This window comes from Thauera sp. 63, assembly GCF_000310165.2.
GTDB lineage: Bacteria > Pseudomonadota > Gammaproteobacteria > Burkholderiales > Rhodocyclaceae > Thauera > Thauera humireducens.
Genome location: NZ_AMXC01000008.1, coordinates 113,084 through 170,754, shown reverse-complemented (window position 1 = coordinate 170,754; position 57,671 = coordinate 113,084). Strand labels below are relative to the sequence as shown.

Annotated in this window: 50 protein-coding genes and 1 pseudogene (2 of these 51 running past the window's edge); 20 read left to right on the top strand and 31 right to left on the bottom strand. The window is 63.7% G+C overall.

Translation table 11 applies throughout. The features are described 5' to 3' along the window. The 3 genes from pbpG to C664_RS09685 all read right to left on the bottom strand — a co-directional run. Positions 1-479, bottom strand: the beginning of a protein-coding gene (gene pbpG, locus C664_RS09695; RefSeq protein ID WP_004258573.1) for a D-alanyl-D-alanine endopeptidase. Its footprint begins 628 nt before the window's first position; only the first 479 of its 1,107 coding nucleotides appear in the window; it begins with the start codon at positions 477-479; its stop codon lies off the left edge, out of view. Between the two features lie 170 nt (positions 480-649). Continuing rightward, on the bottom strand, positions 650-1,786 hold the full coding sequence (locus C664_RS09690; protein ID WP_004258570.1) for a patatin-like phospholipase family protein: 1,137 nt from the start codon (positions 1,784-1,786) through the stop codon (positions 650-652). A 66-nt stretch (positions 1,787-1,852) separates the two neighbouring features. Further along, on the bottom strand, positions 1,853-4,126 hold the full coding sequence (locus C664_RS09685; protein ID WP_004258567.1) for an NADP-dependent malic enzyme: 2,274 nt from the start codon (positions 4,124-4,126) through the stop codon (positions 1,853-1,855). Positions 4,127-4,551: 425 nt separating this feature from the next. On the opposite strand from C664_RS09685, the gene C664_RS09680 reads away from it, so the two are divergent. Together C664_RS09680 and C664_RS09675 are read left to right on the top strand one after the other, a co-directional pair. Continuing rightward, complete coding sequence (locus C664_RS09680; protein ID WP_004258565.1) at positions 4,552-6,399, top strand: phosphoenolpyruvate carboxykinase (GTP); 1,848 nt, start codon at positions 4,552-4,554, stop codon at positions 6,397-6,399. Positions 6,400-6,503: 104 nt separating this feature from the next. Continuing rightward, positions 6,504-7,676, top strand: coding sequence for a pyridoxal phosphate-dependent aminotransferase (locus tag C664_RS09675; RefSeq protein WP_004258563.1), 1,173 nt, complete (start codon positions 6,504-6,506; stop codon positions 7,674-7,676). Positions 7,677-7,721: 45 nt separating this feature from the next. On the opposite strand, the gene C664_RS09670 is transcribed toward C664_RS09675, so the two are convergent. The 4 genes from C664_RS09670 to cysD all read right to left on the bottom strand — a co-directional run bounded on the left by C664_RS09670 (position 7,722) and on the right by cysD (position 12,339). Then, complete coding sequence (locus tag C664_RS09670) at positions 7,722-8,561, bottom strand: transglycosylase SLT domain-containing protein (RefSeq protein ID WP_038011391.1); 840 nt, start codon at positions 8,559-8,561, stop codon at positions 7,722-7,724. Between the two features lie 331 nt (positions 8,562-8,892). Then, positions 8,893-9,423, bottom strand: a complete 531-nt coding sequence (gene ampD / locus C664_RS09665; RefSeq protein ID WP_004258558.1) for a 1,6-anhydro-N-acetylmuramyl-L-alanine amidase AmpD — start codon at positions 9,421-9,423, stop codon at positions 8,893-8,895. 3 nt (positions 9,424-9,426) lie between these two features. Next, positions 9,427-11,340 (bottom strand): sulfate adenylyltransferase subunit CysN, encoded by a 1,914-nt coding sequence (cysN, locus tag C664_RS09660; RefSeq protein ID WP_004258555.1) that lies wholly within the window; start codon positions 11,338-11,340, stop codon positions 9,427-9,429. A gap of 81 nt (positions 11,341-11,421) precedes the next feature. Further along, complete coding sequence (gene cysD / locus C664_RS09655) at positions 11,422-12,339, bottom strand: sulfate adenylyltransferase subunit CysD (RefSeq protein WP_198291510.1); 918 nt, start codon at positions 12,337-12,339, stop codon at positions 11,422-11,424. A 194-nt stretch (positions 12,340-12,533) separates the two neighbouring features. Between cysD and cysQ the strand changes: the two genes are divergently transcribed. The 6 genes from cysQ to C664_RS09625 all read left to right on the top strand — a co-directional run bounded on the left by cysQ (position 12,534) and on the right by C664_RS09625 (position 21,313). Next, complete coding sequence (gene cysQ, locus C664_RS09650) at positions 12,534-13,304, top strand: 3'(2'),5'-bisphosphate nucleotidase CysQ (protein WP_004258547.1); 771 nt, start codon at positions 12,534-12,536, stop codon at positions 13,302-13,304. Between the two features lie 16 nt (positions 13,305-13,320). Further along, entirely contained in the window at positions 13,321-15,057 is a 1,737-nt protein-coding gene (locus tag C664_RS09645) for an SLC13 family permease (RefSeq protein WP_004258543.1), read from the top strand. 182 nt (positions 15,058-15,239) lie between these two features. Then, a complete protein-coding gene (locus C664_RS09640) occupies positions 15,240-16,820 on the top strand; it encodes an acyl-CoA ligase (AMP-forming), exosortase A system-associated (RefSeq protein WP_004258538.1) in 1,581 nt (526 codons plus the stop codon). A 105-nt stretch (positions 16,821-16,925) separates the two neighbouring features. Further along, positions 16,926-18,056, top strand: a complete 1,131-nt coding sequence (locus C664_RS09635; RefSeq protein WP_004258537.1) for a hypothetical protein — start codon at positions 16,926-16,928, stop codon at positions 18,054-18,056. Between the two features lie 151 nt (positions 18,057-18,207). After that, positions 18,208-20,004 carry an asparagine synthetase B family protein gene (locus C664_RS09630; protein WP_004258534.1) on the top strand — a complete coding sequence of 599 codons (1,797 nt, stop codon included), beginning with the start codon at positions 18,208-18,210 and terminating at the stop codon, positions 20,002-20,004. Between the two features lie 67 nt (positions 20,005-20,071). Next, positions 20,072-21,313 carry a pyridoxal-dependent decarboxylase, exosortase A system-associated gene (locus C664_RS09625; RefSeq protein WP_004258532.1) on the top strand — a complete coding sequence of 414 codons (1,242 nt, stop codon included), beginning with the start codon at positions 20,072-20,074 and terminating at the stop codon, positions 21,311-21,313. A gap of 65 nt (positions 21,314-21,378) precedes the next feature. Here the strand turns inward: C664_RS09625 and C664_RS09620 are convergent, their stop codons facing one another. Next, complete coding sequence (locus C664_RS09620) at positions 21,379-23,805, bottom strand: hypothetical protein (RefSeq protein ID WP_157354092.1); 2,427 nt, start codon at positions 23,803-23,805, stop codon at positions 21,379-21,381. A 364-nt stretch (positions 23,806-24,169) separates the two neighbouring features. Between C664_RS09620 and C664_RS20830 the strand changes: the two genes are divergently transcribed. Both C664_RS20830 and C664_RS09610 read left to right on the top strand, forming a co-directional pair. Beyond that, positions 24,170-24,433, top strand: a complete 264-nt coding sequence (locus C664_RS20830) for an MBOAT family O-acyltransferase (RefSeq protein ID WP_198291512.1) — start codon at positions 24,170-24,172, stop codon at positions 24,431-24,433. A gap of 162 nt (positions 24,434-24,595) precedes the next feature. After that, on the top strand, positions 24,596-25,690 hold the full coding sequence (locus C664_RS09610) for a sugar-transfer associated ATP-grasp domain-containing protein (RefSeq protein ID WP_004258520.1): 1,095 nt from the start codon (positions 24,596-24,598) through the stop codon (positions 25,688-25,690). A 144-nt stretch (positions 25,691-25,834) separates the two neighbouring features. On the opposite strand, the pseudogene C664_RS20660 reads toward C664_RS09610, so the two are convergent. From C664_RS20660 to C664_RS09585, 5 genes and pseudogenes are all read right to left on the bottom strand, one after another. Next, positions 25,835-26,033: pseudogene (locus C664_RS20660) on the bottom strand (transposase domain-containing protein); the annotation flags it as partial. 253 nt (positions 26,034-26,286) lie between these two features. Beyond that, on the bottom strand, positions 26,287-27,054 hold the full coding sequence (locus C664_RS09600) for a tetratricopeptide repeat protein (RefSeq protein ID WP_157354089.1): 768 nt from the start codon (positions 27,052-27,054) through the stop codon (positions 26,287-26,289). Between the two features lie 22 nt (positions 27,055-27,076). Next, complete coding sequence (locus tag C664_RS09595; RefSeq protein ID WP_004258512.1) at positions 27,077-28,000, bottom strand: hydrolase 1, exosortase A system-associated; 924 nt, start codon at positions 27,998-28,000, stop codon at positions 27,077-27,079. Further along, positions 27,987-28,826 (bottom strand): hydrolase 2, exosortase A system-associated, encoded by an 840-nt coding sequence (locus tag C664_RS09590; RefSeq protein ID WP_083483080.1) that lies wholly within the window; start codon positions 28,824-28,826, stop codon positions 27,987-27,989. The genes C664_RS09595 and C664_RS09590 overlap by 14 nt, the downstream gene beginning before the upstream one ends. Before the next feature lie 6 nt (positions 28,827-28,832). Continuing rightward, positions 28,833-29,081 (bottom strand): acyl carrier protein, encoded by a 249-nt coding sequence (locus C664_RS09585; RefSeq protein WP_004258505.1) that lies wholly within the window; start codon positions 29,079-29,081, stop codon positions 28,833-28,835. A gap of 157 nt (positions 29,082-29,238) precedes the next feature. Between C664_RS09585 and C664_RS09580 the strand changes: the two genes are divergently transcribed. The 4 genes from C664_RS09580 to C664_RS09565 are packed head-to-tail and all read left to right on the top strand — an operon-like array spanning position 29,239 to position 33,293. Then, on the top strand, positions 29,239-29,958 hold the full coding sequence (locus C664_RS09580) for a hypothetical protein (protein WP_004258499.1): 720 nt from the start codon (positions 29,239-29,241) through the stop codon (positions 29,956-29,958). Beyond that, positions 29,955-30,683, top strand: coding sequence for an SGNH/GDSL hydrolase family protein (locus C664_RS09575; protein WP_004258495.1), 729 nt, complete (start codon positions 29,955-29,957; stop codon positions 30,681-30,683). The genes C664_RS09580 and C664_RS09575 overlap by 4 nt, the downstream gene beginning before the upstream one ends. Continuing rightward, positions 30,680-31,771 (top strand): acyltransferase family protein, encoded by a 1,092-nt coding sequence (locus tag C664_RS09570; RefSeq protein WP_004258493.1) that lies wholly within the window; start codon positions 30,680-30,682, stop codon positions 31,769-31,771. The genes C664_RS09575 and C664_RS09570 overlap by 4 nt, the downstream gene beginning before the upstream one ends. A gap of 49 nt (positions 31,772-31,820) precedes the next feature. Next, a complete protein-coding gene (locus C664_RS09565) occupies positions 31,821-33,293 on the top strand; it encodes a lipopolysaccharide biosynthesis protein (RefSeq protein WP_004258490.1) in 1,473 nt (490 codons plus the stop codon). On the opposite strand, the gene C664_RS09560 is transcribed toward C664_RS09565, so the two are convergent. The 3 genes from C664_RS09560 to C664_RS20310 form a co-directional block, all read right to left on the bottom strand. Continuing rightward, positions 33,283-33,531 (bottom strand): hypothetical protein, encoded by a 249-nt coding sequence (locus C664_RS09560; RefSeq protein WP_004258487.1) that lies wholly within the window; start codon positions 33,529-33,531, stop codon positions 33,283-33,285. The two genes, C664_RS09565 and C664_RS09560, sit on opposite strands and share 11 nt — an antisense overlap. Before the next feature lie 19 nt (positions 33,532-33,550). Further along, positions 33,551-34,396: a sugar-transfer associated ATP-grasp domain-containing protein gene (locus tag C664_RS09555; protein WP_269745295.1), complete on the bottom strand. Its 846-nt coding sequence runs from the start codon at positions 34,394-34,396 to the stop codon at positions 33,551-33,553. A 340-nt stretch (positions 34,397-34,736) separates the two neighbouring features. Further along, a complete protein-coding gene (locus C664_RS20310; protein ID WP_157354087.1) occupies positions 34,737-35,306 on the bottom strand; it encodes a phage repressor protein in 570 nt (189 codons plus the stop codon). A 378-nt stretch (positions 35,307-35,684) separates the two neighbouring features. Here C664_RS20310 and C664_RS09545 point away from each other — a divergent pair, with 378 nt between their 5' ends. The 6 genes from C664_RS09545 (at position 35,685) to C664_RS20655 (ending at position 41,910) form a co-directional block, all read left to right on the top strand. Then, positions 35,685-36,695 (top strand): phage protease, encoded by a 1,011-nt coding sequence (locus C664_RS09545; protein ID WP_198291509.1) that lies wholly within the window; start codon positions 35,685-35,687, stop codon positions 36,693-36,695. Between the two features lie 14 nt (positions 36,696-36,709). After that, a complete protein-coding gene (locus tag C664_RS09540) occupies positions 36,710-37,606 on the top strand; it encodes a Mu-like prophage major head subunit gpT family protein (RefSeq protein ID WP_004258475.1) in 897 nt (298 codons plus the stop codon). Between the two features lie 4 nt (positions 37,607-37,610). Beyond that, on the top strand, positions 37,611-38,072 hold the full coding sequence (locus tag C664_RS09535; RefSeq protein ID WP_004258473.1) for a hypothetical protein: 462 nt from the start codon (positions 37,611-37,613) through the stop codon (positions 38,070-38,072). Positions 38,073-38,253: 181 nt separating this feature from the next. Then, the gene (locus C664_RS09530) at positions 38,254-40,572 is read left to right on the top strand and encodes a hypothetical protein (protein ID WP_004258471.1); all 2,319 of its coding nucleotides are present in this window, start codon (positions 38,254-38,256) and stop codon (positions 40,570-40,572) included. 426 nt (positions 40,573-40,998) lie between these two features. Continuing rightward, positions 40,999-41,259: a hypothetical protein gene (locus tag C664_RS09525; RefSeq protein WP_004258468.1), complete on the top strand. Its 261-nt coding sequence runs from the start codon at positions 40,999-41,001 to the stop codon at positions 41,257-41,259. Between the two features lie 513 nt (positions 41,260-41,772). Beyond that, a complete protein-coding gene (locus C664_RS20655; RefSeq protein WP_157354085.1) occupies positions 41,773-41,910 on the top strand; it encodes a hypothetical protein in 138 nt (45 codons plus the stop codon). 261 nt (positions 41,911-42,171) lie between these two features. Here the strand turns inward: C664_RS20655 and C664_RS09515 are convergent, their stop codons facing one another. The 15 genes from C664_RS09515 to C664_RS09450 form a co-directional block, all read right to left on the bottom strand. Further along, the gene (locus C664_RS09515) at positions 42,172-43,389 is read right to left on the bottom strand and encodes a hypothetical protein (protein WP_004258463.1); all 1,218 of its coding nucleotides are present in this window, start codon (positions 43,387-43,389) and stop codon (positions 42,172-42,174) included. A gap of 13 nt (positions 43,390-43,402) precedes the next feature. Further along, positions 43,403-43,987 (bottom strand): GNAT family N-acetyltransferase, encoded by a 585-nt coding sequence (locus C664_RS09510; RefSeq protein ID WP_004258459.1) that lies wholly within the window; start codon positions 43,985-43,987, stop codon positions 43,403-43,405. Between the two features lie 97 nt (positions 43,988-44,084). Then, positions 44,085-44,957: a polysaccharide deacetylase family protein gene (locus tag C664_RS09505; protein ID WP_004258455.1), complete on the bottom strand. Its 873-nt coding sequence runs from the start codon at positions 44,955-44,957 to the stop codon at positions 44,085-44,087. 137 nt (positions 44,958-45,094) lie between these two features. Further along, the gene (locus C664_RS09500; protein ID WP_004258451.1) at positions 45,095-46,072 is read right to left on the bottom strand and encodes a polysaccharide deacetylase family protein; all 978 of its coding nucleotides are present in this window, start codon (positions 46,070-46,072) and stop codon (positions 45,095-45,097) included. Continuing rightward, positions 46,069-47,406, bottom strand: a complete 1,338-nt coding sequence (locus C664_RS09495; RefSeq protein WP_004258447.1) for a putative O-glycosylation ligase, exosortase A system-associated — start codon at positions 47,404-47,406, stop codon at positions 46,069-46,071. The genes C664_RS09500 and C664_RS09495 overlap by 4 nt, the downstream gene beginning before the upstream one ends. Positions 47,407-47,420: 14 nt before the next feature. Beyond that, entirely contained in the window at positions 47,421-48,779 is a 1,359-nt protein-coding gene (locus C664_RS09490; RefSeq protein WP_004258444.1) for a phenylacetate--CoA ligase family protein, read from the bottom strand. After that, a complete protein-coding gene (locus C664_RS09485; protein ID WP_004258441.1) occupies positions 48,776-49,903 on the bottom strand; it encodes a glycosyltransferase family 4 protein in 1,128 nt (375 codons plus the stop codon). The genes C664_RS09490 and C664_RS09485 overlap by 4 nt, the downstream gene beginning before the upstream one ends. Continuing rightward, positions 49,900-51,105 carry a TIGR04063 family PEP-CTERM/XrtA system glycosyltransferase gene (locus tag C664_RS09480; protein WP_004258439.1) on the bottom strand — a complete coding sequence of 402 codons (1,206 nt, stop codon included), beginning with the start codon at positions 51,103-51,105 and terminating at the stop codon, positions 49,900-49,902. Before C664_RS09480 ends, C664_RS09485 begins: the two co-directional genes overlap by 4 nt. A 9-nt stretch (positions 51,106-51,114) precedes the next feature. Further along, a complete protein-coding gene (locus tag C664_RS09475; protein WP_083483077.1) occupies positions 51,115-52,128 on the bottom strand; it encodes a glycosyltransferase family 2 protein in 1,014 nt (337 codons plus the stop codon). Beyond that, the gene (locus C664_RS09470) at positions 52,125-52,541 is read right to left on the bottom strand and encodes a GtrA family protein (RefSeq protein WP_004258436.1); all 417 of its coding nucleotides are present in this window, start codon (positions 52,539-52,541) and stop codon (positions 52,125-52,127) included. Before C664_RS09470 ends, C664_RS09475 begins: the two co-directional genes overlap by 4 nt. After that, positions 52,538-54,025, bottom strand: a complete 1,488-nt coding sequence (locus C664_RS09465) for a glycosyltransferase family 39 protein (RefSeq protein ID WP_004258435.1) — start codon at positions 54,023-54,025, stop codon at positions 52,538-52,540. The genes C664_RS09470 and C664_RS09465 overlap by 4 nt, the downstream gene beginning before the upstream one ends. Next, positions 54,022-54,312: a nucleotidyltransferase family protein gene (locus tag C664_RS20305; protein WP_004258433.1), complete on the bottom strand. Its 291-nt coding sequence runs from the start codon at positions 54,310-54,312 to the stop codon at positions 54,022-54,024. The genes C664_RS09465 and C664_RS20305 overlap by 4 nt, the downstream gene beginning before the upstream one ends. Positions 54,313-54,447: 135 nt before the next feature. Then, positions 54,448-54,618: an antitoxin MazE-like protein gene (locus C664_RS21260; protein WP_004258430.1), complete on the bottom strand. Its 171-nt coding sequence runs from the start codon at positions 54,616-54,618 to the stop codon at positions 54,448-54,450. 61 nt (positions 54,619-54,679) lie between these two features. After that, positions 54,680-56,623: an XrtA/PEP-CTERM system amidotransferase gene (locus C664_RS09455; RefSeq protein ID WP_004258425.1), complete on the bottom strand. Its 1,944-nt coding sequence runs from the start codon at positions 56,621-56,623 to the stop codon at positions 54,680-54,682. Positions 56,624-56,638: 15 nt separating this feature from the next. Beyond that, positions 56,639-57,671, bottom strand: the 3' portion of a protein-coding gene (locus C664_RS09450) for a TIGR03088 family PEP-CTERM/XrtA system glycosyltransferase (RefSeq protein ID WP_038011413.1). It continues 95 nt past the right edge of the window; the window shows 1,033 of its 1,128 coding nt (coding positions 96-1,128); its start codon lies beyond the right edge, outside the window — the gene reads right to left on this strand; the stop codon is at positions 56,639-56,641.

Genomic DNA, 57,671 nt, shown 5'->3' with positions numbered 1-57,671 from the left:
AGGCTCTGACCGGCATCGAGCACGACCATCGCCGTCATCAGCTTGGTGATCGAGGCAATCGGCACCACGGACGTGGCGTTGCGCTCCAGCAGCACTTCGCCGCTGGCCGGGTTGACCACGTAGAAGGCGCTGGAACCCAGTTCCGGCAAGCCGTTGGCGTCAAGCGCGAGCGGCAGGTCGTCGGCCTCGGCCGACGGCGCCATCAGCGCAGTCGTCGCAGCGGCGGCGGGCGCCATGCGCACGGCTACGCGCTGCACGTTCTTGGCCGCCGGCTTGGCGCGGGTCTTCGAGACCGCCTTGCGTGGCGCAGACTTGGCAGCAAGCTTCTTCTTTGCGCTGCTCTTGGCCACGGCCTTCTTTGGCGCAGGCTTCGCACTTGCCTTCGTCACCTTGGCGGTGGACGCCTCGGCGAGGTTGGAAACCGGCTGCAACATGAAAAGGCCGAGTACGGCGGCGGCAAGCAGGGAGCGTGGTTTCATGGCGGGCTAGTGCTACGTGAGATGTACCTAGCTTGAATCTGTAACAAAAATAAGCAGATAGCAAGACTTTTTGAAGCTGATTCGCGGAATGCTGAGAAATTGTCACATGAATGCCCACCCTGGAGCACCGACTGATACAAAAAATCCCGCACACGTAGGGGCGTTTTCGCCTAGAGGCGGAGGAAATCCACCACCTCGCCGCGGCGCGCCATCGCGTCCTCGTAGCCGAGCTCGATGAGCGCCTGCGTGAAGGCGGGCTCGAACAACAGGTAGGACAGCAGCGTCGAGCCCTCGCGCCGCATCGCGCCAAAACTGCGCAGCAGCGTTCGCAAGAGCAGCGGCAGCGCCTCGCGATGACGCCCCGCAATGGCATCGAGCCGCTGCGAAGGCAGCATCACCAGCGTCTCGATGGGCTTGAGCGTCGCGCCCGAAGCCAGGCGCTGCTCGGGGCTCATCGCCCCGGCCGTCTGGTTGATGCGATGCAGTCGCTCGAGATCGACCGCAAGCGTGTCGAGGAAGATGCTCGACAACGCGTGGCCCGCGATCTGCGCCGGCGAAGGATAGGATTCGGCGCGCTGGCGCCCCTCCTCCGCCAGCCGCCCCGCACCAATCACCATGATGCGGTCGGCACCGAGATGGATCGCCGGACTGACGGGCGCCAGCTGGCGCATCGAGCCATCGCCGAAGTATTCGCGGTGGATATGCACCGCCGGAAACACGAAGGGCAGCGCACTGGTCGCCATCAGGTGGTCGACGTTGATGCGGGTGCGGACGCCCATGCGGTGCGTGCGTCGCCAGGGCTGGATGTCGTCCGCGGCCTCGAAGAAGGCCAGGCTCTCGCCCGACGCGTAGCCCGAGGCAGTGACGCTGAGCGCGCGCAGATGGCCGCGGCGGATGGAGCGGCCGATCGCCGAGAAGTCGAGCACGCGCGCCAGGAGTTCGCGCAGCGGGGCGTTGTCGAGCAGCGAACGCGGCGTCTGCCGGATGGCCCAGCCGGTTCCGATCGCGAGCCCCCAGCGCCCCATGCTGCCAAGCAGCGCGACCGGGTCGGCGCGGTAAACCTGGTCGACGTGAAAATGGCGCCAGATGTACTCGATCTGGTCGACTGCATGATTGAAGCTGCTCGAATACACCGCCAGCGCGGCGGCATTGATGCCCCCCGCAGAGGTGCCGCACAGGATCGGGAAGGGGTTGCCGCCACGGCGCCCGCGCAGCTCGCGAATGGCGGCCAACACCCCCACCTGGTAGGCGGCACGCGCGCCGCCCCCCGTAAGCACCAGCGCAGCCTGCCCGCCCCCATCCTTCATCGTCCACCGTACCCGTCCGCGCTCACCCGGGAAGCATGAACGAGATGAAGCGAGGCGGGCAAGGGCTCAGCCGTGCTGCCCTGCCTCGACCACCGTCAGCGCAGTCATGTTGATGATGCGGCGCACGGTGGCCGAGGGCGTGAGGATGTGCACCGGCTTGGAGGCACCGAGCAGGATCGGGCCGACCGTCATGCCTTCGCCCGCCGCGTTCTTCAGCAGGTTGAAGGCGATGTTGGCCGCATCCAGCGTCGGGAAGATCAGCAGGTTGGCGTCCTCACGCATCTTGGCGTTGGGGAAGATCTGCAGGCGGTGCTTGGCGTCGAGCGCCGAATCGCCGTGCATTTCGCCCTCGACCGGCAGGTCGGGATGCTGCGCGTGGAGCATGCGCAGCGCGGTGCGCATCTTCTCGGCGGTGGGCGAATCGGCCGAACCGAAGGACGAGTGCGACAGCAGCGCCACCCGCGGCTCGACACCGAAGCGCTTCATCTCCTCGGCGGCCAGCAGCGTCATCTCGACGACCTGCTCCGGCGTGGGATCGTAGTTGACGTAGGTATCGGCCAGGAACAGCGTGCGACCCGGCAGGCTCAGCAGGTTTACCGTGTACAGGTGATCCACGCCCTCGCGCCGGCCGAGCACCGTCTCGACGAACTCGCGGTGCAGGCGGTGCATGCCGTAGGTGCCGCAGATCAGGCCGTCGCCGTAGCCGAACTTCAGCAGCAGCGTGCCGATCAGCGTGGTGCGGCGGCGCACTTCCTTCTTCGCGTACTCCACCGACACGCCGCGACGCTCCATCAACGCGTGGTAGTGCTGCCACAGCTGGTTGAAGCGCGGATCGGAATCGGGGTTGACCAGCTCGTAGTCGCGGTCGGCCAGCATGCGCAGGCCGAAGCGCTCGATGTTGCCCTTCACGATGTCCGGCCGGCCGATCAGGATCGGGCGCGCCAGGCCTTCGTCGACCACCGTCTGCACCGCGCGCAGCACCTTCTCGGATTCGCCTTCGGAGAAGATGATGCGCTTCGGGTTCTTGTGCGCGGCAGCGAACACCGGCTTCATGATCAGGCCCGAGTGCCACACGAAGTTGTTGAGCTGGGCGCGGTAGGCATCCCAGTCGGTGATCGGGCGCGTCGCCACGCCCGAGACCACCGCGGCCTCCGCCACCGCCGGCGCGATCTTCACGATCAGGCGCGGGTCGAAGGGGCGCGGAATGATGTACTCGGGCCCGAAGCCGCCCACCTTCTCACCGTAGGCGGCGGCGACGATGTCGCTCTGCTCGACGCGCGCCAGTTCGGCGATCGCCTTCACCGCGGCGAGCTGCATCTCGTCGGTGATGGTCGTGGCGCCCACGTCCAGCGCACCACGGAAGATGAAGGGGAAGCACAGCACGTTGTTGACCTGGTTCGGGTAGTCCGAACGGCCCGTCGCGATCAGCGCATCGTCGCGCACCGCCTTCACCTGCTCGGGCAGGATCTCGGGCGTGGGGTTGGCCAGTGCCAGGATCATCGGATTGGGCGCCATCTTCGCGACCATCTCCGGCTTCAGCACACCGCCGGCCGACAAGCCGAGGAAGACGTCCGCGCCCTCGATGATCTCGCCCAGCGTGCGCGCATCGGTCTTCTTGGCGTAGCGCGCCTTGATCGGGTCCATCAGCGCAGTGCGGCCCTCGTAGACCACGCCCTCGATGTCGGTGACCCAGATGTTCTCGACCGGCACGCCCAGCTTCACCAGCAGGCCCAGGCAGGCCAGCGCCGCGGCGCCGGCGCCGGAGGTCACCAGCTTCACCTTCGTCAGGTCCTTGCCCTGCAGGTGCAGGCCGTTGAGGATGGCCGCGCCGACTACGATGGCCGTGCCGTGCTGGTCGTCGTGGAAGACCGGAATCTTCATGCGCTCGCGCAGCTTCTGCTCGATGTAGAAGCATTCGGGCGCCTTGATGTCCTCGAGGTTGATGCCGCCGAAGGTGGGCTCGAGCGCGGCGATCATGTCGATCAGCTTGTCGGCGTCAGGCTCGTCGATCTCGAGATCGAACACGTCGATGCCGGCGAACTTCTTGAACAGCACGCCCTTGCCTTCCATGACGGGCTTGGCCGCCAGCGGGCCGATGTTGCCCAGGCCGAGCACCGCGGTACCGTTGGTGACGACACCGATCAGGTTCGAGCGTGCGGTGAGCTCGGCCGCCTGCGCGGGGTCCTCGACGATCGCATCGCACGCCGCCGCGACGCCCGGCGAATAGGCCAGCGACAGGTCGCGCTGGTTGGACAGCACCTTGGTCGGCGTCACCGAGATCTTCCCGGGGCGCGGGTAGCGGTGGTAATCGAGGGCGGCGCTACGGATCAGTTCATCCATGGTCTTCTTCCTGTCTCGTCTTCGGTGTGGAGTGCGCGCCGCGCACGGCCGACGGACCCGACAACTCGGCAAGCCGGACGGCCCTCGCGCGACCCGGGCAGGATACTCCGAAACGCCTTTTTTTCATATCGCGAAAAGAAAACTTGCAATGTGAAACCTGCGTATCGCAGTCGACGTGTCGGCGCCCGCCTCAATGATAGTCCGCGCGCCGCTCACCGATAGTTACGTCCCCGTTCATATGAGGGGTTTGGTCGTGGCATAATTACGGGCTTTCACCGATTGCGATCTGACGCAAGGTCTGTCGCAAGCGGAGGTCGGGGCGTCCCAGCAGACGCCCGAGCAGCCCGCCGGCCAGGCAGCACCTGCTTCAACGATGGCCGACCGACGGGAATGGTTTCGCATCACAGCACGGGAGAGCTGTACACATGTCTCAGAACCACGCCCAGGCGGCCATTGCCGCTGCCCCCGAATACGTTCGCCACGAAGGCCTGAAGCAGTGGGTCGGCGAGATCGCCGCCCTGACCGAGCCCGACCGTGTCGTCTGGTGCGACGGATCGCAGGAAGAATACGACCGCCTGTGCGCAGAGATGGTCGAGTCCGGCATGCTGATCAAGCTCAATCCGGAAAAGCGCAAGAACTCCTACCTCGCCTGCTCCGACCCCTCGGACGTCGCCCGCGTCGAGGACCGCACGTTCATCTGCTCGCAGGACAAGGCCGACGCCGGCCCGACCAACAACTGGGAAGACCCCAAGGTCATGCGCGACACCCTGAACGGCCTGTTCAAGGGTTCGATGCACGGTCGCACGATGTACGTGATTCCGTTCTCGATGGGCCCGCTCGGCAGCCCGATCGCCCATATCGGCATCGAGATCTCCGACAGCCCCTACGTCGCCACCAACATGCGCACCATGACCCGCATGGGCAAGGGCGCCATCGAGGTGCTCGGTACCGACGGCGAGTTCGTGCCGTGCGTGCACACCGTGGGCGCACCGCTCGCGCACGGCGAGAAGGACAGCCGCTGGCCGTGCAACCCCACGACCAAGTACATCGTCCACTTCCCCGAAACCCGCGAGATCTGGTCCTACGGCTCGGGCTACGGCGGCAACGCGCTGCTGGGCAAGAAGTGCTTCGCGCTGCGCATCGCGTCGACGATGGCACGCGACGAAGGCTGGCTGGCCGAGCACATGCTGATCCTCGGCGTCGAATCCCCCGAGGGCGAGAAGACCTACGTCGCTGCCGCCTTCCCGTCGGCCTGCGGCAAGACCAACTTCGCCATGCTGATCCCGCCCAAGTCGTTCGACGGCTGGAAGATCACGACCGTCGGCGACGACATCGCCTGGATCAAGCCGGGCAAGGACGGCAAGTTCTACGCCATCAACCCCGAAGCCGGTTTCTTCGGTGTCGCTCCGGGCACCTCCGAGAAGACCAACTTCAACGCCATGGCGACGCTGAAGGAAAACATCATCTTCACCAACGTCGCGCTGACCGACGACGGTGACGTGTGGTGGGAAGGCATGACCAAGGAGGCGCCCGCCCACCTGATCGACTGGCAAGGCAAGGACTGGACGCCCGAGATCGGCCGCGAGACCGGCCGCAAGGCTGCGCACCCGAACTCGCGCTTCACCGCACCGGCCAGCCAGTGCCCGTCGATCGACCCGAACTGGGAAGATCCCGCCGGCGTGCCGATCTCGGCCTTCATCTTCGGCGGCCGCCGCGCCACCACCGTGCCGCTGGTGTACCAGGCCTTCAACTGGAACTTCGGCGTCTACATGGCCTCGACCCTCGGCTCCGAAACCACCGCTGCCGCCTTTGGCGCGCAGGGCGTGGTGCGCCGCGACCCGTTCGCCATGCTGCCCTTCTGCGGCTATCACATGGGCGACTACTTCAACCACTGGCTGAAGATGGGCCACGTGGTCGAGAACACGCCCAAGATCTTCTGCGTGAACTGGTTCCGCATGGACGAAAACGGCAACTTCATGTGGCCGGGCTTTGGCGAGAACATGCGCGTGCTGAAGTGGATCGTCGACCGCTGCAAGGGCAAGATCGCCGCCAAGGAAACCGCGCTCGGCTGGATGCCGCGTTTCGAGGACCTCGACTGGACCGGCGCCGACGTCACCCGTGAGGAGTTCGAAGCCCTCACCCAGGTGGACGCCGACGCCTGGCGCACCGAACTCGCCCTGCACAAGGAATGGTTCGACAAGCTGCAGGACCGCCTGCCGCGCCAGCTCGTGCTCAAGCGCGAACTGTTCGAACTGGCGCTCAACGCCGACTGAGCCTGCCCGGGCGCTGACGCGCTCCGCACCGAAAAAGCGCCGCCGGTCGGCGCTTTTTCTTTTTCGGGCGACAATGCCTGCCTTTGCTGTACAGGACACATGCCATGCTTCACCGCTCGACCCGCCTCGATGAGATCCAGCCCTTTCACGTCATGGAGCTGCTGCGCCGCGCGCGCGAGCTCGAGGCGCAGGGACGCGACATCATCCACATGGAAGTCGGCGAGCCGGACTTTCCGACGCCGCAGCCCATCGTCGAGGCCGCAACCCGCTTCATCGCCGGCGGAGACGTGCATTACACGCCCGGCCTCGGCCTGCCTGCGCTGCGCGAGGCCATCGCGCGTTTCTATCATGACCGCTTCGGCGCCGACGTCAGCCCCGAGCGCATCATCGTCACCTCCGGCGCGTCGGGCGCGCTGATGCTGGCCCTGGCCGCCACCACCGACCCGGGCGACGAATGGCTGCTGCCCGATCCGGGCTATCCGTCCAACCGCCATCTGGTGCGCAGCTTCGAAGGCTACGCCCGCGCGCTGCCGGTAGACGCCGCGAGCCGCTACCAGCCCACGCCGGCGCAGGTGGACGCCGCATGGAGCGAGCGCGTGCGAGGTCTGATGGTGGCGACGCCGTCCAACCCGACCGGCACCCTGCTGAGCACTGCCGAGATCGCCGCGCTGCACGGCGTCACCCACGCGCGCCGCGGCGTGCTGCTGGTCGACGAGATCTACCAGGGACTAACCTACGGCGTCGAGTCCTCCACCGCCCTCGCCCACCCGGCGCTGAACGCCGCCGACGACCTGTTCATCGTCAACAGCTTCTCGAAGTACTTCGGCATGACCGGCTGGCGCCTGGGGTGGCTGGTGGCGCCGAGCGGTATCGTGCGGGACATCGAGAAGCTCGCGCAGCACTTCTTCATCTCGCCGTCGACCCCGGCCCAGCATGCTGCGCTGGCGGCCTTCCGGCCCGAGACGCTGGAGATCCTCGAAGCGCGCCGCCGCGAGTTCGCAGCGCGGCGCGACACGCTGCTGCCTGCGCTGCGCAGCCTGGGCTTCACGGTCGCAACCGAGCCGCAGGGCGCCTTCTACATCTACGCCGACGTGTCGAAGCTGGCAGCGGATTCGGAAGCGCTCGCGCGTCGCCTGATCGAGGAAGCCGGCGTCGCGGCCACGCCGGGGCTGGATTTCGGCCATCACCTGCCGCGCCAGCACCTGCGCATCGCCTACACCACGCGCCGCGAGCGCCTGCTCGAAGCGGCCGAACGCATCGCCCGACTCAAGCTGTAAGGGTCGAGCCCAGGGGAGGAGCCGGCGACGCTCGCCGGCACGGCCTCAGCCGGCGGACGCGGGCGTCTCGTTCCGGACCAGGGCTTCGCGGCCCGAGGCTGCGACCAGTCGCTTCTTCACCGCCATGACCTTGCGCGTGTAACGCGCATTCGGATCCTTCAACGCGCCGTTGTAGTACTGCAGTGCGCGCTGCATGGAGCCATAGCGTTGCAGGCCCTCCTGCAGCACCTGGGTACCGACGCGGACATTGAGTTCGGGGTCGAACAGCGCGTACTTGCCGCGCTTGGTGCCGATCTTGTCCTGATGGAAGCGCGGGATCACCTGCATCAAGCCCTGTGCCCCCATGTTGCTGACGGCGCGCGGATTGAAGCTGGACTCCACCGCCATGATCGCCACGATCAGCAAGGGGTCGAAGCCGTGCTCCTGCGCCGACTCCTCGGCCGCCATCAGCGCGGTTTCGAGCACCTCGTCGGACACACGATAGGTATCCGAGATCCAGTCGCGCACCCGTGCCATCTCCGGCGACAGGCCGTCGTCGTCCTCGGCAGCCAGGTCGAAGTCGGGCAGCGCCAGCGCCTCGAGCGCCGCCGCGTGGCGAAGACGCGGCGCAGGCACGCTGAGCCCCGGCACGGACTGGCGTGGCGCCTTCAGCGCCGGTAGCGCGCGATCGGCATCGGCCAGCGCCATTGCCGCCTCGCCAACCGTCGGGCCGACCTGCAGGTCACCGCGGGTATTCGCGTAGCTTACAGTTGAGGGCGCACCACCTTCGGTGGCGACGTAAGCCATGCCCATGAGTCCAATGGAAAGAACGGCGCCGTGCGCGATGCTGAACACGACCCCGCCCGCCTGACGCGCGAGCGCACTGATTCGAGTTGCGTGTTTCATGGTGTCCTCCATGCTGTGGCCGGAGGGACTGCGATCGGAGCACCGTGGTTGGAGCATCCGGACTTCCGCGTGGTCGGCAGAAGCGATGAGCCGCGCGGCCGGTAAGCCACGCCTGCGTGCAGTCACGCTCGGTCGCCAGTAGGTGTTCAAGCCTGTCGCCGCAACCAGACGACGGGCCCCGCGGTGCGTGCGTCCATGAAACTGCGTCTCCCCTTGAGGAAGGCGCCGCACCGAGATCGGTCAAGGAATAAGAATGCTGCAAAGCAGCAGGGAGCGGATCTTATTCTCGCCCAAACATTTTGTCAAAACTTGACATGCAGATATGCCGACTTCAAGCCGTGCGCGCCCGGGCTAGCAGCGCGCCGAACCGCCCCCAGTCGAAGCACGGCCCCGGGTCGGTCTTGCGCCCCGGCGCGATGTCCGAGTGCCCCACCACGGCCTCGATCGGATAGCGCCGCTCGAGCTCGGCGACCAGCCGGGCAAGTTGCTCATACTGGGCAGCCTCGAACGGCAGGGTGTCGCAGCCCTCGAGTTCGATCCCGATCGAGAAGTCGTTGCAGCGCTCCCGCCCCTGCCATGACGACACCCCGGCATGCCACGCCCGCAGGTCCGGATCCACGAAGCGGATCAGCGTACCGTCGCGACGGATGAAGTAGTGCGCGGACACGCGCAGGTGATGGATGTCCGCGTAATAGGGGTGCTCGCCAGGATCGAGGGCGTTGGTGAACAGCTGCGCCACGCCCGGACCGCCGAACTGGTCCGGCGGCAGGCTGATGGCGTGCACCACGATCAGGCGGACGACCTCGCCTTCGGGGCGCAGGTCGAAATTGGGTGAGGGAAGGAAGAGCTTCAGCGCCTGCACGATCTACACTTTCGACCCAAGGATGCCACGCTGGAGCAGGTCGCTCAGCACCTCGTCGGCCACTTCCTCCACCGTGCGGTTCGCGGTATCGAGCCGGATCTCGGGCGACTCCGGCGCCTCGTAGGGCGAATCGATGCCGGTGAAGTTCTTCAGCTCGCCCCGCCGCGCTTTCCTGTACAAGCCCTTCGGGTCACGCGACTCCGCCACTTCGAGCGGCGTATCGACGTGGATCTCGACGAACTCACCCTCCTCCACCAGCGCCCGCGCCATGCGCCGCTCCGACTTGAACGGCGAGATGAAGGCGGTCAGCACGATCAGGCCGGCGTCCACCATCAATTTGGCCACTTCGGCCACGCGGCGGATGTTCTCCACCCGGTCGGCGTCGGTGAAGCCCAGGTCCTTGTTCAGGCCGTGACGCACGTTGTCGCCGTCGAGCAGGTAGGTGTGGTGGCCCAGCGCGTGCAGCTTCTTCTCGACCAGGTTGGCGATCGAGGACTTGCCCGCGCCCGACAGCCCGGTGAACCAGAGCACGCAGCTCTTCTGGTGCTTCTGGGCCGAGCGCGCCGCCTTGTCGACATCGACGTGCTGCAGGTGGATGTTGTGTGCGCGGCGCAGCGCGAAGTGCAGCAGGCCCGCGCCAACCGTGTTGTTCGACAGGCGGTCGATCAGGATGAAGCCGCCGGTGTCGCGGTTGGCCTGGTAGGCATCGAAGGCGATCGGCCGGTCGAGCGACAGATTGCACACGCCGATGGCGTTGAGCTCCAGCGTCTTGGCCGCCACATGCTCGAGCGTGTTCACGTTCACCTGGTACTTGATGTCGGTGATCGTGGCCGTGACCGTCTTGGCACCGATCTTGAGCAGGTAGGGCCGGCCCGCGAGCATCGGCTCGTCGTGCATCCACACGATCGTGGTCTCGAACTGGTCAGCCACCTCGGCCGGCGCCTCCACGGTCGAGATCAGGTCGCCGCGCGAGATGTCGATCTCGTCGGCCAGCGTGAGCGTGATCGACTGCCCGGCCACCGCCTGCGCAAGGTCCCCGCCGTGGGTGACGATGCGCGCCACCGTGCTCTCGCGCCCCGAGGGCTGCACCCGGATGCGGTCGCCCGGGCGGATCACGCCGCTCGCCACCTGGCCGGCGAAGCCGCGGAAGTCCAGGTTCGGGCGGTTCACCCACTGCACCGGCAGGCGGAAGGGGGCGCGCTGCATGCGCGCGTCGTCCACCTCCACCGTCTCCAGGTAGCCCATCAGCGTCGTGCCGTGGTACCAGGGCATGGCGCTGCTCGGGGTGGTGATGCTGTCGCCCCTGAAGGCCGACAGCGGGATGAAGGTGACGTTGTCGAGCCCGATCTGCGCCGCGAAGGCGGAGTAGTCCTCGACGATGTCGCGAAAGACCTTCTCCGCGTAATCGACGAGGTCCATCTTGTTGATCGCCACCACGATGTGGCGGATGCCCAGCAGCGACACCAGATAGCTGTGGCGCCGGGTCTGGGTCAGGATGCCCTTGCGCGCATCGACCATCAGGATGGCCACATCCGCCGTCGACGCGCCGGTGACCATGTTGCGGGTGTACTGCTCGTGGCCCGGTGTGTCGGCGACGATGAACTTGCGCTTGTCGGTGGAGAAGAAGCGGTAGGCCACGTCGATGGTGATGCCCTGCTCGCGCTCGGCGGCCAGGCCATCGACCAGCAGCGCGAAGTCGATCGCATCGCCCTGGGTGCCGAACTTCTTCGAGTCGGCCTCGACCGCGGCGAGCTGGTCCTCGAACAGCATCTTCGATTCATACAGCAGGCGCCCGATCAGCGTGCTCTTGCCGTCATCCACGCTGCCGCAGGTGATGAAGCGCAGCAGGCTCTTGTGCTCGTGCGCCTTCAGGTATTGCTCGATGTCGGTGGCGATCAGGTCGGAAACGTGTGCCATGTCAGGCCTCCTGCAGGGCCGCCCCAAAGGAGGCCTTCGCCCCCTCGGGGGGCAACGAACGAATGTGAGTGTGGGGGCGCATCAGAAATACCCCTCTTGCTTTTTCTTTTCCATGGAAGCGGCGGAATCGTGGTCGATCACCCGACCCTGGCGTTCGGAGGTGCGGGTGAGGAGCATCTCCTGGATGATCGCCGGCAGCGTGTCGGCCTCAGACTCCACCGCACCGGTCAGCGGGTAGCAGCCCAGGGTGCGAAAGCGCACCTTCTTCATCATCGGCACCTCGCCGGGTTTCAGGGGCATGCGGTGGTCGTCGACCATGATCAGCGTGCCGTCGCGCTCCACCACCGGACGTTCGGCCGCGTAGTACAGCGGCACGATGGGGATGTTCTCGAGGTAGATGTATTGCCAGATGTCGAGCTCGGTCCAGTTCGACAGCGGAAACACGCGGATCGACTCGCCCTTGTGCTTTCTGGCGTTGTAGAGCTTCCACAGCTCGGGGCGCTGGTTCTTCGGGTCCCAGCGGTGCTGCGCGGTGCGGAAGGAGAACACGCGCTCCTTGGCGCGCGACTTCTCCTCGTCGCGGCGCGCCCCGCCGAAGGCGACGTCGAAGCCGTACTGGTCGAGCGCCTGCTTGAGGCCCTCGGTCTTCATGATGTCGGTGTGGATCGCCGAGCCGTGGGTGAAGGGGTTGATGTCCTTCTCCACGCCTTCGGGGTTGATGTGCACCAGCAGGTCCATGCCGGTCTCCTGCACCATGCGGTCGCGGAAGCGGTACATCTCCTGGAACTTCCAGCGCGTGTCGACATGCAGCAGCGGGAAGGGCGGCACCGCCGGGTAGAAGGCCTTCATCGCCAGGTGCAGCATGACCGCGCTGTCCTTGCCGATGGAGTACAGCATCACCGGCCTGTCGGCCTCGGCGACGACCTCGCGCAGGATGTGGATGCTTTCGGCTTCGAGCCGTTGCAGGTGGGTCAGGTTGATCGACTGAAGGGCTTGCATGGAATCGGAAGGCAGATCTGCCAGCGGAAAAACGTGAAGCACGAATGATCGCGCATCCTGAGCGCGCACCGGCAGAAAACTTGGATGGGATGTGCTGGATCGGCAGCAAAAGTCCCCCCGGACCAGGATCGCCCGCCCCCGACTGCACAGGCAGTCGCTAAAATGCAGCGCCTTGCCCCCTGCGGACCAGCACCGTGACCATCCAGCACCACGCCGACTTGCTCGAGGATCTCCTGCCCGTCATCCGCGCTGCCGGCGATGTCGTCATGGCGGTATACCGCACGGACTTCGCGGTGCGCGGCAAGGACGACGCCTCGCCCGTGACCGAGGCCGACGAACGTGCCGAAGCGCTGATCCTGCCCGCGCTCGAAGCGCTGCTGCCGGGCACCCCCATCGTGGCCGAGGAGGCCGTCGCCGCCGGCGCCCTCCCCGAGGTGGGCGAACGTTTCTGGCTGGTCGACCCGCTCGACGGCACCAAGGAGTTCATCAGCCGCAACGGCGAGTTCACGGTCAACATCGCCCTCATCGAGCACGGCACGCCGGTGCTGGGCGCCGTCCTCGCGCCGGCGCTCGGCCGACTGTTTGCCGGCCGCGTCGGTGCGGGCGCGTTCGTGGAAGAAGGTGGCGAGCGCCGCCCGATCGCCTGCCGCGGGGTGCCGGCCGATGGCCCCACGGTCGTGGCCAGCCGCTCGCATGGCGACGCCGCGGCGCTGGCGGCGTTCCTCGGCGGGCGCAAGGTCGCCGCGCTCAAGAATGCCGGCTCCTCGCTCAAGCTCTGCCTGATCGCCTGTGCGGAGGCCGACCTCTACCCCCGCCTCGGTCGCACCATGGAATGGGACATCGCCGCCGGCCACGCCGTGCTCGCCGCTGCGGGCGGCCGCGTCGAGACCCTGTCCGGCGAACCGCTGCGCTACGGCAAGCCGGGTTTCGACAACCCTCACTTCGTCGCCTGCGGCGCCGCATGACACGCACAGTCCGCAGATGACGGCCTACCTCATCCTCGGCTCCATCGCCGTCCTGCTCGCCCTGCTCGTGCACGGGCGCATCAGCCCCGCCATCCTGTTCGCCACCTGGGCGGGTGGCTACCACCTGCTGGGGCTGTCGAGCCAGCAGGCTTTCCTGTCCAGCTTCACCAACCCGGCGCTGGCCACGCTGATCCTGCTGCTGCTGGTGTCGCTGGCGCTGGAGCGCTCACCGCTGCTCGACCGGCTGTCCTCCTCGCTGCTCAGGGGCAGTGAAGGGCGCGCAATACTGAAACTCGGCGGTTTCGCCACCCTGATCTCGGCCTTCATGAACAACACCGCGGTCGTCGGGGCCCTGCTGGGGCCGATCTCGAAGCAGCGGCGCCATCCACCTTCGAAACTGCTGATACCCCTGTCATACGCCTCGATCCTGGGCGGGATCACGACCCTGGTGGGCACCTCGACCAACCTCGTGGTGAATTCCTTCGCGATCGAGGCCGGACTGCCCGCACTGCACATGTTCCAGTTCACCGTGGTCGGCCTGCCGGTGGCGATCATGTGCATCGTGGTCATGGCACTCGGTACGCGGCTGCTACCCACGAATGCGGCCACCGAGGAGGAATCGCGTTCAGCCTATTTCCTCGAGGCCCGCCTCGCGCCCGACTCGCCATTGGTCGGCCGCAGCATCGAGCAGAACCGCCTGCGCAACCTGGAGGGCCTGTTCCTCGTCGAGATCGAACGTGACGGCCACCTGATCTCGCCCGTCGGCCCCGCCGAGGTCCTGCTCGCGGGCGATGTGCTCGTCTTTACCGGAGAGCTCACCAAGGTTCAGGCCCTGCAACGGTTTCCGGGCCTTCAGGTATTCGGCGCAGGCGCAGACGCCCTGCTCAAGTCGAACCTGGTCGAGGTCGTCATCTCCAACCAGTCGGAGCTGGCCAACCGCACACTACGCGATGTCGACTTCCGCACCATGTTCGATGCCGGCGTCGTCGGCATCCGCCGCGGCGACAAGCGCCTCACCGGCCAGCTCGGCCGCATCCCGCTGCGCGTCGGCGACAGTCTGCTGCTCGCCGCGGGACCGGACTTCTTCCAGCACCGCAACCTCGACCGCAACTTCCACGTGCTCAATGGTGCAGGCCTGCGCCCGCGCATGACGGCGCGGCAAAGCACGCTGGCGCTGTCGGGCTTCGCCGCGGTCATCCTGCTGTCGGCACTGGAATGGCTGCCGCTGTTCAGCGGGCTGCTGATCCTGCTGGCGGCCCTGCTCGCGAGCGGCCTGCTGACGCTTGGCGAAATGCGGCGTCGCTTCCCCTTCGAACTGATGATCGTGATCGCCTCCGCGCTGACGATCGCCGGCGTCATCGAGCGCTCCGGCGCCGCGGAACTCATGGCCGGCTGGATGCGACAGCTCTTCGACGGCTACGGCGTATACGGCGCACTGGTCGGCGTTTACCTGATCACCCTTGCACTCACCGAACTCGTCACCAACAACGCCGCTGCGGCGCTGGCCTTCCCGATCGCGCTGGGCACCGCACGCGCCTTCGGCGTGGACCCGACCCCGTTCGTGATGGTCGTCGCCTACGGTGCCAGCGCAGGCTTCCTGATCCCCTTCGGCTACCAGACGCACCTGATGGTGTATTCGGCGGGCCGCTACCGCATGCGCGACTTCCTGCGCGCGGGGCTGCCAATCAGCCTGACCTATTCGATCGGCGTGCTGCTGCTGGTGCCGCTGGCGTTTCCGTTTCGCCCGGGCTGATTCGCCCCCGTCCGCGTGAAGGCCGCAGCCCTCGACGGAGCAGGCGCGCGCCTCCGTGGAGCAAAGCACGGCGACGCGCCTCCTGGTCCTTTTTCCGACGCCAGGCGGTTGTCGCCTCAACGCTCTGCGACTAACCTTGTGGCATTGCATCATTCACCGACTGTTGCCGACCCTGGTTCGATATGAACGCCACTCACTTGCTGCATCAGCTTATTCTTTCCTCCGCTCAGCAGACGCCCGAAGCGGCCGCCCTGAGCTTCGGCGCCGAACAGCGCAGCTATGGCGCACTGGCCACCGAGGTGCAGGCCTTTGCCGCCGGACTGCGCCAGCTGGGCCTGGAGCGCAGCGAGCGGGTCGGCATCTACCTGGACAAGCGCATCGAGACGGTCGTGGGCATGTTCGGCGCCACGGCCGCAGGCGGCGTGTTCGTGCCGGTGAACCCGATCCTCAAGCCCGAACAGGTCGGCTACATCCTGCAGGACTGCAACGTCCGGGTGCTGCTGACCTCGCCCGAGCGCTTCGCCGCACTCGCCCAGACCCTGGGCAGCTGCCATGACCTGCGCCACGTCGTGCTGACCGGCAATCCGGCAGAGCTCCCTGCCCTGCCCGGCGCATCCGTGCATCGGCTCAACGACCTGATGGCGGCGCCGGCCGCTCCCGGCCACCGCGTCATCGACGCCGACATGGCCGCCATCCTCTACACCTCGGGCAGCACCGGCAGGCCCAAGGGCGTCGTGCTCTCCCACCGCAACATGGTCACCGGCGCCAAGAGCGTTGCCGAGTACCTTGGCAACAACGCCGACGACACCCTGCTGGCGGCACTGCCGCTCTCCTTCGACGCCGGTTTCTCACAGCTGACGACCGCCTTCCACAGCGGCGCCCGCGTCGTGCTGCTCAACTACCTGCTGCCGCGCGACGTGCTGAAAGCCATCGAGAAGGAGAAGGTCACCGGCCTGACCGCCGTTCCGCCGCTGTGGATCCAGCTCTCGCAGCTGCAGTGGCCGGAAACCATCACCGAGCACCTGCGCTACATCGCCAACACCGGCGGACGCATGCCGCTCGAGACCCTGACCACGCTGCGCGGCATGCTGCCGAAGACCCGGCCCTTCCTGATGTACGGTCTCACCGAGGCCTTCCGCGCCACCTACCTGCCGCCGGAGGAAGCCGACCGCCGGCCCGACTCGATCGGCAAGGCCATCCCCAATTCCGACGTGGTCGTGCTGCGCGAGGACGGCAGCGAATGCGCCCCCAACGAACCGGGCGAGCTCGTGCAACGCGGCGCGCTGGTCGCAATGGGTTACTGGAACGACCCCGAGAAGACCGCCGAGCGCTTCAAGCCCCTGCCCAGCCACGCGCCGGGCCGGCAGAACGGCCTTGTATTGCCCGAGATCGCCGTGTTTTCCGGCGACACCGTGCGGCGCGACGAAGAGGGCTTCCTCTACTTCATCGGCCGCCGCGACGAGATGATCAAGACCTCCGGCTACCGCGTCAGTCCGACCGAGGTCGAGGAGATCCTGTACGCGACCAAGCTCGTCGGTGAATGCGCGGCCTTCGGCATCGCGCACGACACCCTGGGCCAGAGCATCACCGTCATCGCCACGCCGCCGCAGGGTGGGTCGCTCGACACCGCGGCACTGCTGGCCGAATGTCGCCAGCGCATGCCCGCCTACATGGTGCCGACGCGCATCGAGGTGCGCGACGGGCCGCTGCCGCGCAACCCCAACGGCAAGATCGACCGCAAGACGCTGTCCAGCGAGGTCTGACCGAGCTCGGCGGTGCTCATGTCTCACACACATGAAGTCGCCCCCCGGCGAGTCCTTCTTTCGATCGCTGCGCGCTCCGGCCGACTTGCGCATGCGGCACTTCTCATGACCGCCTGCATCCTGTCATCGGATCTCGCTGCAGCCATCATCCGCGTCGGTCCGGGCGAAGCCTTCACGCGCATCGCCGATGCGGCGAAGGCCGCACGGGACGGCGACATCGTCGAGATCCTGCCTGGCGAGTACCGGGGCGACGTCACGGTGTGGAACCAGAAGCGCCTGCTCATCCGCGGTGTCGGCGAACGTCCGGTGCTGATTGCCGACGGCAAGAACGCGGAGGGCAAGGCTATCTGGGTGATCCGCAACGGCGACATGCGGATCGAGAACATCGCATTCCAAGGCGCTCGCGCGGCTGACGGCAATGGCGCCGGCGTCCGCTTCGAGCGTGGGCGACTGGAAGTGAGCAACAGCAGCTTCGTCGACAACCAGGTCGGCTTGCTGACGGCAAACTTCGAAGAGGCGGAACTCATCATCCGCGACAGTCTGTTCGCACAGGCCCCGCGGCAGACGCACTCGCTGCCCCACCTGCTCTACGTCGGCCGCATCGCCCGTTTCGAGATCAGCGGCAGCCGCTTCCATCAGGGCTATCACGGCCACTTGCTCAAATCGCGCGCGCGCCATAACGACATCCGCTACAACCTGCTCTTCGACGGTCCGGCAGGCGAAGCGTCCTACGAGATCGACCTGCCCAACGGCGGCCTGGCCTTCGTCATCGGCAACATCATCGGCCAAAGCGCCCATACCCAGAACCCAGCGGTCGTGTCCTACGGCGCAGAAGGCGAGGCCTGGCCCGACAGCGCGCTCTACCTGTCACACAACACCCTGCTCAGCGATCGCCTGACCGGCACATGGTTCCTGCGCACCTTCACCGACAGGTTGCCCGGCAATGTCGAGGTGCTGGGCATCAACAACATCACTGCGGGCATCGGTGCCTTCACGCTGGCGGCGAGCGGCGAGTTCCGGGGCAACGTGCCCCTTCCCCCGGGCGGTCTCCTTGCGCCCGACGCACTCGACTTTCGCCCTCACGGCGCCAAGCTGCTGCGCCACCTCACCACGCCGGCCGGCAGCGCACGCGGCGTCTCGCTCGTGCCCGAAGCGGAGTTCGCACTGCCGATCGGCACCCGTCCGCTCGCCCCGTCGCCAAGCGGGTTGCCCGGCGCCTTGCAGAACGACTTCTGAATGCACGAGGCGTGCCAGGACGCTGCCCAAGCATGCGTGCTCCCCACTTATGTCATATCCGGATCGCACTCGGCACTGACAATCCCGCCTTCATGCGGCATCATCCCGTCGATTCGAAACTTTCCAGCCTACGCGGCCAACGGAGTTCAGTGTGCTCGAGCGGTTCTGTGGTGTTCTTCACGCGTCGGACGCAGTCACCGACACCAGCCGGATCTTTCCCGAAAAGCTGGCGCGTCTGCAGTTTCCCCAAGGTGCAATCGGTTACCGGACGGATGTAACGGTCTTCCAGGAAGACGGCAGCGTCTGCCTTGCGCTTGGCACGCCCCGCTTCAAGGACGCCGCCCTGCAGCAACTCAAGGATCAGCGCGGCGCGGCTGCGGCCTGGGCGCAAGCCTTCCGCACCCTTGGCGATGACGCCCTGCAGCAAGCCGCCGGCCGCTTCAGCGTCATCCTGATCGCCCGGGATGGCAGCCAGGCATTGCTCGCCACCGACCGCTTCGGCACCTGGCCCATCTGCTATGCCGAACACGAGGGACGACTGCATTTCTCGGACCGCGCCGACACGCTCCCCGGCGTCCCGCGGAAGATCTCGTCGCAGGCGGTATTCGAGTACCTCTTCTTCCACATGATCCCGGCGCCGACGACCATCTTCGAAGGCGTCTTCCGGCTTCCCCAGGGCCACCTGCTCAAGTGGCAGGATGGCAAGGCCGAATGCCGGCGCTGGTGGCAAGCGGTCTTCGAGGAAGACAACACCCCGAGCCTGGAGGAGTCCAAAGCACGCTTCCTGCAGATCATCGAGGACGACGTACGCCGCGAGGCCGAAGGCGCCAGCGTGGGCTGCTTCCTGTCGGGCGGCACGGATAGTTCCACCGTCACCGGCATGCTGTGCAAGGTGCTCGGCCAGCCTGCACGCAGTTATTCGATCGGTTTCGACGCCAGCGGCTACGACGAGATGGCGTACGCCCGCATCGCCGCCAAGCGTTTCGGCGCGGACCACCGCGAGTACTACGTCACCCCGGACGACCTCGTGGCAGGCATTCCGCAGGTCGCCACCCACTACGACCAGCCTTTCGGCAACTCGTCCGCCCTGCCCGGCTGGATCTGCGCCACCCGCGCGCGCGAGGACGGCATCGAGCGCATGCTCGCCGGCGACGGCGGCGACGAACTGTTCGGCGGCAACACCCGCTACGCCAAGCAGCGGGTCTTCGGCTGGTACGACGGCGTGCCCGGCCTGCTGCGCCGCGGCCTGCTCGAGCCCACGCTGGCCCTGCCCGGCATGGGTCGCATTCCGGTGGTCAAGAAGGGCGTCAGCTACGTCGAGCAGGCCCGCGTGCCCATGCCCGACCGCATCCACATGTACAACATGCTGGTCCAACTGGGCATGGACACGGTCTTCGCGCCCGACTTCATCGCGCGTGTCGACACCGACCGCCCCTACCGCGGGCAGCGCGAGGTGTGGCAGGCCACCAACGCCCACGCCCACATCAACCGCATGCTCAACTACGACTGGAAATACACGCTGGCCGACAACGACCTGCCCAAGGTCATCGGCACCACCCAGCTGGCCGGCGTGGATGTAGCCTTCCCGCTGCTCAGCGACGAGCTCACCGACTTCTCGCTCACGCTGCCGCCGGAATGGAAGCTCAAGCGCCTGACCCTGCGCTGGTTCTTCAAGGAAGCCCTGCGCGGCTTCCTGCCCGACGAGATCATCGCCAAGAAGAAGCACGGCTTCGGCCTGCCCTTCGGTGTCTGGGCCTGCCAGCACGCGGGCCTCAAGGCGCTCGCGACCGACGCGCTGGGCAGCTTCCGCAGCCGCGGCATCGTTCGCCCCCAGTTCATCGACGAACTGCTGAACACCCACCTGCCCGCCCACCCCGGCTACTACGGCGAGATGGTGTGGATCCTGATGATCATGGAATTCTGGATGCGGGAACACGAGACAGCCTGACGCTCGTCACACGCCACCCGACAACGGATCACGCGCAACGCCCCGCCCTGCCGAATCGAGACTCGAGATGACCGAAACCCGCAAGCTGCCCGAACACACGCCGATGACCCAGTTCCCCGCTGCCGGCAGCGAACTGCTCATCAACGGCCAACCCCTCAGCCGCATTGCCGCACGTGTGGGACGCACGCCCTTCTACGCCTACGACCGCAGCCTCCTCAGCGCCCGCGTGGCGCAGTTGCGCGCCGCCCTGCCGGCCGAGGTCAAGCTGCACTTTGCAATGAAGGCCAACCCCATGCCGGCACTGGTGTGCCACATGGCGACGCTGGTCGACGGCATCGACGTGGCGTCCGCGGGCGAGCTGATGGTGGCGCTGGACGTCGGCGCCGATCCGCAGGAGATCAGCTTCGCCGGCCCCGGCAAGACCGACGCCGAGCTGCACCAGGCTGTGGCCGCCGGCATCCTGGTCAACGTCGAGTCCTTCCGCGAGGTGCCCATCCTCGCCGCCGCCCAGCAGGCGCTCGGCCTGCCGGCGCGCGTCGCGGTGCGCGTCAATCCGGATTTCGAGCTGAAATCCTCGGGCATGAAGATGGGCGGCGGGCCCAAGCAGTTCGGTGTCGATGCCGAACAGGTGCCCGAGCTGCTTGCCGCGATCGGCCGCGCCGAGCTCGCCTTCGAAGGCTTCCACCTCTTCGCCGGCTCGCAGAACCTCAAGCCCGAAGCCATCGTCGAGGCCCAGCAGAAGAGCTTCGCGCTCGCCTGCCGGCTGGCCGAAGACGCGCCGTCGCCGGTCAGGTTCCTCAACCTCGGCGGCGGCTTCGGCATCCCCTACTTCCCGGGCGAACAGCCGCTCGATCTCGCCCCGATCGGTGCCAACCTCGCCGACATCGTGGCGCAAGCAAAGGCAGCCCTACCGCACGCCGAGATCGTCATCGAACTCGGCCGCTACCTCGTGGGAGAAGCGGGCGTGTACGTCGCCAGGGTGCTGGACAAGAAGGTCTCGCGCGGCCACACCTACCTCGTCACCGACGGCGGCCTGCATCACCACCTGTCCGCCTCCGGCAACTTCGGCCAGGTCATCCGCAAGAACTACCCCGCGGCCATCGGCAACCGCATGGACGCAACCGTGCAGGAAACCGTCTCGGTCGTCGGCCCGCTATGCACTCCGCTCGACCTGCTGGCCGACCGCATGAACCTGGCCGCTGCCGAGCCGGGCGATCTGGTGGTCATCTACCAGTCGGGCGCCTATGGCGCCACGGCCAGTCCGCAGCGGTTTCTGGGGCATCCGGCGGTCACCGAAGTACTCATCTGAGCAGGCACCGCGCGTCGAGCGCTCGAGCCAATCCGGAGTCGCCGGAAGACGCCGGGCGCCGAGTGCTAAGGCGCCCGTGCCGCCGCACCCCCGCTCTGCAGCCCCAGCGCCGCGAACATCAGCAGATACGCGAGCATCGCCAGGCGCGGCGCGTCCACCAGGCTATCGAAGGCGCCGACGATGAAGAAGGCGGTCAGGCCGGCGAGCAAGGGCGGGGCCAAGGGGTGCGCTGACGCGCGCCCCAGCGTCAGGCGCGACGCCGCGGCCAAGCACAACAGCGAGAACGCGACCAGTCCCAGCCACCCCTGCTCCACAAAAAAGTGGAGCCACAGGTTCTTGGCATGCCAGGGCAAGTGATGACGATCGCTGGAGAAGAACCAGTAATCCGCCCCCTGCTCGAAGTGTCCGTTGCCCAGCTGCTCACGCCCACGCGCATCGATCAGGCTCAGCTCGTCCACCTCGAGCAAGGCACGACTGTCGTTGGCAATCGAGAACACCGTCAGCCGTGGCAAGCCCGCAGCCGGCACACCGAGACGCCCCGGGGGCAACATCAACTGGTAGGTGTTCCAGGCGCTCCCCTGCGGCACCCGAATACCGGCTGTTGTGCACCCCCCGTCGTACAACAGATGCTTGCGGCACACCTCGACCGCCAGGCGGGCATCCTGCTCGGGAGCGCGCAGGCGCACCGCCAGTTGCAAGGGCGAAGCCAAGCCCGGCGACACGCGCTGCGAAACCCGGTACAGCTCACCAAAGCCCAGCACGTGACGCGGCGCCCCCAGCTTCAGATAGGGATTCCCCGCATCGAAACCCAGGGTGTGCGACCCCGGGAACACCTCCTGCGGCGCGTGCCAGAAATACGCCTCGGCAAACTGCCCCACGCCCACGCCGAGCCACTGCGCCCCCTGCGCAGACGGCAGCGATGCGGCATAGGACCAGTGTGCAAAGCGGCCTTCCAGATCGGCAGCAGCACGCTCCATGCGCTGGGCCGCGTAGTAGGTGTTGAGGCTCACCACAGTCAGGGCCATCGCGCCCAGGCAGAGCGAAACCAGCACCCAACCATGCACCGTCGGCCGCCAACAGCGCGCGGGCTGCAAGCGCACCCACGCAAGCGGCAAGAGGACGAAGAGCGCGCACAGCAGGGCCGGCAACAATCCGCCTGATTCGGCCCAGTGGTGACTCACCAGCACCGCGTTCGCCGCCAGCCACCCGAGCAGGCCCAGCACCAGACCGACCGCCACACGCTCAAGCCGTACCGGAAGATGCGCGAACAAGGCCCAGCCCAGCGCCACCGCATTGAATGCATAGGCGAGGTACACCCCTTTCGGCACAAGGACGATGGCGATCGCGCTCGCGACAGTCCCCCCCAGTGCAAGCAGCAGCGCAGCCCCCAGCGCACCGCCCGACGCCAGCGCGAACACCGGTGCCACCCCGAAGACTGCCAACGCAAGGCCCAGCATGGCCGCCAACCCACGAAAACCGCCGGCCTGGAACACCCCGCCGAGCAGCCAGATGCACGCCGCCGCAAACCCGGCCCACACAAGCACCGCCGGAAGCGACACCCGCCACGCCCCACGCCGCAGCATCGCGAGCAGAAGTACCGCAACCCCCACCGCCAAGCCCAGGTACAGCCCGCGGGAGAAGGTCGTGAAGCTCGCATAGGCCAGCACGGCAAGCACCCCCGCCCCGATCGCCAGCCGGCGTGCATCACGCTCACCCAGCACCCACCACAAGGCCACGGGCACCGTCAACGCCAGCCAGCCGTCCAGCGTGGCGCCGCCCACGTTCATCTCCCAGAACAGTGCCGTGGTACGGTAATCGCTCGCGAAGTCCGACAAACCGGTGAACGCCCAGCGCTCCCACACCGCAGCCAGCGAAACCAACACAGCCCCCGCCACCAAGCCGAACACCAGCGTCTGCGTCGCCGTCTGCGGTCGGTCGCGCAAGGCCTGCGCCAGCAGCGGCAGCAACAACACGGCCCAGAGAAAACCCTTGGCGAGGCGCGGCCCGTTCAAGGCGGTGCCGTACCCCATCCATAGCGCTGCATCGCCCGCCGCCTCGGCCACCGCAGACCACTGCGTCGACACCAGAAAACTCAGACCCAGCAATGCGACCACGCCGAGCTGAAGCGGGCCGAACCGCCAGGGCCGCCTGCCCGCCACATCGGCTCGCGCCCGACGCATGGGGGCCATCGACTGCACACTGCCCACCAGCAGCGCGCTCATCACCAGCGCATCGCTCTCGGTCAGGTGAATGGCGCCGGACCAGCCGGCCAGATCGACCACGGGCGCCAGCGCCGGCACACAGAACAGCCAGGCGTCGCGGCGTGCGCTCATCAGGGCAACAAAGCCGGTCGCGATCACACACCCGGCGACCACGCCGAAGGGGTGACGCAGGGCAAACACCACCAGGCCCGTCAGACCACACAGCGCCAGCAATCCCCAGCCCGTCGATGTCAGCGCGCTGCCCTTCAAGCCTCCCAAATGCGCCCCCATGCTCCGCCTTCCTCCTGTCCTCAATGAGCAGCCAGTCTACGGGGCAATCGGGTCAGACTCCATCGATCCTCACATTCTTTGAAACACCGTCCTTGAACGGCAGCAGCACCCGGCACACCACCTCGAAAGACGCACCTGCAGCCTCCATGGTCCGGGCAGCCCTCGACAACGGCATGGACCCGCGCGCAACGGCACGGACGCACAAATCCACCACCCGGCGCAGCTTGGTCTGCGCCTCGTATCGCTAGGGGGCAATTTTCGGTGTCGCCTAACAATACGCTCCCCCGTCTTCAACACTGCAGCAGCGGGCGAGTCGGTTACGTTTTTCGAAGCATGGGGCGGTACGCTTGCCCACACGCTCTAGATCTACTTCGATTTTTCGGGGTATTCGGATATAGCCGTCGGCGCAGCGCACATGCTTGGCATCGTGCTTCCGGTCAGCTTCCGCTCGCCCAACAAGGCGACAAGGATCATCGAATTCTGGCGCCGCGGGCACACGACACTGTCCGCCTTCCTGCGCGATTACCTATACGTCGCGCTGAGCGGCAATCGAAACGGCACGCTCAGGCTCTACCGCAACCTCATGCTCACTATGCTGCTTGGGGGCCGGTACTGCCGCACCGTCTAAAGGCATCGCTCTCTTGGGCAGTCACCTTTCCTGCCGTGGTCGCCCGCGGGCTCTGAATCGCCCCGGGTTTCCTATGAACCCCGGGGCGATTCACTGCGTCATGATCTTCACGTAACCTTCCCGTGGCATATCGCCCGTTCTTTCCTCAAGGATTAGCGCACCATGGCAAACGCCACCACCAGCGCCTACGGGCTGGCCAGCTACGTCGACGCGGCGACGCAGATCGCTGCGCGCGGGCACGTCAGCCAACCGCTGACCCTGCTGCGCATACTCGCTGCCAAGGCCGCGTTCGGCCTATCGGCGACCGAATACGCCCAGTACGAGCTGCAGCAGAAGCCGTTCGCACGACTGGCCGACTACCAGACCAAGAAGCAGACCACCGCGCTGTTCGACCGCATCAACCCGCACGCCGAACGCCCGGCTGTCGAAGACAAGCTGCGCTTCCATCGCCTGTGCCTCGTAGCCGGCCTGCCGGTACCCACGCTGCACGCCGTGCTCACCCGGCGTGGCACCCAGGGCATCGATGACTTCCCGTTGCTCGACAGTATTGATGCCGTCATCGACCGCTTCCACGTCCAGGATGAAGTGCGCCTGATCCTCAAGCCGCAGAGCGACGCTCTTGGCACGGGTGTGCGCTTCGTCAGCCTACGCCACGGGGCGGTGTTCGATATCGCCGGCAAGCCGGTCGAGCTTGCCGAGTTCGCCGCCAAGCTTTACTCCGACATGCAGCGCGACGACTATCTGGTGCAGGAATTCGTCCGGCCGCATCCGCAGATGGCAGCCTTGGGCTCGGGCAAGGCGCTTGGCACCTTGCGCATCATGAGCTGGCTGCAGGACGACTCGGTGCAGATTCTTTACGCGTTGTGCCGCATTCCCTGCGGCGACAACCCGCACGACAACTTCTCCGGTGGCAGCACCGGCAACTTGATCACCACGATCGACCCCGCAACGGGCCGTCTCGGGGCGGCCTATGGTCGGCGCAACACGCGTTATCCCCGGCTGCTTGAGCGCTTTGAGTACAACCCCGACACGCGCATGCCGATCGCCGGCATGGCGGTGCCGCAATGGGCCGAGATTCGCCAGACGGTCGAGCGCGCCGCCAGGGTCTTCAACCGCCTGCCAGCCCTCGGCTGGGATTTCGCGCTATCGGAGGGCGGCATTGTCATCATCGAAGCCAACTCCAACCCCGACATCATCAGCGTGCAGGCATCCAGCGGCTGCGGGGCGCGTCAGGTGCTAAGGCCCCTTTATGGCTGAAGTACGCGGCAGATTCCTGCAGCGCGCGCTGCGCCGCATCCGCAGTTCAGGTCCGGTGAGCTGGGCGCGCAGCGACCGCAATCTGCTGTTGCACCCCATCGACGCCAGCCAGATCAAGCCGGTGCTGACCGACGAACTGCGCATCAATGCGCTCGAAGACCTCGCGCATTTCAGGGTCGGCAGCCGTTCGAGCAGATTTTAGATAGGCAAAGGGCCCATGGCCGTTGAGCTGCGCGGACTGAATCAGGCTAATGATCGCAGCAGCACCTTGGCCCGCCCGCAGGCTCCCCGCAAACAGCCAGTTCTTGCGCCGGAGCGCAATCGGCCGGATCGGGTTCTCGAGCTTGAAGGCTTCGCTGTGCGTGCGCAAAGTCCGGCGCAGGATGACGACATCCGTAGTGTCCACCATCGAATTTGATGGGCACGATCTTCAATGGCCTAGCTGGCTGGGGGAAAGTGAGTTCGCCGGGTGCTTACCCAGCATTTCCGAGTGGGCCGCCCTTCGTTCCAAACTACCCGGAACGACTGCGTCCGTTCCGAACGCAGTAAGACAAGAGTGAGTCTCTTTAGTCGCTCAACATCCGCGGAGCCAAGCTTCAGTCGGTGCGGTCCGGCGCAGTCTCTATGGCAGGCGAGGGTTCGGCAGCCTGCTCAGGCGTAGCGTCTTCAGCCGCTCTGGAAACCGGTGCTTGCGCGGCCGTCGCGGGTGACGCCTCTCGCCACTTGCCTGCGCGCATCAGTTGATTGCGCAGCCCTTCCAAAGGGAAACCCAAGTCATAAGCTGCATGAGCGTTCTCGAGCGCCTGCTCGAACCTGCCAAGCTTCACATAGGCAAGACCGAGGTTATAAAGCACATTACCGTTGGGTTCCCCGGTGCTCTTGGCCAGTTCCAAATACTTCACGGCCTCTTCATGCTTGCCGATCCGCAGCAGGTGAATGCCGTAGAGCATCTTGACGATCGGATCATCCGGCTGAAACCGCATGCCCCTTTCAAACCAGCAGTCAATTGAATAGGTCGTTCCACGCGGCGTAGCCCTCTTCTCCCGCTGGCTCTGCCGCGCCATGGCATCGAGCGCGCGTGGATGGTTCGGGAACACCCTCAGCACGTACGAGATATCACCAGCCGCTGTCTCGGCCGTCTGCCCGCGACGCAGGTTCTGGACATCCTGGTTGAAATGGAAACGCTCGACGATATCGTGCTTGTCAGCGTTCGATCGGTAATCGTAGGGGCCAAAATGGAACTGCAGACTGCCACAGGCGCTCATATCCTGCGCGAAGGCCGGCATCGATAACACCGAGACCGTCGCACACACAATTCCGACTACGATGGTTGCCAATCGAGCCAGAGATACACGCTGATTCACCGTCCTTCCTCCTTATCGCCGTTCAGGCTGCATTGACTTCGGTCAGGAAGCCGCGATCAAGCAACCATTCGACAGTGAAGCGCTCCACTGCCTCAACGTCCGCAGCACGAGAGAACGTATGATCGGCGCCCTCGAAGTGTCTCAAAGACACTCGTGTAGACCCAAGCAGGGCTCGCCATGCGGCATCAGTCCGCGCAAGCTCCTCGAACTCCCGTGCGACAAGGTCACGTCCGCTTAGTGCCACAGCCACCGGCACGGACGACTGGGTCAGCCCGACCAGCATACGCTGCGGCAGGTGCGGTACGTCCGCAAGGTGCGCGGACTTGGCCTGAACGCTAACCGCCCTTGCGGACACAGCGGATTCACCCGACGCCCCTTCGTTCCGCGCCCGATCCAGGACTGTCGCTACCAGCGACGCAATCGAGCGGAGGACCCGCACCTCGCCGCGCAACAGCTTACGCCAGAAGCGCCCATCGAGAAAACGTCGCAGGTAATAGTGCTTGAGCATCACCCCTGCCGAACTGGCACCCGTCCGCACCCAAGGGTTCAGCAAAACAACTCCTGCGACCTTGGCGTTCGCCGACAGTGCCATGCATGCCGCGCTAGCCCCATCGCAGAGCCCCCATAGCACCACGCGTTCCATGGTGGGCACGGCAGTGAAGAAGGCATCCACCGCCGCGCAGACATCATCATTGACCGTGGCGAAACTACGCTGCTCCCCCGAAGCGTCCCCCATGCCGCGATAGTCGAATCGCATACACGGCACGCCCTCTCGGGCTAGATGGCGGGCGAGCCTCACAAACTGGCGATGACTGCCCACGCGATACTGCGGCCCGCCGACAATAACAAGGACCCCAGTCGAAGCCGGCTTGTCATTCGTCGAAACGATGCCGATCAGGCTCTCACTACGGCAGTCGAACATGACTGCCCGCTCAACGACCTCCATGCATCTCATCCATCGCAAGGGAGGTCGAGCACAGCAGACCTTCACTAACCTCGATCTCCTGAGCCTGCCAGAACGACGGGCCCGTCACGCACGTGGTGCGGACGTCTGCACCACGCGCGGTCAAACGCCGAGCCAGTGTCAAAATCGCCGGTGAGCATGGCGCATCAACCGCCGGATTCAACTCAAGAAACCTCACTGGCGCAGCATACTCATCGGGGAAATCCAGCCTCGCCGCCTCGAGTCCCGCGACCAAGGATGGCGCGAGACGATACCCCGCCACCTCAACGACCGAACCGCGCTCGATCTCGGCGCGCATCGCAGCCATTACCGCCTTCGCGTCATGCTCGTCCAGCATTCCGCTTACGCCTTTCAGACGCAGGAACTGCTGCAGGTGCTGCTTGCCGTTTACGACCGGCTGCCACACGAGCACGGGACACGTCTTCCCCGCCTTGGACAACCAGTCCGACGCCAACAAACCACCCGCGCGCAAGCCCCAGAGCGCCACCGACAGAAACCCCTGCGCCTCGAGCCAGCCATACGCCAGACCGATATCCGCGAGCCATGCGTCCCACGCTGCATCTTCGAAGTCGCCGCTGCTGTCGCCACATCCCAACAAATCGATCTGAAGGACCGTCCATCCTTTTTGCGCAAGCGCCGCAGCCGCCAAAGCCGCCATACGACGCGACTTGTTCAGCTCTTCCGCAAAGGGATGAACGTAGAGCACTGCCCCACGAGATTGGGACGCGCCTGGACCCGTAACAATGCAGAAGCACTGTCCCCCACCCGGCCTGGACAGGAAGAAGGCCTCACGCTGCGTCGGGGGCATACGACGTCAGGCGGTCTTGCCAGCTACGAACTCGACCAGCGTACCAACCGTCGCGAAGGTCGCACCGTCGATCTCATCGTCTTCGACATAGAAGCCGAAGCGCTCCTCAAGCATGTTGATCACACCAACCACAGCCATTGAATCGAGCTCGGGAACCGCACCCAACAAGGGGGTGGAGGCATCGAACTCAAGTGCGCGGCCCTTCAGGCTCAGCACGTCGTCAAGAATGGCAAGAACTTCGTTTTGGATATCCAAAGACTACTCCCAGAGCTGCTGATAGTTGCCGACGCCATAATTCGGGGCTCAGCCGACCGTTGAACGCGCTGTATTATAAACGCCGCTTCGACCGGAGCATGTCCTGAGTATGACATGCAGACGCGACAGGCGCCCATGCCCCACCTGCGGAGACACCTTGAGCACGTCCTTTGCCTCACGTCTGGCCAGCCCCCTTCGTCAGTTCGGCTGGAAGGAAGGCTTTCTCTACCTGCTCGCAATGGGGCTCGCTCGGCTTTCGGCTGGCAAGATCCAACTCATCCGCTATCACTTCGTCGCCCAACCCGTACCGGCGACGACGCAAGACCGTCCTCTGCCGCAAGGCGCCCGCACGTCGATCGACTTCATCACGCCAGCGGACGCCGTCGTCGCCCAGTTTCCCCGCCCCAAGACAATCATCGCCCGCCGTTTCGCGAACGGTGACCGCTGCATCGCCTCCCGAACCGACGAGCGCTTTACAGGCTACATCTGGTTTGCACGCGGGCATTACGATGAAGACACGGTGCGCTGTCGCTACACCCTCGCCAACCCCAGCCAGAGTGTTTGGGACTACGACGTCTTCGTCCATCCCGACTTCCGCATGGGGCGCACCTTCGCCAGGCTCTGGTCGACCGCCAACCGCCACCTCGCAGAGGAGGGCGTGCGCTGGAGCTATTCCAGAATCGCGACAGCCAATCCGCAATCGCTCGACTCCCACCGGCGGCTCGGCATCGAGGCACTCTTCTCCGCATCCTTCCTGAAGGTGGGCACCCTGCAACTGATGATCGCGAGCACAGCCCCTTACGTGCACCTTTCGCTATCGGCGACATCCATTCCTGAATTGCGCCTGCTGCCCCCGCAGCGAGCCGGTGACACATGAAACCGCCCCTGCCGCCCTTGATTGCCACCGCAGTCGCGCTCCTGGCTGGGGTGGTGCTGGGCGCTCTCGGGGGCGTATGGATTGAGCGCAAAGGCTCCACTCCGGTGCCCGACTTCATGCAGGTGCAGCGCGGCCACTTGTCTCGGCTCGATGGCGCCAGCGCGCCCGGGCGAGTCGTCTTCCTCGGCAGCAGCACCTTTCAAGGCCTCGACGTCTCGTCCGTGACCCCGGTCGGACTCAATCTCGGACTCGGCAGCGACACTGTGCCGGGCTTGCTTCAGCGCTTGAGAGACTACGCGTCCCTTGACCACGCCCGCGCAGTCTTGATCAACATCGGGCTAAACGATTTGATGCAGCGATGCGCGCTCCCCGCCGTCCCGGTGGACGAAATTCTGCATCACGTACCGTTGCCGACGCCCGTCATCTTACTCGGCGTGCAGGGCATTGACCCCGGACGACACGGCGCACGCTGCGAAGGCCACATCGCTCAACTGATCAGCAGTCTGAACGAGGACTTTGTCCGCGCCTGCGCCCTTCGTACTGGGTGCCGTTTCGTTCCGCACCCCATCCCGGCAACGGGTCAGACACCTGAATTCGCAACACTTCGGGAAGAAGATGGCGTGCATCTCTCGCCAGCAGGCTATCGTCAATTGGTCCTGCAACTACGCGAAGCGCTGGCCGCCTTCGATCCGAGCCTTGTCAGCCCACCCCATTTGAACCCATGACCTTCCAGCCAACCACCAGCACGCCAATCGCGCGCAACGCGTCGCTCGATGCCGCACGTGGCATCCTGATGATGCTAGGCGTTGTCCTTCACACGGCAAACATCTACTGTACGAACGGAGGCTGGCTCGTCTGGGACACACAGCGCAGCAGCGCCTTCGACGCCTTCACCGAACTCATCCACGTATTCCGGATGCCAGCCTTCTTCTGGATTTCAGGGTATTTCTGCGCCCTCACCTTCCAGCGCAACGGCGCCGACGGACTCCTCCGCAAGCGGCTGCCGCGCCTGGCCCTGCCCCTTCTCGCGGCGTGGCTCACCCTCAACGTCAGCCAAGAGCTGCTCATGGCGGCAGCACGCGGCCGCGATGCAACGGACGCCATCCTCGACGGCGTTCCGCTGTTCCATCTCTGGTTCCTCGTCGACTTGCTCTTCTACACCGGCATGGCGGCTCTTCTGCTACCCCTGTCGCGCCCCCTTGCACACCATCTGCAACGCCTCGACGGCGCGCCTCTGGTTCTGATGCTTCCAGCCCTCGCACTGCTCAGCATGTCCTTCAGCATTGCCGCACGGGCAACGGGCATCGCCTACGAAGACGTCTTTGGCCTTACGTCGCTGTTCCGGCTAGCGACCTATGCCCCCTACTTTGTGGTCGGCGTCTTCATGTATTCACACGCCAAAGCACGCGACACCTTCCTGCGCACGCCTGTCGCGTTCATCGTCGGGGCCTTGCCGCTCGCGGTAATTGCCGACCACTACACGCGCGGACCCGGCGGTCTGACGGCCGAGGCGGCGCTCGCGGTCGAGTACCTCATGATCTGGATCAGCGTCGCCGTCATCCTGCGGCTCATCCATGCCCTGTTCCACCGTGACAATCGCCTTACCCGCTTCCTCAGCGATGCGGCGTATTCGGTTTTCCTCTTTCACCACATCATCGTGGTCGCACTTGGTCTCGCCCTGATGCAGTATCCAATCGGCGCCTGGCCCAAGTTCCTGTTCATTGCAAGCGTGAGCCTCGGCCTCTCGGTACTCGTCCACACGCTGCTGATCCGCCGCAATCGCTTCGCGCGTCTGCTGTTCAACGGCAAGTAGGCCCCGAACCACCCGCCCCATACCGCTGCTCACACCCCCGGAGTTATTCTTGCCACAGGCAAAACCCAACATCATTCATGGCGCTTTCCTCGCTATCGCCATGCGCTGGACAGACCGCCTCATCGGCCTGCTCAGCACCATCATTCTGGCCCGCATCCTGGTCCCGGCAGACTTCGGCATCATCGCTACCGCCTCCATCGTCATCGCGTTGGCCGACGTATTGCTGGAAATGGGGGTCTATATGGTGCTGATGCAGACCAAAGCCCCCACGCCGGCGCACTACGACACCGCATGGACCATCCGCCTGATCCAGACCTCGATCATGACGGTCGGGGTGCTCTTGGCCGCGCCCTTCGCTGCGGAATACTTCAACAACCCTGAACTGACTGCAGTCATCCGCATCCTCGCCTTCACCTTCCTGCTGGAGGGGCTCGAGAACATCTGGATCATCACGCTTCAGAAAGACCAGCAATACACCCGCGACTTCCGCTTCATGTTCTCGAAGCGCTTCGCCGGCTTCGTCATCACCGTGGCCGGCGCGGTCATTACTCAGTCCTACTGGGCACTCATCGCCGGCACGCTAGGCGGGCGCCTCACCGGGGTCATCCTCAGCTACGTCATGGATCGCCGCCACCCCAGATTTACCCTCGAGAAGTTCCGCGACATATTTTCACTGTCGCAGTGGGTGTGGGTACAAAGCATTGCTCAATACTTTCAGTTTCGCCTACATGAGATCGTCGTCGCCAGCCGGGAGTCATCCAGCGTCATGGGCACCTACACCCTTGCGGGACAGATCGCTGCGATCCCTACATCGGAACTGCTTGCTCCGCTCAACCGGGTGCTATTCCCTGCGTTCGTAAAGGTGAAAGAAGACCTCACTGAACTCAAGCGAGTCTTCCTGCTCGCGCAGAGCGTCCAAGCGCTCATCGCTGTTCCAGCTGCGGTAGGCATGACCCTCGTCGCACGGGAAATCGTCACCATACTGTTAGGGGAAAAGTGGCTCACAGCGGCTCCAGTCATTGAAGTTCTCGCACTTCTGGGCTGTTTCACCGCGATTACCAGCAGTGGCTTCTACGTTCTTTCGACACTGGGCAAATTCCGCATCATCGCGATGTATGCGTGGATTCAAGTCGCACTGTTCGCCGCACTGGCCTACCTTGTCTTCCCTGATGCTGGAGCGGATACCGTTGCTCGCCTGCGCTTAGTTCTTGCGGCCTTCGGTTTGATCGCCTTCACGGTCTTTCTGTGTCGCGAACTGCCAGGGCTCAACGCGTCAGATATGGCTCGCTCCATCGCAAGGCCGGCGTTTGGTGCAGCGGTTATGTACGGCGGTGTGGTGGCAATCGAGCCGCTGCTGCACTTACCTTTATTCTTGGGGCTTGTCATCAAGATCACAGCCGGGGCACTACTCTACGCAGTTTCCGTCCTGCTCGCCTGGCGCATATCTGGGAGCAAGTCAGGTGCAGAGTCGTTTGTTCTTGAGCGGCTCGCCTACCCAGCCCTTCGTCGCCTCAATCGCTGACACAACAACTCTCCCTGCACAAGTTTAGGCCGAGCGCGCCGTTCGTTAATTGCGGCAGGGGGAATTGCCTTGCAGCCGACTCGGCGAGGATGATAGGGGTGATCAGAGAGCCGCTGATCACAAAGAAGACATCGACACCGACGAGGCCGCCGGCAAAGGCCTCAAACGCTGCATGAAACAGGGTTACCGGGAGGACCGAGAGGGAGCGCAGGCCATCGGCTTCGAGTCTGTACTGCATGGCGCCGACGGGACGGCGGTCAAGCGTTGTTTTCGCGTGCAAGCGCCCGGAACACCCCGTGCCGCACCGAGTGCCCGAGACGCTGGTACACGGGAATGGAGACGTAGCTGTTCATTTCGATGAGCAGCGGGCCGCGCTCGGTGATTGCCACATCCCAGCCGAGACTGCGGGCCGAGGTGAGGTTCTGGTGGGCACGGGCTGCGAGGGCGAGTGCCTCGCGCCAGAAAGGGACGACGAATCCGTCAATCCGCGCACCGGAATCGGGATGGGTTTCGTAGGTCTCCTTGCCCGGCCACACGAAACCGCTGCTTAAGGCCCCGGTTTCAAGGTCGAGGTGCGCTGCAAGCCCTCCCGCCCCCACGTTGTCAATCAACGACGAACCTCGCCCCATCTTGAGAATGACGGCGGGGAATTCGACGTCACCGCTGTCCTTAAGTGTAGTCAGGATGCGCAGGGTATTGACTGCTGTCGCCGAAAACGCCGTCAGTCCTTGATGCTGCTTGACATGTTGCTGGAAGATCAGCCCCTCCGGATCGCCCGCCACCCGGTCGAGGTAGTCCCCTACCCCAACCGGGCCGCCACGGCGCAACGTCAGCGTGCGCGAAGCAGGATCGCTGGCGACGATGAGGTCAAACCCATGCCCATGACCTCCACCATAGGGCTTGGTGACGATCGGCTTGTCCAGCGCTGCAAGAAAGGTGAGCAGCTCATCGGGGTCGCCCGAATACGGCTGTCCACCCAACATCCCCCGCCGCCCCGTGATGAAGCCGAACACCGCGGGGGTCGCCAGATCGAGCGCCTTGAAGAAGCAGTACTGGTGCCACTTATCGAAGTTGACGACGCCTGTCTGGCGCGGATTCAGGATCTTTTCTATGCGCGCATACTCTCGGATCGAAAGGTAGTCCGCGGAGACGCCTTCGTAGAGGGGACTGAAGTAATACTCGGAAGGAGATAAACCATAACGGACGATCGGGATAAGATCCTTAATCGTATCGACAAGGCTACGCCCTGTCTCCGCACGGTTCTCGGCGGAAAGCCGCAGGTAGTGTGGGGGGGTGATCGTTTTGACACCTGAGTTAGCGCGGCGGAATCAGCGAGAAGGCTAGGCGCAGCAAGGGTTTCGAGGCTGGCGGGGGCCGGAACGAGAAGCGAACATTTCGCACGCAATGTGCGCAGGTTTGCGCGTCAATTGGCACAGTCCGGCGCTACTTTGGGTCGCCCTGGAGTCCGAGAGCCTTGTAGAGACGAGCGGCGACGCGCACAGCCTCCAGACGAGCCTGGAGATGGGGAGAGCATGCGGCGAACTCACGCCACGCCTCGACCACCTCGAGCATGCGCACAGCCGTTTCAGCGGATATAGGGTCGCGAAGCCGATCCTCCATTGTCCGAAGTAGCGCCAGGAGCATTTCAAGGCGCACTTCGTCTTCTGGGGCGTCGAGCTTTGGGGTGGCAGTCATCCCATACGGCACGCGGTCTTCCTGGATGGAGAGGTCCGTCGACATGGCCCTGAGGTCTCCATACCCACCCACTGAATGGGCCTCGTCCGCGATCACAACTCCGTCGAGCGCTGATATCGCAGCGAGGATCGGCGCTGGCGGCTTGTAGAGCGTGAGTTCGCCGCGCCTGCCGCCTTTGCCGGGAACCACCTTGGCAGGCCACCCCTGCCGCGCAGCCCTCTTCGCGCAGCCCCGATCGGAGGTGGGGAGGCCGACCTTTTCCCCAAATCCAGCAAGTTCTGCAGCCGAGAACCAGCCTTGTGCACGTTCGGTACTCACTGACACAGTAACGAACTCCTAGTAGCAGGCCAAATATAAGTAGCGAACACCTGAAAGGCCCTGATATTCCTTGCGTTGCCGCGTTCGAAGCCAAATAAGCATGTCAACGAGTATGGAACTCTTTGACAGTTAGGAGCCCAGCTCTCAACGTGCCGAATAGAAAACAACGAACATAAAGTAAGAATCTTGGCACGCAAGGCAATAAAAAACCTGCATGACGCATGACATTGAAGCCGTCGCGCTTCCGGAATGTCGCCCTCCACTGCCGAGCGGAACAGATTCCCGAATCTCCCATTCTGACCCATCCCACCGAATGGATTCAGACCCGCCCCCCTGAAACCTTTCTATAACGTGCTTCCATCGTTAATGGAGGCACCAATGAACAAGCAAGGCCAGGCGGGCGCTAGCAGCCCCAGCGAAAAGAAGGATGACGCGGTAATTTCCACTCCAGCGCCTTTCTCGATCGCCCTCAAAAGCCATGGAAACACGATTCAAATTTGTCCGGCTGGTCGTTTCTCTTCAAACGACGGAACTGGACGCCCGGAGGGATTGGACGGCTGGTTCATCGATGCGGAGATCGCCGCCGAGCTGAACGAGAAGATCAAAATGCGGAACGTCCGCCTGCCGATCGATTACGAGCATCAAAGTATGCTCTCAGCATTTAACGGCAAACCTGCTCCCGCCGCAGGCTGGTTTAAGAATCTGGAGTGGCGAGAGGGCGAGGGCCTGTTTGCGGTGGATGTCGAGTGGACGGACAAGGCTAGGGAGATGATCAAGACCGGCGAGTACCGCTATCTTTCCCCAGTATTCAGCTATCACCCCGAGACCGGCGTCATTACCAACTTGTTGGGGGCCGGCATCACGAACACCCCCGGCCTGGACAGCATCGCACCTCTTTCCGCTCTCAAAGCGGAGTCGGCGACTCATGCGGCGGTGAAGACTACCGACCCCGATCCGTTCGTTCGCCTAGATGCCCTCATGAGGGAGAACCGGGAAATCATGGTCGCCCTTCATGCCAAGGCTGACGAGGCCGCAAAGGCACAGCGCGAAGTCACCGCCATTCGTCAAAAGATGAGAGCGAGCGAAATCGAGGCACTGATCGAGGATGCACTCAACGATGTGCGGATTCTACCTGCACATGTGGAGGCCGCACGCCGCTTGGCATCGACCGACGTCGAAGCATTGAAGACCCTGCTCGATCGCCCTCCAATCTTCCCGGCTCTGCTCGGAATGCAATCGAGCCGCATGCGAGACCCGGGGGGCACCACCAATAATTCCGGGCTCACGACGGAGGAACGGCGCATCTGCGCATTGACCGGGCGCACCCCGCAGCAGTTCGTAGAGCTAAAACGTACTTTTGCCGCTGAAGACAGCGGCCTGACTGATTAACGGAGATCCGCGACATGATCATCAACCGCGCTGCACTCGACGGCATCTTTACCTCTTTCCGCGCCGACTACCAGGCAGGCATGTTTGCCGCGAGACCTCTGAAGGATCGCTTTGCGATGACCTCACAGAGTTCGACGAGAGAAGAGACGTACGGCTGGCTGGGGGCCTACAACTCCCTCCGCGAGTGGATTGGTGACCGGCAACTCAATGGCTTGGTCGCACACGGCTTCACCATCAAGAATCGCACCTTCGAGAACACTGTCAGTGTGTCGCGTGAAGACATCGAAGACGACATGATCGGAGTCTATTCGGGCGCGTTCCAACTGATGGGCGCCGATGCCGCCATGCACCCCGATAAACTCATCTTTGAGTTGCTGCGCGCGGGTACCACGTCGACCTGCTATGACGGCCAGAACTTCTTCGATACGGATCACCCAATCAATATCGACAGTCCGAGCGCGGGCACCGTGTCTAACTGCGACATGGTGAATCCGAGCGATGCGCCTGAGTGGGTGCTCTTGGACGCATCGAAAGTGATCAAGCCCTTCATTTTCCAGCGTCGTAAGGATTACACATTCGTCGCTAAGGACCAGGACAGCGACGAAAACGTATTCATGCGCAATGAGTACGTCTATGGCGTCGAGGCACGGGTCAACGCAGGATACGGACTGTGGCAACTGGCCTACGGATCGAACAAGGATCTTTCGTACGCCAACTATGCCGCCGCGCGCGCTGCGATGATGAAGCTCAAAGCTCCCAACGGGAACCCGCTCGGCATTGTTCCGGATGTGCTCTTGGTATCGCCCGACTACGAGGCCGAGGCTCGCGACCTTCTTCTCACCCCGAAGTACAACGATGGCGCGATGAACGGCACCGCCGAGATCATCGTCTGCCCGTGGCTGGGAGCGTAATCCAATGGATTCGCCCGGTGTAGAAGTCGCCGGTTCGGGCGTGCCGCGCCGCGAAGATTTCTTGTTCGAATCCGATTTCCCAGAGACGGCAAGGAATCTCGCGCGCTTGCTCGGATGGGATGGAGCGCTGACCTTGATTCGCGAGCTTGGCGGCATTCCTTTTCCAATCCCCAAGGGGCCGAACAACAATGCTCAAGGCGCCGCACGATATGAACGCCTCGCAGAGATCTTGGGCGAGGACGGAGCCCTGCGTCTGGTTCAAGAGTATGCGGATGAAATTCTTCTTGTCCCGAACTGCAGGCAAGCCCTTGCAAAGGGTAGCAAACGCGCGATGGCCGCCTTCTATGACAGAGGTGCAACCCTCGAAGAGGTTGCGGCTGCATTCCGTGTGTCGACGCGATGGGTATCTATCGTGCTGAAGGATGTCCCTCCTGAGGACGGAGAGCGCATCAGTTTTCATGGCTGATGGAATGCCGAGTAACCAGCTGACGAACTCAGGGAAGCGAATCGTTTGTTGTGTGTCCGCCCTATCACCATCAAAGGTTGGCGTCGGCCCGTTTCCCTTCCACGACGCAACGGGCAACTGTTCAAACCTTGCCCCTGCGACGTTTCAAATCATCGACGCCCTCTCCCTGGGGAGATAGACCATGACGGACAGGAATCTAGAGCTTGCGCTTCGCATCACGGGAGATACGAAGGACGGCCAGCAAGCCTTAAAGGCGCTGAACAAAGCCATCGACGAAAGCGGGAAGGCGAGCGAGAAAGCGCTCGACCCTTTTACTCGATCCGTAACCACTGCAACTGGAGGTGTGGACGCGCTTCAAACGGCCCTACGCCCGCTTAATGCAGCGTTCGTGGCACTCGGCGGGGTGCTCTCGGTGTCATTGGTGTCCAACATGATTCGCGGGTTCGCAGATCTGTCTCGCGAGATCACTGCTTCCGCGCAGGTTGCCGGCACCAGTGTCGAGACGTTCCAGTCGCTGGCATATGCCGCGCAGACGGTCGGCATCAGCCAGGACAAGCTCGGCGATATTTTCAAGGATACGCAAGACAAGATAGGTGATTTCCTGAGTACAGGCGGAGGCGAGCTGCTCGATTTCTTCGAGAAACTTGCGCCGCGTGTAGGTGTGACTGCTGAGCAGTTTCGCAGTCTGTCGGGTCCCGAGGCACTGCAGCTTTACGTTTCGACGCTGGAGAAAGCGAACGTTTCCCAGGCGGAAATGACGTTCTTCCTTGAGGCGATCGCCGATGATTCTGCGCGACTGCTACCGCTGTTGCGCAACAACGGCACGGCCCTGGCCAGGCTCGCGGAGGAGGCGCGCACACTAGGGGCGATCATTGGCGAGGATCTCGTGCGCGACGGGGTTGAGCTCGACCTTTCCTTGCAGAAGCTCGAAGGGCGCGCCAAGGGGTTGTCTATCGCGGTTGGCCGAGTTCTGGTGCCAGCGCTCAACGAACTTGCTGCGGGCCTAATCGAGCTGGCCACCACCGATATGTCGGTGTTCGACCGGCTGTTTGGCTCAATCTTTCGCGGCTTCGACGATCCCACAAAGAATCCGGCTGAGGAAATCGCGCGCATCAAGAGGGAGATCGAGGCATTCCAGCGCGGCGACTGGAAATCCAAGAGCCTGTTGGAGAATCTTGCGCCTGAGAAGGCTCTCGCCGACTTGCAGCAGCAGCTTGCATTTTGGGTTCGAAAGCGGGAACAGGCCGCCCAGCCCACTCCCGAAGAGCAGGATGGACAGCGAAGGCGGCTGGCGCTCGAGGGCCAGCTCGTCGACGAGATTGCGCGTCTGGAGAAGTTGCGCGCGATCGAGGCAGGGAAGGCCAATGCGGAGATCCTGCTGGATGATAAGGCCGTCGCAGCGAAGCGGATGCGGGAGTGGCGCTCATCCATCTCCGAGCAGATAAATGGTGCGAAGGAGCTGCAAACAGCGCTCAGGAGCGCGTGGCAGGCGAGCATCGAGGCTGCGCGCCAAGCGCGCGACGAGGCCGCCGCTTTCTTCGCTCAAGCGAAAGCAGCTTTCAGTTCGCGGCAGCAGCAGGCTCAGGCTCGACGCGACCGCGATCTTTCACCGGAGGAGCGGGAGGAAAACAACTACAGGGCAGCGAAGGGCTTGATCGACAGGGCGCAGACGCAATCCGTTTTCGCCCAAAATGCCGCCATCGACGGTCGCGCAAAGGCCGCTAAGGAGTATGCGCAAGAAGCGTTGGATCTCGCCGGAGAAGCGGCTCAGTATGTGAACGGTATCGGTGACAACTCATCTGCCGCGAAGTTTCTTGAGCGCATCGGGGAGATCGAGAAAGCCGCATTGAACGCTCAGGGTAAGATTCGCGAGCGAGAGGGGGATGCACAGGAACAGCAAGCGCAGAGCATCCAGCAGGAGATCGCGGCGAACGAGGCGCGCCTGCAAGCACTTCGCGCCGAACTGGAAAAGCCGGCGACGCTGAAGGCGGACATCACCCAGGCCGAAGCGCAGATTACCGCACTGAAGCAGCAGCTGGACGGGCTGAAGGACAAGACCGTGACGATCACGGTCAACACCGTCAGCACTGCTCCCGCGGACACCAGCGGTATGACGCGCGAAGAGTTGATCGAGTCGATCCCCGGTCGCGCCTACGGTGGCCCGCTGCCGGGCCGCGCATTCAGCGACCGCAGCGACAACGTGATCTACCGCGGCACGCCCGGCGAGTGGGTCATTCAGCGCCCTGCCGTTCGGTACTGGGGAGCCAACTTTCTACAGGCTATCAACGAGATGCGCATGCCGCGCTTCGCCTACGGCGGCGAACTCGGGGCCGACCAGCGGCAGGCGCTGGCCGATTACGAGGGCGCGGGCAGCAAGACGCCCATCGTGCTGCAATGGCCTGACGGGTCACGATCGCCGATGGCGGCGTCGGCTGATGTCGCAGATCAGGTGGTGCGCCTGTTCAGGACTGCCGCGCTCCAGCGTGGGCGAAGGCGATAGACAGTTTTCGAGGCTTTGAGACCTTTTTAGGTCCTCAGTAATGGTCAGGCATGGCCGCTAACTTGAAAGCGGCTGGTAACGCACCTGTAACGGCCTTGCTGATGATTTTTGCAAGCTGAGAATGGCGCGCAGATGAAGTAACTACTCTGGAGCCTTGACGGCAATGACAAAAGACGTGCAAACTGGATGTACTGTCGCATCAACGGCAGTGCGGGCTTGGTCGCCCGGTAAACAAGGCGCATTAAAGCCGCGCCCTTCTATTGTCGCGGCTTTTTTTATGCGCGCTCGGTGTTGCTCCTATGGGCGGTCCGGGCGGGAGGGCGCAAGCCCTGCCGGTTCCTTGTTCCGGTCGACCAACCCGCTCGGTTCCGCCCGCCCCTTTGGTCGGGGGCTGCGGAAGCTCAAACCGCAACAAGGAGGCTCATCATGAGTCAGCTCACCTCTACGTCCTTAAAGGGCTCTTACACCCACGCAACTTTCTCTGCAATTCAAACAGAGTTGCTAATTTCATTGAAGCGTGTGGAGCGCCTAGTGATGGAGGCGTCGATGGAGATCGAAGTCGACCAATCTCCAGGCAATGACCGTCTGGTCATGATTACCCATCTAATTGGCGATGCTAACCACGAGATTTTCAATGCTCTGGTGCAACTCTCGCAAACTATGTTGCCGCCCAATGCGACCCATTGATATGCAAATCGCCCTAGGGCGAATCCGCTCGCTCGCCATCGCTGCAGACATAGTTCGCACGGGCTCGACGCTAGACGATGAAGGGCAGGCAGAGATCATTGTGCTGAACATTCTAGCCGTGATTGAATTGCTGGCGGCGCAAGTTGATCTGGGCGTCGATTTATCTAGCTCCCATTCTCGCCATTGAGGATTTTTTTCACGAAAGGCGGGCGCGTCGCTGCGGTCCCGCCTTTTTCATTCATGGCCTAAGCGGTAGCTGAAAAGAGCCATTGGAAGCTACCGGCGGCTACGAAGCGGCGCTGGCGCGCGACTTGGGCTGAGTTTTCAGCTGCGCTGCTCCGGTGACCCTACGGCGGGCGTCTCGCGCGTCCGGTCAGCAAGATCGTTCAGCAGGATTTGGGGGCCGTAGGCGCCAGTTTGTGGCCATCGCCGCTAGCTTGAGAACGTCGAATCCGGCATGGTCTGCCGTGTCGAGGGGCACATCACGTAGTGATGGGCGCGCTGCAGAAAAACGTGACTAGCATCGGTCACACCGCTGCCGCACCCCTGATCGCCAGGCTTCGCAAGCTGGGGCCCAATCGCCGCCAGATCCGCACGGCGGTCGGCGTGGCGCCCTACGCCAGCGATTCGGGTTCTAGTAGAGGCCGTTGATGCATCATCGGCAAGTGCTATCCGGCGCACCGGGCTTTGTACGTAGGCGCGCCCACCGCGGTAAACTTCTATCCCGTCATCCTCAACTTCTACGAGCGCCTGGTGGGCACCCGTAAGCTCAGAAAAACGACCTTGATTGCTTGACTTTCAACACCGTTACTCAGCCCTCATGTGCATCTGTCCTCGTGTGTCAAAAGTCGCGCGAAACGATGCCAAAAGCGGCGCGACGTTACAGGTAGCTCTTGAACTTGCTGATCGCGCTCATCGTTTTCCCGGTGCATTGCCTGTAGTGAAGAGATCCCGCATGAATCTACGCCATTGCTTGAAATACAGCGAACGGTCGCTGGGAAACCAAAGATCTGACCGTATCGATGGATTCAGGAAGCGCGCAAACCACCCTGCCAAGCTTCCAAGCCGGCTCAGGAGCGGCAGGCCCTTGTCCTTCCACCGCGACGCCACGTAACCCACTTCGAACGGAATCGTGTAGCGCACCTGCAGACCGAGCGGAAAGCACTGCGTGCTCTGCACACTGGCTCCGTGGAACAGGTCCAGCAGCATCCGTGGAAAATCGACGCCCGCATACAGCGCCACATGCAGGGCCGCCCAGAAGCGTGCATTAAGCTCAATGAACCAAAACTGATCCGTGTCGGGATCCCAACGGTACTCGAGCATCGCCACGCCCTCCCAGCCAAGATGGGCAATCTTGATGCGGGCATCTTCCATCATGGCCTGATGCCACCAACTGTCACGCAGTGAGCAGTAGCCACCGGTGTGGGGAACCTCATGCAGGCAACGGTTCATGAACTCCTGGATGATGCGGCCCTGATGCACCAGAAAATACGCCCCTGTGCCCTTGCCCGGCACAAAACCCTGTACCAGCACGCTGGTGTATCGCTTTCTTAGCTCGGCGATTCGGGCCCGAGCATCGGCTGGGGAATGCTCGGGCGAGACGACGTTGGCATTGCCTTCGCGGTCGTCGGCGCCGTCGCCTTTGACGAAGATGGGCAGCCCGAGGACGGCGAGCTCTTCCTCTTCAGGCAGCGGGTCGCCTTCGCGGATGAACAGCGTGGGCGGCAGGCTGGCTGCGGCTTCGGGCGTCTCGAGCAGGCGGGCAATGGCTACGGACTTGCTCAGGCTGCCGTAGATGAGCTCGGGATCGGACTTGATCGGGAGCAGCGGCGCGTAGCGGTCAAAGACCGGGCGGATGGCGAGCAGAAAGCCCTCGCTCGGCACGATACAGCGGATGTCGTGCTCGCCGACATAGGCGTCGAGCCAAGCGAGGAACTTGGGGTCGTCGTACGCAGGGCAGCATTCGCTGCGCGTGACGAAGTTCGACTGCAGGCCGAGCGCGTCGGGATTGCTGGCGCAGGCGTGCACCGGGTAGCCGGCGCGGCCCAGCGAGCGGATGACGCCGATCATGCCGATGGCGCCGGCATCGGGCACCAGCACGGGGAGTCCGGCGCGTTGCGCGGGCGTCATTTGGGATAGTGGTTCAGACACGATGTTCGATGGTGGTGAAGTAGTCGGCAGGCGACATGCGACCGCGCTGAACGCGACCGAAGTGGATGCGCTCGAAAAGCACATCCACGCATTTGAATCCGCAGCGCGCCGCCACGGCGCGCGAGGCTTGGTTGTGCGACTCGATGGCGGTGTACACCCAGTGCGCACCAGGCTGGGCGGCGCCGTCCGCGATGCGCCGCATCATCGAGCGAGTGTGTAGGCCGGTGCCGCGGGCCGCGGGGTGAGTGTAGGCGTTGAACAGCACGGCGGTGCCTTCGGGGTAGTCGTAATGCTGACGTACGTAGGGAAACCATGAGCGCTTCTGGCGCGGGACCAGCCAGCCGTAGTGCACCAGCACGCGCTGCTCGACCGCAGTGTAAAGGCGCATACCCTCTTCCTCGATGCGGCGGCGCGCTTCAGCGACGAAGGCCTCGCGTGGCAGCCAGCGCTCGGTTTGCTGGAAGTAGGCTAGGTCGTCTAGCGCATTTACGTGCAGTTCGTCGGCGCCCACCGGCCGGACCTGCGCGACCTCAATGGCGTGCAGCAGCAGGTAACGCTCGCTGCGCAGCCAACGCATCGGCCCGGAATTTGCGAACCGCCTTCGTAGGCGCTGAAGCAACACGACCGTGTTCGCAGGCTTCAACTCAATAATTCCCTAGTGCCAAAAATGGTAATCACGCTCCGGATCTACGGCGCAGCACATTTTTCAAAGACCAAAAACCTGACAGCTTCGCCTCAACCTCCAACGCTGACATGGTTTGGCAATCGAGAATACGGCGCAGCGCAAGCGCATGGCTACCGGGTGGGTTCAGGCCAAACTCTGTGGTCGTCGCGGAAACGACGCCTTCCTTTTCAAGCGTGGCGAAAAGGCTGCCGTCATACTCCCCGCTCGGATAACAAAAATGCATCAAATCCTTCGCGTCTTGACCTGTGATCTTTGAAAGGTATTCGCGATTCTTGACGATCTCTTCTGCAACGCGTCCCGAATGAAAACCATGCATGCGATGCGTATGGGTGTGAAGTTGAACATCGAAGCCCTTCTGCTCAGCCTCTCTAACTTGCTCAGGGCTCATGAGCATGAAAGTCCCACGCGCCTCTAGGTCATCGACGTCAAAACCGAGTCGCTTGCCGATAGTGCGAACCACATCATAACGCCCCTCCAGCGTCGGCAGTCCCTCGACGCTTTCTACAAGTTTGGCCAGCAAAACCTCTGGCGCTTCGGATGCATCGCAATCGGGCAATAGCTCTTCCCACGGCACTGCTACCTTAGTCCTCGCGACGAAATAGCCCAGCATGACATTGAGGACCGGCCGCTGGGCCAGCGTATAGTAAGTGGTGACGTAGATCGTTGCGGGATATTGGTATCTCTCAAGTACCCGCAACATGTGGCGATAAGTGCCAAGCCATGCGTCGTCGATAGTGATCACGATGTCCCTCGCGCAACTCTCACCGCGGCGGTGACGTGCAACCGCTTCATCCAATGAGATAACTCTGTAGCCAAGCTGACGAATCAATTGCATGCGCTTGGCAAAGGCGTCTGCGTCCATGAACAGGCAATCTCCATAGTGCGGAGGGGGTCCAATCCAGATGCCGTGGTAGCAGAGAATGCGCAGATGCTTACGTGTAAGCAGGCGGCTGAGCGCAAAGAGCCCGCATGCGCGTGCCAAATGAAGAACAAGCGCCTTCATGACGAAGCCTTCATGCTAGGAGCCTGGCGCGAATGGTGCAGGTTCTTGATCATCTGCATCGAGAATCGATAACGGCCACCGCCCCAAGGGGTGAACCGCGGGATCTGGAAGAGATCATCGCCGTATCCGACGGTCCCTGGCGCAGTCGTAACCGCGGCACTAAACCCAAGCTCTTGCACCATGTCGACATGTCTCCGACGGTAATCCGTGTCGGGCTTGCCATTAGGATAGGCAAACAAGTCAATCTTCTCGCCAAGAACCTCTTGGAGCGCTTGCTTGCCGTCGGCGATCTCACGTAAGGCAAGGCCATCATCGCAGGCGGCGAGTATCGGATGGGTAACGGTATGGGCACCGATGCTCATACCTTCGGCGCGTAGCCTTCTAAGTTGCTCAGTACTCAGCATCAAATCTCGGGGAAGATCAACCTCGGCAATATTCGCAATATACTCAACCACCTGCTTACGTTCCGCGTAAGGCAGATGCTTGATTGCACCGTTTAGCGTTCCAAGCGTTGTTGCACGCTCTGTCTGCGTGGCGAGTGAATGGACGCCGAGGCCCACTGCTGAGCAATCGAGCGCGGGGAGTCGCGTGCCCCGGATAGAAAAACCAAGTGCATCGTTCCACATGATTCCCCCATCCAGGAAATCAGTGGCAATGAAGAACGTGGCATGCATGCCGTGCTTCTTGAGCACAGGCAATGCATGAAGGTAGTTGTCCGCATATCCATCATCGAAGGTGATCGCTGCGGCACTGCTTGGGAGTGTTCCTGCGGCCAGTCGATCAATCGCTTCTGGGAGCGGCAAAACATTGAATGCAGCGCGTACCCAGCCAAGCATGGCGTCGAAACGCGAAACGTCTGGAATCAGATACCTAATCGGGTCTGGCACGGGAAGCACGCGATGAAAGATCAGGATCGAAAGCCTGGCGCTTTGCCCTGCAGGAGAGAGGGCCCCACTCAGGAGTCTGAACATCATCGCTGCCCCTGCGCGCGTGCTGTAATCTCCCGCGCGCTGTTCCTGCGCTGGAAGCGCCCCAGGCCCGCATACTCGAGGAAAGACACCGGCGCCTCCCGCTCCCAGGCGCGGGTGACGACCCAACGCTTGGCGAGCACCACCATCACCATCACGTTATAGGGCAGGTCGAAGTATGAAAGACTCAGGAATGCCCCACCCACGGCGAAGCCGACAAAACAGACCTGCGCCATCGCGCCCAGGTCGGCCGCCCAGCGTGTCTCCGGGTTGTTGCGAGCATGCTTGTTGAGCCAGCCAGCCGCGCGGTAGGCCGACACCCACATCGCCAGGTAGAGGAACAGTCCGAGAAAGCCGTGGTTGCCGAGGATCTGGAAGTAGATGCTATGTGCAGCAAGCGTTTTCTGGTCGTAGACCCCGTACAGCATGAAGAGGATTTCGTGCTGGTAGCTCATGCCAGCACCGAACCAGTGGTTCTTGGCGACCTCCCAAGCCACGATCCATGCATTGATCCGCCCCATCGCGGATGCATCTTCCTCGTAAGTCCGGATGGTGTGCATCCGGTCCCACCAGTGCTCGGGCATCATCGGTAACAGGGCCAGCACCACCACGCCGATCATCAGCGCGATTGGCCCCTTCCTCTGGCTGCGCCACCAGAACAGCAGTCCCATTGCACTGATCGCCAGTAGTGCGCCTCTAGAATGCGACCCCAGGGCGGACGCGGCGCACAGCAGCATCGTGATTGACGCCGCATGCCGCATCCAGCCGCTCTTTAACTGAAGCTGGAGGAAATGCAGCATCGGGATCGCCATGATAATCGCCAGAGCGAACTCGTTATTGTCCTGGATGAATGAGCCGATCGGCCCCCAGGTGCGGTGATTTCCACCGGTAAGGATCGTGAAAATACCACCCTTCAATCCCAGGAGTGCGAGCGAGCCCACAGTCACCCACGCAAACGCGATGATGTGATGCTTTGTGTAAAGCAGCATCGCCGCGACAAAGGTCATGAGATAAATCTTCATGACTTTGTCCCACTGCGGAAAGTCTCCAACGGGATCCATGCCGAACAACCACGAGAACGTGATCGCAAGCGAAAGCACAAAGAACCACACCATCGGCGGTCCTTGGAAGGGGCTTTGCCGTTCACGAGTAAAAAGGAGACCCAGCAGCGTTGCGCCAGCTGCAACCGCGGCCAGCGGCGCGGAATACGCGAACCCGTATGTATACCGGTGGGGGTTCATGATGCTGATCCACGTCCACAGCATCACACCGATCCACGGGCGCTTCAGCGCCATCAGCGCCATCACGCCCACGATCGAGACAATCAGCAAGTCACGCATCTGGCTTTGCTTCCTTACCGGACGGCCACGTGGCTGACCACGTAGCGGAACTTCCCGGACTTCTCGGCCGGGATGGATTCAACAAACTCCACCGACACCTGCACACCTGCCCCAAGCCTGCGGCGGAAGCCTTCAATCACGGCGCAGTCCAGCCCATCGGTGCTCGCCCCCAACTCCGGCACGATCAACGCCCGCGTGTGGCTGCGGGTTTCCTGCACGATCTTGAAGGCGCGCACCGCGGGGATGTCGCGCAGTATGTAAATCAGCGACAGGCCGTGCAGCACCGTGCCGTCTTCGGCAACCACGAAGTCCGTGCTCCGCCCCTGGATGTCCCTTAGGATGGGCAGCCCGCGCCCGCAGGGGCAGGCCTCGTCACCCAGCGTGCCAATGTCGCCAGTGCGGTAGCGGATGAAGGGGTAGTCGCGCGTGGCCAGGTGCGTAACGACGATCTCTCCCGACTGGCCTGCCGGCAGCACCCTGCCCGCCTCGTCGACGATCTCGACGACGATGTCCTCGGCGGTGATGTGCATGTTGCCGCTGGGGCATTCGTGGGCAATGAAGCCGGCGTCGCGCCCGCCGTAGCCATTGGCAACCGGGCAGCGGAAGAGCCGGCTGATGGTCTCACGCTGGTGGTCGTAGAGTCTTTCAGACGTGCAGAACACCACCTTGATGCCCAGGTCGTCGAGTCGGACACCACGCTGCTCGGCGCGCAGGGCAATGTGGCTGATGGCCGAGGGGTAGCCGAACAGCATCTTCGGCCGGCGTTCGCGGATGCGGGCGATGAAGCCATCGACCTTGTCGTCGGACATCTCGAAGGCACGCAGCAGCTCGGTGCGCATCAGGGCGTCGCGCACCAGGCGCACGCGGTCTTGCGTGCCGAGTTCGATCGGCGAGCCCCACACCACGATCTCGCGATCGCCAATGTCGACGTCCCACCAGCGCGTGGCGCGCCATTTGGCGGCGACGTCGTGGGTGACGCGCTCGGTGCCGATGAAGAAGATCAGCGGCTCGCCGCTGCTGCCACCAGTGTTGAAGCGGGCCAGACCCACCGCGTTTTCGGCGCGCAAGGCGTCGCTATGGGCGCGGATCTCGGCCTTGGTGAGGAAGGGTAGCGCCTGCAGGTCGGCCACGCCGCGCACAGAGGCGGGATCGAAGCCGATGCGGGCGAAGAGCGTGCGGTAGTAGGGCACATGCACGGCCACGTCATTCAGCAGCGCCTTGAGACGCTGGATCTGCAAGTCCTGGATGCGCTCGCGCGGCCACCACTGCGAGGCGTCCATCTCGCGATGAACGCGCACGGTGTCGTGCTTCTTGAGGCGTTCCTGCAGCGGGAAGAGCACGCCGGAGACGAAGCGGGTGTAGAGGTCGCTCATGGTGTTTTCTCTCGGGCTGCAGGCCGCATGGTTTCGGCAGGCAGGTGCATGGCGTCTTGGTAAGCGGCGAGCAGGGTGTCGCGTACGGCCGCCCAGCGGTAGCGCTGCACGGCTTGCAGGCCGGTGGCGCGCAGCGCGCTGGCACAGACCGGATCGGTCAGGATCTGCAAGGCGGCAGCGCCCATGGACTCCGCATCGTTGGCCGGCACAAGCAGCGCGGTGCGATCGTGCTCGACGATGAAGGGCACGCCGCCAACATCGGTACTGACGACGGGCACCCCGCTGGCCAGGGATTCGAGCACCGAATTGGGCATGTTGTCGACGTGGCTGGGGTTGAGGCTGAGGTCCGCCTCGCGGTACAGCGCGGCCATCTGCTCGCGGTCGAGCCTGCCGGTAAAGCGGACCCGGTCGGCCACGCCGAGCGAGGCTGCAAGTTGCTCGAGTGATTCGCGCAGCGGCCCGCTACCGGCAATCGACAGGCGCGCCGCCGGCAGCTTTGCGGCGACGAGAGTGAAGGCGCGCAGCGCGACATCGATGCCATAAATGGGCTCGAGGTTGCGCGCCACCATGATGTGCGGCGCCTGCGGATTGACGGGGTAATGCTCCGCCGGGCGAAAGCGGACCAGGTCGATGATGTTCGGCACCACCCTGCCCTGCATGCCGTGGCGGGCAAACACGTCTAGAAGGAAACCCGAGGGCAGCAGCAGACCGGCGCTGTGGCGCAATGTCCGGCGTACGGAATCCGCCGCCTTGGAAAGGAAAGGACCCGCTTCGCCACCTCGGTAATTGACCACCACCGGCGTGCCCCGCAGCGCAGCAAGGCGGATCGCCGGCATCGCAAACAGGTGCCACGACCAGCCCGAGTTGGCCATCACATGCACGATGTCGGCGCGGCCGCTGACCTGCCAGAGCTGCACCAGATAAGGCAACAGACGGAATATGGCGCGCATGCCCTTGATGCGGCCCGCCCAGGCAGGTCTATAGGGCGCATTCACCTGAACCAGTTCGACACTCGCCCCTTCACCGCGCAGCAACTCGGCGAGCTGGCGCGTCTGGTTGGCCATGCCGCCCGCGGGCGGGGGCAAGGGACCGACGAGAGCGATGCGCAAACCATCGAACTTCACGCGGCCTTCCGCCGAGTGAGCCGGCCATACACCGGGATGTAGTTCGCCACACTGTTCTTCCAGTTGCGCACGTCTTCAACGAAGTGCCGCCCCGCCTTGCGCATCGCTGGCCAGCGCTCGTGATGATCGAGCATGTCGTCGATGGCGCTTGCGAGCGCATCGGCACTGCCCGCATTGAACAGCTTGCCCGTTTCGCCATCGCGAATCAGTTCCTTGTGGCCGCCGACGTCGGACGCGACGAAGAGCCGCCCCTGCGCCATGGCCTCGAGCGGTTTGAGCGGCGTGACGAGCTCGGTCAGGCGCATCGAGTGGCGCGGGTAGGCCAGCAGGTCGATCTGGTTGTAGTAGCGGCTGACCTCGCTGTGTGGCACGCGCCCGGTTAAGACGATCTTGTCGGCAATACCCAATTGCTGCGCCTGCGCCTTCAGATTGCCCTCCTGCGGACCACCGCCGACCAGCAGCAGGCGCAGATCGGGACGCTTCTGTAAAAGCACGGGGAAGGCGTCGAGCAGCAGGTCAAGCCCTTCGTAGGCGTAGAACGAACCGACGAAGCCCACCGTAGTGCATCCCTCCAGGCCGAGTTGGCAGCGCAGCCCTGGGTCGGCCTCGCCCGAGAGCTGGAAACCTTCCACATCGACGGCGTTGGGGATGACCGTGACCTTGGTCGACGGAATGCCGCGCGCTACGATGTCGGCACGTAGACCTTCGCAGATGGTGAAGGCGTGATCGACCCGCTTGAGCGCCCAGGTTTCCATGGCGCGGGTGGCACGGTAGCGCAGGCTGCCCTCGGCAGTGGTGCCGTGATCAACCGCGGCGTCCTCCCAGAAGGCCCGGATCTCGTACACCACGGGAATGCCCAGGCGCTTGCCGACACGGATGGCGGGGATGGCATTGAGCACTGGCGAGTGCGCATGCAGGACGTCAGGCTTCAATTCGCGCGCAAGTTGCTCCAGCCGCGCTTCAGTAGCACGCATCAGGCGCAATTCGTTGATGCCGGCCGGCCCTGCTTCAGGCACCGGGCATCGGTAGAAACGCAGGCCGTCGACGTCCTCGACGTCAGCCGCCGTCTTGCCCTGCTTGGCCGAGGTCAGATGAAAGGTTTCCCAGCCCAGCGCCCGCTGCTCACGCAGGATAGCCGCGGTGCGGAAGGTGTAGCCGCTATGCAGCGGGATGGAGTGGTCGAGGATGTGGAGGATTCGCATGGTGAAACGCTATCGAGTTTTGCGCTGCATGTCTGTGGCAAGGGGCCCCGATGCCGGCGGGTCAACGATGTCGAGCGGCCGATTCAGCCCACCGGAGGTCTTCTCGATAAAGTAGGGCGGCCGGCGCTTTACCTCGAGATAAATCTTCGCGAGGTATTCGCCGATGATGCCGATACACAAGAGCTGAATGCCTGCCAGGAAGAACATCGGCACGACGGTCGACGCCCAGCCGGGAACGGCTGATTCGGAGAACAGGCGAACCCAAAGCGCCCACAACGCCACCACGAAGCTAGCGACGGAAACCGCTACACCTAAGCCCGTGATGGCCCGAAGCGGTGCGGCAGAAAAAGAGGTCACGCCCTGCCAGGCGAAGGCGAGCATTTTCTTCAGCGGATATTTGGACTCGCCTGCGAAACGTTCGGCCCGGACGTAGTAAACGATCGCCGACGGGAACCCAAGCTGCGGAATGATGCCGCGCAGGAAGAGGTTCGACTCGCCATATTGCTTGAGCGCTTCGAGCGCACGCCGGCTCAGCAAACGATAGTCGGCATGATTGAAGACGATCTCCACACCCAGAACATCCAGCAGCTTGTAGTATGACTCGGCAGTGAAGCGCTTGAAGAAGGTGTCTGTGTCGCGCCGCTTTCGAACGCCGTAGACGACGTCCGCGCCTTTACCACACGCGGCCACCATTTCACGAATTGCGTTGAGGTCGTCCTGGAGGTCGGCGTCGACGCTGACCACCGCTTCCCCTTCTGCGCCGAAAAGCCCTGCGATGAGCGCAGCCTGATGGCCGCGGTTTCTCGAGAGCTTAATGCCCCGGACGCACGGGTCTGCCGCAGACGCCTGTTCGATCAGCGCCCAAGTTCGATCGCGGCTGCCGTCATCGACCAGAATGATTTCGCTGTCAGGCGCGATGTGCTGCTCCGCGATCAGTTCGCGCTTCAGTGCGCAAAGGCGCGAAATCGTCTCGGGCAATACGGCTTCTTCGTTGTAGCAAGGAACAACAATCGACAGCCTCACACGCTTCCCTCCCCCGGATGAAGCTGGTCGTTCTTCGACCCAGCAAATGTCCAAATCTTGTGAAGTACGAAATTCCACACAAGGGTCGCGCCAGTGGCGATCACTTGAGCAAACAGGTAGTGCCAGCCCATCACTCCATTGAGCAAGGCAATTAGGCCTGTATTTATTGCGAGCCCGCTTAGGGCGACCCCGACAAAGCGCGGGGCGGCCGATCGGTGTGTTCTCGTCGAACTGAAGGTCAGGCGCCTGTTGAGAAGGTAATTCAGCACCGCGCTGATGCAGAACCCCAATGCGCTCGCCCACACGGGATCGAGCAAACCGAGCCGCACGAACGCGATGAGAATTACGTAGTGCAGCCCGGTGCAGACGCCACCAATGAAGAGGAACACCGAGAACTGCCGAGACAGGCTCACGCCAACTTCTCCTGTCGCGCCCCCCCCGTCATCAGCACGCCCGCGAGCACACAAAGCACCCAGAGCACGGGCACGTGGTACTTGCCCGCGCTTTCAAAGACGCTGTGGATCGCGAACAGGTATAGCCAGATCCAGGTCGGCGTCAGCCAGAGCGGGTTGGGGGATTGTTTTTCGCCCAGACGCAACCATGCGAACAAACCGACCAGCAACCAGACGAGCATCCACCAGGCATTTGCAGAAACCTTTAGCGCCGCATAAAGCGCGTCGCTTGCGACGCCCCCACCAACCTTGAACGTGCTGTAGGCGCCGACTGCGTCATCGCCCATGAAGCGGATCTGCTTCTCGACGAGTAGATCGACGAAGGGCCCCGGGTTCGCCTTGATCCACTCGACCGCGAGGCGGCGCCCTTCTTTGTCCTGCGCGAGCTCATCGAGACCGCTGAGGTCGACTTCTCCACGGGGGGTATAGCCCCCGGTCGCGAGCGAATTGTTGGCGCGATAGAGATTGCTGCCGCCGTTGGTCGCGACAAGAACCGCGGTGTCGAAAACCATGTAGTTGCGGTACGTCCACGGTGCAACAACGAGCGCAGCCCCGAGGACAACCAGAAGCGCCTGGGCGAAGCCAATGCGCTTCTGCCGCGCCGAGCCCACCAAAAGGACCGCTGCAACGAACGGCAGGAATTGCAGGGAAGGCTGCACCAAGGTGCATGCGCCAAGCAGCACCCCTGCACGAAAAACGCTGAGGCCACGGCCGCTACGGTTCAGGGCAGCAAGCATCCAGAAGGTTGCCCAAGGCAAAAGCGCGAGGACGAGGACTTCTTTCTCGGGCGTGCCCGCCAGAAAAACGAGGTTCGGCCAGACCGCAAACAGCAGGGCAGCAAAGCTGCCCGCTCGGTCACCGGCAAGGAATCGTGCCAATGCGGCCACACCAAACGCGCCGACAACGAAAAGCACCAGGTTGGAGGCGAGATAGGCGGTGCGTGGATCATCGAAGATCGCGACCCAGGGGACCAGAAAAAGCGGGTAGCCCGCGGGCCAGTAAGCCTTTGTGCCCCCCGCTTCATAAGCACCGCCCTCTGCCAGTCGTTCGGCCAGCCCGAGGTATGAAGCGCCGTCGGAGCCAGCTTGTGCGGGAAACAAGGCAATCCAGCCCATACGCAGAACCAGGCCGAGGACCACCACCTGCCAGACGCGAACTCTGGAGAGCGCGACGAAGAGCCCGGCCAATGCGTTGGGAAACCGACGATGAAAGAGCAGCGCAAAGCCCCCAGCCCCGATTGCGAAGATCGCAGAGATGCCCACGCGCACCGGCTCGGAGAATACCTCGACCAGCCGCATCATCTGGAGCGGCGTGGCAAAGAGCGCCAGCGCCGCAAAGAATACGAGCAGCCAGTGGAGCCACCCCCCTGACACGAAGCGAACGAAAGCATTTGCATCGCCAGATTGGGGGCGGTCGGCAGTGCCAATGGACAGAGCTCGATTCATAGCGGCATCGCTTCGGAGGGCACTTGCACGCGGAGCCTCGCAGGGAGTGCGCGTGGTGTCTGCACATCGACGTCGAGGTTCAGCAGCTTACGAAGCGCGTACCGGATGGCTCCAATGCCCATCATGGTCGCCTCTGGCGTTGGGCCAATGAGGAGGTCAGGATCACGACCCTCCTCCTCGTCGCAGCTGAGGACCGAACCGAAGACGCAGGCGTTTCTAGCATGATGCGCAGCGACGATGCGTCTGACCTGCTCGCGATAAAGGCGAAGGGCTTCAGAGGGTTTCATTCATTGCTCCGGCGGATCAATGGAGTCTGACCCGATCGATCTCAAATAGTCGTCGGACCACTCCCGAAACTCTGCCAACTCCTGCGCAGATAGTGACTCGATCAGTCTTTTTACCGTCTCCAACCGATACACGCGCTACTCCTTCACCAAGCCCCAACCATCCGTATCCGCAACCTGCTCGAGCCAGTCGAGCACTTCTGCCTCCTGCGGGTCTAGCGCCATAAGGCTGGATTGCCGACGGCATTCGTCAGCAAGGCACTCCTGCTGATATAAAGGGGTTTTCGAAACGGCGTGAGTCGTTTGCAATTCATTTCTCCGACCTGCTTGTTCAAGTAAAAGAAGTCTTCCACCGATTCCTTGCGGCTACTCACCACGCCGTGGGAGCGGGCTTGCCCAAGCGTTCAATAGGGTCTGCCCCCGTTGATCCGTTGTTCCTCACGAACGCCTCGAACATCAACAATGTCCACAGCGGCGCGCTGTAGTCACGCGCGCCGGACTGATGGGCGTCGACCAGATGCTGCAGGTAATCGCGGTTGAATATACCGGTTGCGGCCAACGTCTCGCCCAGCACTGCGTCACGCACGCGCTGCTTGAGCGGACCGCGGAACCAGCGCGCGAGCGGCACCGAAAAGCCCATCTTCGGCCGGTAGAGCACATCATTGGGCAGGAAGGGCTCCATCGCCTTCTTGAACAGGTACTTGCCTTCGTTGCCCTGGATCTTGAGGCCGGAGGGCAGCGTGGCGAGCCACTCGACCAGCTTGTGATCCATCAGCGGTTCGCGCACTTCCAGCGAATGCGCCATGCTGGCGCGGTCGACCTTGGTGTTGATGTCGCCGACCAGGTAGGTCTTGAGGTCGAGGTACTGGATCAGCGCCAGCGGATCGTCGGTGCCGGCATTCGCCGCATGACGACGGAAGACGTCGAGCGCGTCGTAGCCGCCGAGCTTGTTGCGGAAGTCGGCACTGAACAGCTTGTGCCGCATGTCGCCACGTAAAATGGAGACGCTGTGGAAGTAGGCCTCGGTGGCGTCACGCGCCATGGCCTGGAAGGTGGTCTTGGCGCGAAAGACACGCGGCGCCCAGTCGGCCTTGGGATAGACGCGGCCCAGCAGTCCGAACATAGGCTGCCGCAGCCCCAGCGGCAGGGCCGAGCGCATCTTCTCTTCCATCAGGTGCATGCGATAGCGGCGGTAGCCGCCGAAGCTCTCATCGCCGCCATCGCCCGACAGCGAGACGGTGACGTGCTTGCGCGCGAGCTGACACACCCGGTAGGTGGGGATGGCGGAGCTGTCGGCGAAGGGCTCGTCGTAGAGCGCGGCCAGGGTGTCGATGAGGTCGAAGTCGTCGGACTTGACCGTCTCGACGAAGTGATTCGTGCGGTAGCGGTCCGCGACCCTCTGCGCGAACTCGGACTCGTTGAACTTGGGGTCGTCGAAGGCGATGGAGCAGGTGTTGACCGGTTCGTCCGACAACCCCGCCATGGTGGCGACGACCGCGCTGGAGTCCACCCCACCCGACAGGAAGGCGCCCAGCGGAACCTCGGAGATCATGCGCAGGCGCACGGACTCGCGCAGACGCTCGGTGAGCTCGGCGGTGGCCTCCGCAAGGGAGAGATTGTTGTCGAGGGTAAAGCGCACGTCCCAATACTGCCGGGGCTCGGGGATGGGCTGACCGCGGCGGATGCAGAGCGATTCGCCCGGCCCGAGCTTTCTGGCGCCGAGGAAGATGGTGCGTGGTTCGGCAACGTAGCCGAGCGCGAAGTACTCCTCCACCGCCTGCGGGTCGATGCGGCGATCGACGTCGGGGTGCTGCATCAGCACCTTGAGCTCTGAACCGAAGGCGAGTGTGCCGTCCGGCAACAGCGCGTAGAACATCGGCTTGACCGCGAGACGGTCGCGCGCCATGAAGAAGGTGTCGCGGTTGCGGTCGTGCAGGGCGAAGGCGAACATGCCGCGGAAGCGCTGCACGCAATCCTCGCCCCAGGCTTCCCAGGCGTGGACGATGACCTCGGTGTCGCTGCGGGTGTGGAAGACGTGGCCCAGGGCTTCGAGCTCGGGGACGAGTTCCTGGAAGTTGTAAATCTCGCCGTTGAACACCACCGCAACCGAGCCGTCCTCGTTGAACAGTGGCTGCTGGCCGGTGGCGAGGTCGATGATGGACAACCGCCGGTGGGCAAGCGCGACACCGGGCTCGAAGTGGTAGCCGCCTTCGTCCGGACCGCGGTGGTGCTGGACGTCGTTCATGCGCTGCATCAGCGCGCGGTCGAAGTCGCGCTTGCCGCGAGTGTCGAAGAGGCCGGCGATGCCGCACATAAGCGAGAGTCCTTGTTATCGGGCGCCCGTCGGGCGCAGCAGGGATTCGTAGAGTTGCGTGTAGCGCGTGACCATGTTGTCGATGCTGAAATTTTGCTCGACGCGCTGCCGTCCGCTGGCGCCGTGTTTTTGCCGCAATGCAGCATCGGAAGTGTAGCGCAGTAAGGCCTGTGCCATGGCATCGGGATTTTCTGCGGGTACGAGCGCCCCGGTCTGCCCCGCAACGACGAGCTCGGCATTGCCGCCAACGTCGGTGGCGACCACCGGCAGGCCGCTGGCCATGGCCTCGAGGATGGTGTTGGAGATACCCTCGGCACGCGAAGGCAATGCAAACACATCGATGGCGCGCATGACCTCGGGCACGTCGCTGCGCTCACCGGCGAGCCAAGTGATGTCGGCGATGCCGGTAGCGCGGATTTCGGACGCGACCTCGGCGCGCTGCGGGCCGTCACCGGCGATGAGTAGCCGCAACGCCGACCCGTCCACGCCCTGCTTGCGCGCGATGGCGACTGCACGCACGAGGCTTACCTGGTCCTTGACCGTCTGCAACCGGCCGACAGTGCCAATAACGACCGCCGCCGGGTCGGCAAACGGACTGCCAGCAATACTCGCCCGCTGCACCGCAGGCCGGAAGCGCTGGGTGTCCACGCCATTGCAGATGCGCTCGACACGGCCGCGGGCGATCTCTACGCGATCAGTCAGATAAGACTCGATCTGGCCGGAAAGGGCCACGTAGCGATTGACGAAAGGGCTGTAGGCGCGGCGCAGCAGCTGGTACTTGCGCCGCGTACCGCCGGGGTCGGAGGTATCCCAGCCGTGTTCGCCATGGACACGCGCCCGCACGCCCGCAAACGCGGCCGGCACCGCAAACTCCAGCGCGGCAAGATTGCGTGTATGAACAATGGCCGGGCGCGTCTGGCGAAACAGCCGGTACAGGCGCGGATAGAGCTTGACGCCGTGGCCGGGGGGTTTGTGTAACGAGATGAACTCGACATCCGTTCGTCGTACTCGCTGGCAAAAGCTCGGTGCGCACTGCGCAATCGCCACC

Coding starts and splice junctions, on each gene's coding strand:
- C664_RS09690 (WP_004258570.1), bottom strand. CDS start 1,786: ATGAAGGATGGGGGCGGGCAGGCTGCGCTGGTGCTTACGGGGGGCGGC.
- C664_RS09685 (WP_004258567.1), bottom strand. CDS start 4,126: ATGGATGAACTGATCCGTAGCGCCGCCCTCGATTACCACCGCTACCCG.
- C664_RS09680 (WP_004258565.1), top strand. CDS start 4,552: ATGTCTCAGAACCACGCCCAGGCGGCCATTGCCGCTGCCCCCGAATAC.
- C664_RS09675 (WP_004258563.1), top strand. CDS start 6,504: ATGCTTCACCGCTCGACCCGCCTCGATGAGATCCAGCCCTTTCACGTC.
- C664_RS09670 (WP_038011391.1), bottom strand. CDS start 8,561: ATGAAACACGCAACTCGAATCAGTGCGCTCGCGCGTCAGGCGGGCGGG.
- cysN (WP_004258555.1), bottom strand. CDS start 11,340: ATGGCACACGTTTCCGACCTGATCGCCACCGACATCGAGCAATACCTG.
- cysD (WP_198291510.1), bottom strand. CDS start 12,339: ATGCAAGCCCTTCAGTCGATCAACCTGACCCACCTGCAACGGCTCGAA.
- C664_RS09645 (WP_004258543.1), top strand. CDS start 13,321: ATGACGGCCTACCTCATCCTCGGCTCCATCGCCGTCCTGCTCGCCCTG.
- C664_RS09640 (WP_004258538.1), top strand. CDS start 15,240: ATGAACGCCACTCACTTGCTGCATCAGCTTATTCTTTCCTCCGCTCAG.
- C664_RS09635 (WP_004258537.1), top strand. CDS start 16,926: ATGACCGCCTGCATCCTGTCATCGGATCTCGCTGCAGCCATCATCCGC.
- C664_RS09625 (WP_004258532.1), top strand. CDS start 20,072: ATGACCGAAACCCGCAAGCTGCCCGAACACACGCCGATGACCCAGTTC.
- C664_RS09620 (WP_157354092.1), bottom strand. CDS start 23,805: ATGGGGGCGCATTTGGGAGGCTTGAAGGGCAGCGCGCTGACATCGACG.
- C664_RS09610 (WP_004258520.1), top strand. CDS start 24,596: ATGGCAAACGCCACCACCAGCGCCTACGGGCTGGCCAGCTACGTCGAC.
- C664_RS09595 (WP_004258512.1), bottom strand. CDS start 28,000: ATGGAGGTCGTTGAGCGGGCAGTCATGTTCGACTGCCGTAGTGAGAGC.
- C664_RS09590 (WP_083483080.1), bottom strand. CDS start 28,826: ATGCCCCCGACGCAGCGTGAGGCCTTCTTCCTGTCCAGGCCGGGTGGG.
- C664_RS09575 (WP_004258495.1), top strand. CDS start 29,955: ATGAAACCGCCCCTGCCGCCCTTGATTGCCACCGCAGTCGCGCTCCTG.
- C664_RS09570 (WP_004258493.1), top strand. CDS start 30,680: ATGACCTTCCAGCCAACCACCAGCACGCCAATCGCGCGCAACGCGTCG.
- C664_RS09560 (WP_004258487.1), bottom strand. CDS start 33,531: ATGCAGTACAGACTCGAAGCCGATGGCCTGCGCTCCCTCTCGGTCCTC.
- C664_RS09545 (WP_198291509.1), top strand. CDS start 35,685: ATGAACAAGCAAGGCCAGGCGGGCGCTAGCAGCCCCAGCGAAAAGAAG.
- C664_RS09540 (WP_004258475.1), top strand. CDS start 36,710: ATGATCATCAACCGCGCTGCACTCGACGGCATCTTTACCTCTTTCCGC.
- C664_RS09535 (WP_004258473.1), top strand. CDS start 37,611: ATGGATTCGCCCGGTGTAGAAGTCGCCGGTTCGGGCGTGCCGCGCCGC.
- C664_RS09530 (WP_004258471.1), top strand. CDS start 38,254: ATGACGGACAGGAATCTAGAGCTTGCGCTTCGCATCACGGGAGATACG.
- C664_RS09525 (WP_004258468.1), top strand. CDS start 40,999: ATGAGTCAGCTCACCTCTACGTCCTTAAAGGGCTCTTACACCCACGCA.
- C664_RS09515 (WP_004258463.1), bottom strand. CDS start 43,389: ATGACGCCCGCGCAACGCGCCGGACTCCCCGTGCTGGTGCCCGATGCC.
- C664_RS09510 (WP_004258459.1), bottom strand. CDS start 43,987: ATGCGTTGGCTGCGCAGCGAGCGTTACCTGCTGCTGCACGCCATTGAG.
- C664_RS09505 (WP_004258455.1), bottom strand. CDS start 44,957: ATGGACGCAGACGCCTTTGCCAAGCGCATGCAATTGATTCGTCAGCTT.
- C664_RS09500 (WP_004258451.1), bottom strand. CDS start 46,072: ATGATGTTCAGACTCCTGAGTGGGGCCCTCTCTCCTGCAGGGCAAAGC.
- C664_RS09495 (WP_004258447.1), bottom strand. CDS start 47,406: ATGCGTGACTTGCTGATTGTCTCGATCGTGGGCGTGATGGCGCTGATG.
- C664_RS09490 (WP_004258444.1), bottom strand. CDS start 48,779: ATGAGCGACCTCTACACCCGCTTCGTCTCCGGCGTGCTCTTCCCGCTG.
- C664_RS09480 (WP_004258439.1), bottom strand. CDS start 51,105: ATGCGAATCCTCCACATCCTCGACCACTCCATCCCGCTGCATAGCGGC.
- C664_RS09465 (WP_004258435.1), bottom strand. CDS start 54,025: ATGAATCGAGCTCTGTCCATTGGCACTGCCGACCGCCCCCAATCTGGC.
- C664_RS20305 (WP_004258433.1), bottom strand. CDS start 54,312: ATGAAACCCTCTGAAGCCCTTCGCCTTTATCGCGAGCAGGTCAGACGC.
- C664_RS09455 (WP_004258425.1), bottom strand. CDS start 56,623: ATGTGCGGCATCGCCGGCCTCTTCGACACTCGCGGCAAGCGCGACTTC.